The organism is Hydrogenophaga sp. GW101-3F08 (genome assembly GCF_059424585.1).
Genome location: NZ_JBWKZP010000005.1, coordinates 278,608 through 334,885, shown reverse-complemented (window position 1 = coordinate 334,885; position 56,278 = coordinate 278,608). Strand labels below are relative to the sequence as shown.

The 56,278-nt window shown below is 66.5% G+C and carries 51 protein-coding genes and 3 tRNA genes (2 of these 54 running past the window's edge); 31 read left to right on the top strand and 23 right to left on the bottom strand.

The genetic code is table 11. The features are described 5' to 3' along the window. Positions 1-3, top strand: the end of a protein-coding gene (locus tag AC07YZ_RS15575) for an NADH-quinone oxidoreductase subunit B family protein (protein WP_494795389.1). 747 nt of this gene lie to the left of the window's left edge; 3 of the gene's 750 nt are visible here — the last part of the coding sequence; its start codon lies beyond the left edge, outside the window; it ends in the stop codon at positions 1-3. A 255-nt stretch (positions 4-258) separates the two neighbouring features. Here AC07YZ_RS15575 and AC07YZ_RS15570 read toward each other — a convergent pair whose 3' ends face one another. Beyond that, a complete protein-coding gene (locus tag AC07YZ_RS15570) occupies positions 259-2,427 on the bottom strand; it encodes an SEC-C metal-binding domain-containing protein (RefSeq protein ID WP_494795388.1) in 2,169 nt (722 codons plus the stop codon). Between the two features lie 375 nt (positions 2,428-2,802). On the opposite strand from AC07YZ_RS15570, the gene AC07YZ_RS15565 reads away from it, so the two are divergent. From AC07YZ_RS15565 to AC07YZ_RS15555, 3 genes are all read left to right on the top strand, one after another. Beyond that, complete coding sequence (locus AC07YZ_RS15565) at positions 2,803-3,465, top strand: DUF1889 family protein (protein WP_494795387.1); 663 nt, start codon at positions 2,803-2,805, stop codon at positions 3,463-3,465. After that, positions 3,462-4,166, top strand: a complete 705-nt coding sequence (locus AC07YZ_RS15560; protein ID WP_494795386.1) for a PIN domain-containing protein — start codon at positions 3,462-3,464, stop codon at positions 4,164-4,166. The genes AC07YZ_RS15565 and AC07YZ_RS15560 overlap by 4 nt, the downstream gene beginning before the upstream one ends. A 139-nt stretch (positions 4,167-4,305) precedes the next feature. Continuing rightward, a complete protein-coding gene (locus AC07YZ_RS15555; protein WP_494795385.1) occupies positions 4,306-6,045 on the top strand; it encodes a hypothetical protein in 1,740 nt (579 codons plus the stop codon). A 244-nt stretch (positions 6,046-6,289) separates the two neighbouring features. On the opposite strand, the gene AC07YZ_RS15550 is transcribed toward AC07YZ_RS15555, so the two are convergent. The 6 genes from AC07YZ_RS15550 to hyfB form a co-directional block, all read right to left on the bottom strand. Beyond that, positions 6,290-6,808 carry an NADH-quinone oxidoreductase subunit B family protein gene (locus AC07YZ_RS15550; RefSeq protein ID WP_494795384.1) on the bottom strand — a complete coding sequence of 173 codons (519 nt, stop codon included), beginning with the start codon at positions 6,806-6,808 and terminating at the stop codon, positions 6,290-6,292. Further along, complete coding sequence (locus AC07YZ_RS15545; RefSeq protein WP_494795383.1) at positions 6,805-8,382, bottom strand: hydrogenase large subunit; 1,578 nt, start codon at positions 8,380-8,382, stop codon at positions 6,805-6,807. Before AC07YZ_RS15545 ends, AC07YZ_RS15550 begins: the two co-directional genes overlap by 4 nt. Positions 8,383-8,386: 4 nt before the next feature. Further along, complete coding sequence (locus AC07YZ_RS15540) at positions 8,387-9,841, bottom strand: hydrogenase 4 subunit F (RefSeq protein WP_494795382.1); 1,455 nt, start codon at positions 9,839-9,841, stop codon at positions 8,387-8,389. 68 nt (positions 9,842-9,909) lie between these two features. Further along, positions 9,910-10,569: a formate hydrogenlyase gene (locus AC07YZ_RS15535; RefSeq protein WP_226494150.1), complete on the bottom strand. Its 660-nt coding sequence runs from the start codon at positions 10,567-10,569 to the stop codon at positions 9,910-9,912. Further along, complete coding sequence (locus AC07YZ_RS15530; RefSeq protein WP_226494151.1) at positions 10,566-11,516, bottom strand: respiratory chain complex I subunit 1 family protein; 951 nt, start codon at positions 11,514-11,516, stop codon at positions 10,566-10,568. The genes AC07YZ_RS15535 and AC07YZ_RS15530 overlap by 4 nt, the downstream gene beginning before the upstream one ends. After that, a complete protein-coding gene (gene hyfB, locus AC07YZ_RS15525) occupies positions 11,513-13,537 on the bottom strand; it encodes a hydrogenase 4 subunit B (protein ID WP_494795381.1) in 2,025 nt (674 codons plus the stop codon). Before hyfB ends, AC07YZ_RS15530 begins: the two co-directional genes overlap by 4 nt. Before the next feature lie 197 nt (positions 13,538-13,734). On the opposite strand from hyfB, the gene AC07YZ_RS15520 reads away from it, so the two are divergent. From AC07YZ_RS15520 to AC07YZ_RS15505, 4 genes are all read left to right on the top strand, one after another. Next, positions 13,735-13,947: a DUF3460 family protein gene (locus tag AC07YZ_RS15520; protein WP_226494153.1), complete on the top strand. Its 213-nt coding sequence runs from the start codon at positions 13,735-13,737 to the stop codon at positions 13,945-13,947. Positions 13,948-13,972: 25 nt separating this feature from the next. Then, positions 13,973-14,824: a segregation and condensation protein A gene (locus AC07YZ_RS15515; protein WP_226494154.1), complete on the top strand. Its 852-nt coding sequence runs from the start codon at positions 13,973-13,975 to the stop codon at positions 14,822-14,824. A gap of 70 nt (positions 14,825-14,894) precedes the next feature. Continuing rightward, entirely contained in the window at positions 14,895-16,499 is a 1,605-nt protein-coding gene (gene nadB, locus AC07YZ_RS15510; protein ID WP_226494155.1) for an L-aspartate oxidase, read from the top strand. 83 nt (positions 16,500-16,582) lie between these two features. Beyond that, positions 16,583-18,832: a RelA/SpoT family protein gene (locus tag AC07YZ_RS15505; protein WP_226494156.1), complete on the top strand. Its 2,250-nt coding sequence runs from the start codon at positions 16,583-16,585 to the stop codon at positions 18,830-18,832. On the opposite strand, the gene greB is transcribed toward AC07YZ_RS15505, so the two are convergent. The 4 genes from greB to hrcA form a co-directional block, all read right to left on the bottom strand. After that, entirely contained in the window at positions 18,833-19,396 is a 564-nt protein-coding gene (greB, locus tag AC07YZ_RS15500; RefSeq protein ID WP_494795411.1) for a transcription elongation factor GreB, read from the bottom strand. Between the two features lie 59 nt (positions 19,397-19,455). Further along, positions 19,456-19,532: transfer RNA gene (locus AC07YZ_RS15495), tRNA-Arg, on the bottom strand. A gap of 29 nt (positions 19,533-19,561) precedes the next feature. Further along, positions 19,562-19,638 (bottom strand) — tRNA-Ile (locus tag AC07YZ_RS15490). Between the two features lie 49 nt (positions 19,639-19,687). Next, positions 19,688-20,707 (bottom strand): heat-inducible transcriptional repressor HrcA, encoded by a 1,020-nt coding sequence (gene hrcA / locus AC07YZ_RS15485; protein WP_226494157.1) that lies wholly within the window; start codon positions 20,705-20,707, stop codon positions 19,688-19,690. Between the two features lie 97 nt (positions 20,708-20,804). Between hrcA and AC07YZ_RS15480 the strand changes: the two genes are divergently transcribed. The 3 genes from AC07YZ_RS15480 to rapZ are packed head-to-tail and all read left to right on the top strand — an operon-like array spanning position 20,805 to position 24,363. Beyond that, the gene (locus tag AC07YZ_RS15480) at positions 20,805-21,722 is read left to right on the top strand and encodes an NAD kinase (protein WP_494795380.1); all 918 of its coding nucleotides are present in this window, start codon (positions 20,805-20,807) and stop codon (positions 21,720-21,722) included. A 58-nt stretch (positions 21,723-21,780) separates the two neighbouring features. Then, a complete protein-coding gene (gene recN / locus AC07YZ_RS15475; protein WP_494795379.1) occupies positions 21,781-23,424 on the top strand; it encodes a DNA repair protein RecN in 1,644 nt (547 codons plus the stop codon). A gap of 12 nt (positions 23,425-23,436) precedes the next feature. After that, positions 23,437-24,363, top strand: coding sequence for an RNase adapter RapZ (gene rapZ / locus AC07YZ_RS15470; RefSeq protein ID WP_494795378.1), 927 nt, complete (start codon positions 23,437-23,439; stop codon positions 24,361-24,363). Between the two features lie 44 nt (positions 24,364-24,407). On the opposite strand, the gene mutY is transcribed toward rapZ, so the two are convergent. The 3 genes from mutY to mutM all read right to left on the bottom strand — a co-directional run bounded on the left by mutY (position 24,408) and on the right by mutM (position 28,450). Next, positions 24,408-25,577 (bottom strand): A/G-specific adenine glycosylase, encoded by a 1,170-nt coding sequence (gene mutY / locus AC07YZ_RS15465; protein WP_494795377.1) that lies wholly within the window; start codon positions 25,575-25,577, stop codon positions 24,408-24,410. Positions 25,578-25,638: 61 nt separating this feature from the next. Next, the gene (locus tag AC07YZ_RS15460; protein ID WP_494795376.1) at positions 25,639-27,588 is read right to left on the bottom strand and encodes a dynamin family protein; all 1,950 of its coding nucleotides are present in this window, start codon (positions 27,586-27,588) and stop codon (positions 25,639-25,641) included. A 46-nt stretch (positions 27,589-27,634) separates the two neighbouring features. Next, complete coding sequence (gene mutM / locus AC07YZ_RS15455) at positions 27,635-28,450, bottom strand: bifunctional DNA-formamidopyrimidine glycosylase/DNA-(apurinic or apyrimidinic site) lyase (RefSeq protein WP_226494162.1); 816 nt, start codon at positions 28,448-28,450, stop codon at positions 27,635-27,637. Positions 28,451-28,583: 133 nt separating this feature from the next. On the opposite strand from mutM, the gene AC07YZ_RS15450 reads away from it, so the two are divergent. The 7 genes from AC07YZ_RS15450 to pth all read left to right on the top strand — a co-directional run bounded on the left by AC07YZ_RS15450 (position 28,584) and on the right by pth (position 34,521). Then, complete coding sequence (locus AC07YZ_RS15450; protein WP_494795375.1) at positions 28,584-30,383, top strand: tetratricopeptide repeat protein; 1,800 nt, start codon at positions 28,584-28,586, stop codon at positions 30,381-30,383. A 41-nt stretch (positions 30,384-30,424) separates the two neighbouring features. Continuing rightward, on the top strand, positions 30,425-30,883 hold the full coding sequence (locus AC07YZ_RS15445; RefSeq protein ID WP_226494164.1) for a lipoprotein insertase outer membrane protein LolB: 459 nt from the start codon (positions 30,425-30,427) through the stop codon (positions 30,881-30,883). Between the two features lie 23 nt (positions 30,884-30,906). Then, positions 30,907-31,788: a 4-(cytidine 5'-diphospho)-2-C-methyl-D-erythritol kinase gene (gene ispE / locus AC07YZ_RS15440; protein ID WP_494795410.1), complete on the top strand. Its 882-nt coding sequence runs from the start codon at positions 30,907-30,909 to the stop codon at positions 31,786-31,788. A gap of 91 nt (positions 31,789-31,879) precedes the next feature. Further along, positions 31,880-31,956: transfer RNA gene (locus tag AC07YZ_RS15435), tRNA-Gln, on the top strand. A gap of 103 nt (positions 31,957-32,059) precedes the next feature. Then, complete coding sequence (locus AC07YZ_RS15430; RefSeq protein WP_226494165.1) at positions 32,060-33,034, top strand: ribose-phosphate pyrophosphokinase; 975 nt, start codon at positions 32,060-32,062, stop codon at positions 33,032-33,034. Positions 33,035-33,136: 102 nt separating this feature from the next. After that, entirely contained in the window at positions 33,137-33,760 is a 624-nt protein-coding gene (locus AC07YZ_RS15425; RefSeq protein WP_226494166.1) for a 50S ribosomal protein L25/general stress protein Ctc, read from the top strand. Positions 33,761-33,855: 95 nt separating this feature from the next. Further along, on the top strand, positions 33,856-34,521 hold the full coding sequence (pth, locus tag AC07YZ_RS15420) for an aminoacyl-tRNA hydrolase (RefSeq protein ID WP_494795374.1): 666 nt from the start codon (positions 33,856-33,858) through the stop codon (positions 34,519-34,521). On the opposite strand, the gene AC07YZ_RS15415 is transcribed toward pth, so the two are convergent. Genes AC07YZ_RS15415 through AC07YZ_RS15395 form a run of 5 tightly spaced genes read right to left on the bottom strand, consistent with a single transcriptional unit; the run spans position 34,476 to position 38,863 of the window. Then, positions 34,476-34,769 carry a YfhL family 4Fe-4S dicluster ferredoxin gene (locus AC07YZ_RS15415; RefSeq protein WP_068173604.1) on the bottom strand — a complete coding sequence of 98 codons (294 nt, stop codon included), beginning with the start codon at positions 34,767-34,769 and terminating at the stop codon, positions 34,476-34,478. The genes pth and AC07YZ_RS15415 overlap by 46 nt on opposite strands. Positions 34,770-34,791: 22 nt before the next feature. Continuing rightward, the gene (gene coaD, locus AC07YZ_RS15410; protein WP_226494168.1) at positions 34,792-35,310 is read right to left on the bottom strand and encodes a pantetheine-phosphate adenylyltransferase; all 519 of its coding nucleotides are present in this window, start codon (positions 35,308-35,310) and stop codon (positions 34,792-34,794) included. Between the two features lie 33 nt (positions 35,311-35,343). Continuing rightward, positions 35,344-35,958, bottom strand: a complete 615-nt coding sequence (rsmD, locus tag AC07YZ_RS15405; RefSeq protein WP_226494169.1) for a 16S rRNA (guanine(966)-N(2))-methyltransferase RsmD — start codon at positions 35,956-35,958, stop codon at positions 35,344-35,346. 53 nt (positions 35,959-36,011) lie between these two features. After that, entirely contained in the window at positions 36,012-37,361 is a 1,350-nt protein-coding gene (locus AC07YZ_RS15400) for a M16 family metallopeptidase (RefSeq protein WP_494795373.1), read from the bottom strand. A gap of 20 nt (positions 37,362-37,381) precedes the next feature. After that, positions 37,382-38,863, bottom strand: coding sequence for a M16 family metallopeptidase (locus AC07YZ_RS15395; RefSeq protein ID WP_494795372.1), 1,482 nt, complete (start codon positions 38,861-38,863; stop codon positions 37,382-37,384). 29 nt (positions 38,864-38,892) lie between these two features. On the opposite strand from AC07YZ_RS15395, the gene ftsY reads away from it, so the two are divergent. From ftsY to AC07YZ_RS15345, 10 genes are all read left to right on the top strand, one after another. Further along, a complete protein-coding gene (gene ftsY / locus AC07YZ_RS15390; protein WP_226494171.1) occupies positions 38,893-39,936 on the top strand; it encodes a signal recognition particle-docking protein FtsY in 1,044 nt (347 codons plus the stop codon). Between the two features lie 86 nt (positions 39,937-40,022). Further along, positions 40,023-40,322, top strand: a complete 300-nt coding sequence (locus tag AC07YZ_RS15385) for a hypothetical protein (RefSeq protein WP_494795371.1) — start codon at positions 40,023-40,025, stop codon at positions 40,320-40,322. Positions 40,323-40,525: 203 nt separating this feature from the next. Continuing rightward, entirely contained in the window at positions 40,526-41,131 is a 606-nt protein-coding gene (locus tag AC07YZ_RS15380; RefSeq protein ID WP_494795370.1) for a CDP-alcohol phosphatidyltransferase family protein, read from the top strand. Positions 41,132-41,283: 152 nt separating this feature from the next. Further along, a complete protein-coding gene (locus AC07YZ_RS15375) occupies positions 41,284-41,964 on the top strand; it encodes a methyl-accepting chemotaxis protein (RefSeq protein WP_226494174.1) in 681 nt (226 codons plus the stop codon). Between the two features lie 4 nt (positions 41,965-41,968). Further along, positions 41,969-42,466 (top strand): hypothetical protein, encoded by a 498-nt coding sequence (locus AC07YZ_RS15370; protein ID WP_226494175.1) that lies wholly within the window; start codon positions 41,969-41,971, stop codon positions 42,464-42,466. 32 nt (positions 42,467-42,498) lie between these two features. Continuing rightward, a complete protein-coding gene (locus AC07YZ_RS15365) occupies positions 42,499-44,070 on the top strand; it encodes an extracellular solute-binding protein (RefSeq protein ID WP_494795369.1) in 1,572 nt (523 codons plus the stop codon). A 16-nt stretch (positions 44,071-44,086) separates the two neighbouring features. After that, entirely contained in the window at positions 44,087-44,953 is an 867-nt protein-coding gene (locus tag AC07YZ_RS15360) for a hypothetical protein (protein ID WP_494795368.1), read from the top strand. A 47-nt stretch (positions 44,954-45,000) separates the two neighbouring features. Next, positions 45,001-45,711: a PspA/IM30 family protein gene (locus AC07YZ_RS15355; RefSeq protein ID WP_226494178.1), complete on the top strand. Its 711-nt coding sequence runs from the start codon at positions 45,001-45,003 to the stop codon at positions 45,709-45,711. Positions 45,712-45,723: 12 nt separating this feature from the next. Further along, positions 45,724-47,568 carry an ATP-binding protein gene (locus tag AC07YZ_RS15350; protein WP_494795367.1) on the top strand — a complete coding sequence of 615 codons (1,845 nt, stop codon included), beginning with the start codon at positions 45,724-45,726 and terminating at the stop codon, positions 47,566-47,568. A 26-nt stretch (positions 47,569-47,594) separates the two neighbouring features. Next, positions 47,595-48,047: a TerB family tellurite resistance protein gene (locus tag AC07YZ_RS15345; protein WP_226494180.1), complete on the top strand. Its 453-nt coding sequence runs from the start codon at positions 47,595-47,597 to the stop codon at positions 48,045-48,047. 12 nt (positions 48,048-48,059) lie between these two features. Here the strand turns inward: AC07YZ_RS15345 and AC07YZ_RS15340 are convergent, their stop codons facing one another. Both AC07YZ_RS15340 and AC07YZ_RS15335 read right to left on the bottom strand, forming a co-directional pair. Beyond that, positions 48,060-50,756 (bottom strand): cation-translocating P-type ATPase, encoded by a 2,697-nt coding sequence (locus tag AC07YZ_RS15340; protein WP_494795366.1) that lies wholly within the window; start codon positions 50,754-50,756, stop codon positions 48,060-48,062. Between the two features lie 76 nt (positions 50,757-50,832). After that, positions 50,833-51,570: a YiiX/YebB-like N1pC/P60 family cysteine hydrolase gene (locus AC07YZ_RS15335; RefSeq protein WP_226494182.1), complete on the bottom strand. Its 738-nt coding sequence runs from the start codon at positions 51,568-51,570 to the stop codon at positions 50,833-50,835. A 72-nt stretch (positions 51,571-51,642) separates the two neighbouring features. Between AC07YZ_RS15335 and AC07YZ_RS15330 the strand changes: the two genes are divergently transcribed. The 3 genes from AC07YZ_RS15330 to AC07YZ_RS15320 are packed head-to-tail and all read left to right on the top strand — an operon-like array spanning position 51,643 to position 55,464. After that, entirely contained in the window at positions 51,643-53,805 is a 2,163-nt protein-coding gene (locus tag AC07YZ_RS15330; protein WP_494795365.1) for a dihydrolipoyl dehydrogenase family protein, read from the top strand. 43 nt (positions 53,806-53,848) lie between these two features. Continuing rightward, positions 53,849-54,661: a DUF547 domain-containing protein gene (locus AC07YZ_RS15325; RefSeq protein WP_494795364.1), complete on the top strand. Its 813-nt coding sequence runs from the start codon at positions 53,849-53,851 to the stop codon at positions 54,659-54,661. Between the two features lie 2 nt (positions 54,662-54,663). Next, a complete protein-coding gene (locus AC07YZ_RS15320) occupies positions 54,664-55,464 on the top strand; it encodes a DUF3047 domain-containing protein (RefSeq protein WP_494795363.1) in 801 nt (266 codons plus the stop codon). 53 nt (positions 55,465-55,517) lie between these two features. On the opposite strand, the gene AC07YZ_RS15315 is transcribed toward AC07YZ_RS15320, so the two are convergent. Both AC07YZ_RS15315 and AC07YZ_RS15310 read right to left on the bottom strand, forming a co-directional pair. Continuing rightward, positions 55,518-55,739: a hypothetical protein gene (locus AC07YZ_RS15315; protein ID WP_068173642.1), complete on the bottom strand. Its 222-nt coding sequence runs from the start codon at positions 55,737-55,739 to the stop codon at positions 55,518-55,520. Positions 55,740-55,940: 201 nt separating this feature from the next. Further along, positions 55,941-56,278: the final stretch of a hypothetical protein gene (locus AC07YZ_RS15310; protein WP_494795362.1), read on the bottom strand. The gene runs 385 nt beyond the window's last position; only the last 338 of its 723 coding nucleotides appear in the window; its start codon lies off the right edge, out of view — the gene reads right to left on this strand; the stop codon is at positions 55,941-55,943.

The following is a 56,278-nucleotide window of genomic DNA, read 5'->3' as shown; positions in this document are numbered from 1 at the left end:
TAGTGTTTATTCGGGTCGGGGGACTTCAGGCGACGGGGTCAAGTTCGGTTTAGACACATTGCAGTCGGCCACGCGGTGCATGCGCAAGTCAAGTGGGCAGCGAGTGCCGTCAATTAGTCTCGAACCTCAAACTCACGGTGTCAGTCATATCACGACCCTTGACATGCACTGGGTGAAGCCGGTCAACCGACCGGTTCTGCGGTGTTGCAGAGATACAGCGGGTGAGTCGTCGTCTGTTGTGAAGCTACGGCGCAAAACCTAGACAAATGCGCCGCACTCCCTTAAACAGCACTTCTTGTACTTGAGCCCGCTGCCACAGGGGCACGGGTCGTTCCGACCGAGTTTCATTCGGCTGACTTCGCGCGAATATTGGGGAAGAGCATCGCGCACTTTCGATGCCGGCTTCATGTCGGCTGTAAGCCGTTCCATTTCGTCAGAGGTTTCCCACGGAAAGCTCAACGTGACGCCGAACTGGACTTGCCCAGCCGGGCTCACAGAGACTCCAAACCACTGCGCGGCACGCTGCTGGTACTTGCGTTTGGCACAGTGGGTCTCTAAGACGGCAATCGCCTCTATAGATGGCGTTGGATTGCAATGGAAGCTGACCCCGCAAGGTGGTGTGCTCGAGGCAAGCGTAATGTCGTTTCGCTTGCCGTCGACTTGCGATTTCTTCGTCACGATTTCGAGTACGCGATGGACGTTTCTGCACGAATCTTCGTCCATTGAAAGCAAGTGGAAACCAAGTTCGAGAGTTGCCGGGTCTGCCCTGTCTTCGATCTCTTTGATGAGGCTCTCGTAGCGGGTGCCGCGCATCTTCGTGAGGATGCCCGCTGGCGTGTCGTCGCCAGGCTGGTTGTCCCTGCGAACCATCATCGCCGTGTCCAGGTCCCGTGCGATAGAGTCCTCAAGCATGACGAGATCGTGCTTCTCCTCTAGCCAGAGGTTCTGCTTAAGGTGGTAGCCGAGCACGGTCAACTCGTGCCCGCTCATCAGCTTGTCCGAGACGGTCACGCGCAATTTCACATAGCCAAGCAGTCGCAACGGTGTCGCCAGCATCTCCGTCAACGTGTCGAGAAGGAACACGTCCATCACGAACGGAGGTCGGATGACATCGGTGGTCTGGAACTTCAGCGACTGGCTTGCCTGAAAGGCCAGCGCCGGATAGTGTTCGGACACAAGACTGAACAGGAAAACCTCTTTGATGTTGAGTGGAAGCTCGACTTCTATCTTGTTGTCGTCCACCAGCCGACATCCGCCGGAAAGCAACTCGTTCGCGCATGTCCAGCCTTGGTCATACGAATCTTGGATGGCAGCAGCGAAGTCGGCTTTTAGCTGGTTATCGTTCCCCTTGCGCGCAGCGATGGTCAGCTTCTTAGCCTTCGCCTGCACAATGATTAGCCGGTCTCCGTAGATCACCAGAACATCCGCCTCTCCCACAATGTCTTTGCCACGATGCAGGTTCACATTCGTATAGACGTGCTCGCGGCCGAAGACTCCGGCCAACCGACGCGCAGCGAACTGTTCGGTAAAGGCGCCGCGATGCTTGGCGGCTGTCGGGCGGTAAGCCTTGTCATCCCACATCCAAAAGAACGGTGATTCGTATAGCGCCTCGCAAATGGCATAGTGCGAGAAGAGAAGCACAGTCCCACGGTCGGTGGGTAGCAGCGGCCGAGCGGCGACCTCGTTGAAGTCACCCACCTCCTTGAACCCCGAGTTGCTCCCTCCAAAGAGGAACGCGCGGAAGAAGGCTTCGACTACATCTTTCTCAACACCGCTATGACGCGTCACCTCATTCAGCGAGAACTCAAATGCGGGCAACCAAGTCTCGGGAGGAGTGTTGGCCGTTCGGGTATCAGCGAGGAGCCGCGTCCCCTTCTCGTCCATCAAGGTGCACATCGTCCTTGCGATGGTCCGCGCCTGGCCGGATGTGAAGCCTTTGTTCTGGAGCATCCATGCGTCATCGGCCCCGTACTTTTCGGGCACGAGGTCCCTGTACTGGAAGGCATAGGCTGATTCGGTGCCGTAGAAGATAGGTTCTCGCATTCCCGGGCCGAGCCATGGATTTGGCGGCATGGCGCCCACCTTCACGGCCTCAAACATGGACGCGAACAACGGGTAGGACATGGAGTTGTGCAGTTCCTGCAAAAGAGCATCGGTGCACTTGACGTAGCTCTCAACCACATCAGTCGGTTGCTGCGACAGGTCTAACGGTTTCTTCACCATCAGGCCAATCAGCGTCGTCAATTCCGTCCGAATAAGGCGCTCGCTACTGAACAATCGGTCCATGTCGGACGGCTTCAGCTTGCCCTTGATGTGAATGACGTTGTCGCGATGACAGATGTGTGCGATTGCATGAACGTATCCAGGCGATCCAGCTAGCGTGGCCAGCTCCTCAAAAATTTGGGATTCTTCTCGTGGTTTCTCCATGGCTCCTCCTCCGATAGACAAGTTCGTGGATCACCGGCGCGACCAACGATTAATTTTCAGCGGGTCGGCACAGCTCATTACACGACAGGTTCTGGCAAAGACCATCGTTGAGCCGTCGTAGGGCTGACAGCCATCAGACTGAAGCAATCTTCGAAGTTCCAAGCCCAGCCTTGCAGCGGTTGCTGCCAGCCACGACCACACTGTGATCTCACAGTTTCGGATGCACAGCAGTTTCGGGAGCCAGCCCCCTTGTCGGCCCGACAGGTAAGAATCAACATTAGCAGTATGCCGCTTGGCTGCGGCAGCTCCTATTCCTGATACCGGGCCCTTCAATGTATTCTTGGACTGCAACACCTTCCAATTGGACCCATGCACATGGCAGAGAAAAGCATCGAGATATTCCAGAACCTGCACCTGAAAAGCTCCTCGGCCCTCAACTCAATCCGGGACAGCATCCTGGATAGGATCCGGGCACCGTGGGGGCATGATCCCGAACGCGAAGATGACATCAGACAGGGCGCCAACGATGACGAGGACGTGATCGTTCTCGTGCGAACAGCGTTCGACGACATCGATGAATCCGCCCTGGTCCTCTGGCAGGAGGCCGACGGCTACCGCGTCTCCAACATCGTGCCGCGCCATGTCGGCGAGCTCGGCATCACCCGGTACAACGCGATCCTGCAGGACTTCGTGGAGCGGGTCGCGCGCCCTGCCGCCCAAACTGGGGGGTTCGAGATCGAACTGACTTCGGCTAGCCAGTCCCTGGACGACTGGCTGTCGGCCGATCAGGCGGCCGCCTTGAGGCGCTTCTCGCACTTGGCCAACAAATCTACCGGAGCGGCCCATCCGATGGACAGGGAGCGCTGGTACGCGTTCCTGATCGCCGCTTATAGGAGCGCCCAACGACTGGACGCCGACCAACTGGCGCGATGGCTTGTCGAAGTCGAGCAATGGTCGGCCGAAAAGGCGCAGGAACTCGCTATCGACTACGAGTTCGCGCTCGGGCTGCTGGAGCAGTACGACCAGTCGCGCCCATGAGCTTGAGCTCCAGCGATATCGCAAGTCTGGCAGCGCTGAGCGCCCCTGTGCTTTGCGTCGACACGTGCACGGTGCTTGATGTTATTCGCGACATCACCCGCGAGACTGTGACGCCCAGTGATGCACTCGCTGGGCTCGCCTTGCTCGCAGCGGCCGAAACGGGTGCCGGCCTTATCGTTCTCATGGCCGAGCAGGTCTCCCTCGAACTCGCCTCCCATGTCGCGGGCGTCGAGCTGGAGGCTCTGAACGGTCTCTCGAAGTTCCAAGCGCAAATCCAACGCATCCACGACGTGGCCGTGGCTTACGGTTCCCTTGGTTCGTTGCAGGTACAGCACATTTCAGGTCATGTGAGCCGGGCCAGGACAGTGCTCGATCGCTGGAAAAACGTCGCGCGGCCGGTGCCGCACAACGACGACGTTGCCAGCCGTGCCTTCAGGCGCGTCAACGCGCCGCGCACGCCGGCCCGCAAAGGCAAGGAGTCGATGAAGGACTGCGTGATCGTCGAGGCCTACATCGAGGCAACAAGCCAGCTGCGTGCTGCTGGCCTGACGGCCCCGATAGTCTTCGCATCGTCAAACACGAAGGAATACCACGCACCAAACACCACGCATCTTCAGCTCGACATCGCCGCAGACCTCCGCGCCGTGGGCATGGAGTACGCTCCAAATTTTGGTGCTGCGAAACACTTCCTCGGGCTGTAGCTGGGTCAGATCGCATAAGCTGGGTGAATCATGGGCATCGATAGACTCCCGCGATTGGTTACAGATTGAACTGTCATCTTCGATGCTTGTCAGCAGCAGTTCTGGCGAGCGATGGTTGGCGAGATGTTGGATACAGGAAATGAACCGGCAAACAACCAAGGATGATCTCCTCTACTACCTGGCCGATACCAAGGTGCGGGTGATCGCTTTCAAAGGACTGTGGGGTACCGGGAAGACCCACCTTTGGGAGGAGATCAAGGGTGTCCTCCCTCCTGTTGATGGCAATGACCACCTGTATGCGTCATGCTTTGGACTGGAGTCCCTGGATCAGATCAAGACTGCTTTGTTCCAGAACTCGCTGGGCAGAGCCGAAGGGACTGTGACGGCAGCAAAGAAGCTCTCTGGTTTTGCGATCGATGTTCTTGAAAAGATCACGGCCAAAGTGGCACCAGGAGCTGAGGGCGCGGCCACAGTCGTTGGCAGCCTCGGTGGCTTGGTCCAGTCCGCCTTGATCGACAAGGTGTTGCATTCGCGCTTGATCGTGCTCGATGACATAGAGCGACGCGCCAACTCTCTGCTGGTCGAAACGCTGTTGGGCTTCATCGACCTCCTGAAGCGAAATGACTGCAAGATCCTGCTCATCCTGAACGAGGAACCGTTGGAGAAGTCGCACGCGCCTGATTGGCGAACGCTCAAGGAAAAATGCATCGATAGGGAGATAACGCTGCTGACTACATCGGCAGATGCAGCCAGTATTGGCTTGAGCGAGGACATGCCCTATAGAGCTGTGGTGACGGACACGTTGGCTCGGTTGAATGTGTCGAACATCCGCGTCATCCAAAGGATCGACAGGATCGTGAAGATGATCTTTGGAGACGCAGTCAGCTTGCCCGATGGGTTGGAGAACTCGATGCTGCCAGCGACTGTGACGCTGGCAGCACTCAACTTCAATGCCGTGCCCGGCGGCCCAGGCGTTGCATCGCTTATGAATGAGTGGCCGGCATGGTGTGCACGGCCCGGCTACTTTGACGATGACCGGCAGAAGATGAGCGATGCCGTGGCATTCGGTGTGAATACGAAGCTGACCCGTGACGTGGAGTTCCTGGCGCTGCTGATGCAGCACATCCTGACCGGGCACCTACTTAAGGGGCAGTTCGACTTGCTCTTTCAGCAGCGGCGAGAGCAGGAGGCGTCCAACCAAGCCGAGAACGCTGCGATTCGATACATCGAAGACACGTACCTCGATCCCGGGATGACGGATCAAGACTTCATCGCCCGAGCGACTACTCACAAGTCCGCATGGGTCGGCATACCTGCGGACAAGGTGAGCGCGATTGCCAGCGATCTCGATCGGCGCAAATCGGGAGAGCTTGCTCAAGAAATCGCAAGGGAATGGGCGCGACGCTGGAGTGAATCGCCAAAACTCTGGAACAGCCACCTCTATTCACTGGATAGCTTCTACCCGGTCATCAAAGACGCCATCCTGGAGGGGAATCGCCATTTTTCTGCCAGGCCATCTCTGATCGACGCAGTGTTGAAGGTCTCCAGCGGGGGATGGAGCCCCAGCGAAACAACGGCGATAAACGATGCAACGGTAGATGAAGTCATTGAAACCATTTGCGCATTGGACAGGGAGCACTTTGGTACGTTCATCTACTTCTATCGCAAGGAGATCAAGGAACTGGCCCAGCAAGCTGGCGCTGGGCCGCTCTTCAAGGCAGGTACAGAGACGTTTCGGCAGGCAGCCCGACGGATTGTGGCGGAGAACAACCGTCCTCGGCTCACAGAGCTGTTGACGCTGCACCTGGGTGAACATGAGTTTTCTGCATCGGACGTCCTCGAACACGACACCGATGCAGGCCTCAAAGGTACTTCTTGAAGCTGCTCGTCGAGGGGAACGCAGTCGGTTGAGTTCACTGGGGTTGGATGACTGGTGTTCGTGTTTGCGGCCGTTCAGACCTCCGGGATCGATTGACTCAGTCCAGCCTGCAAGAGTCATCCGCAGCGTCAAATCCGATGACTTCCACCGCCCCAAATTCGTCGCTGGAACAACCCACTGAATATCTGTGTCGTTGTTCGAATCCAGATGGCGCATGCCAGCAGGGGATGGGTTGGCGCGACAACTACACCACCCGCCGCCGCACCGCCGTGAGGATGCCGCGCAGGATGTCCACCGGCGGTGGTGGACAACCGGGCACCACCACATCCACCGGGATCACGTTGGCCACCCGCCCGCAACTGGCGTAGCTTTCGCCGAAGATGCCGCCGTCGCAGGCGCAGTCCCCCACCGCCACCACCAGCTTGGGCTCGGGCGTGGCGTCGTAGGTGCGCCGCAGCGCGGTTTCCATGTTGCGCGACACCGGGCCGGTGACCAGCAGCAGGTCGGCATGGCGCGGGCTGGCCACGAAGCGGATACCCAGCCCCTCCAGGTTGTAGTACGGGTTGGTCAAGGCGTTGATCTCCAGCTCGCAGCCGTTGCACGAGCCGGCATCCACCTCCCGGATCGCCAGCGCCTGCCCCAGGATGCTCAACAGCTCGGCCTGGATCCGGGAAGCCTCGGCCTGCGCCGCCTCGCCAATGTCGGGCGCGGGCTCGCTGCGGATGCCCGTCTTGACGATCTGCCACGCGACTTTCCAGATCATAGGTCGTGCCCCGAATAGCTGAGGTTGAACGACTTGTTGATCAGGGGGAAGTCGGCCACGATGTCGCCCATGATGGCGTGCTCCAGCACCGGCCAGTTCTGCCACGACGGGTCGTGCAAATGGCAGCGCGCGATGCGCGCGCCCGGCCCGCCCCCCGAGAGCTCCAGCGCCACGAACACCTCGCCGCGCCAGCCCTCCACCCAGCCCGCACCCCGGCAGGGCAGATCGGGCAGCGCCAGCTCGCAACGCACCGGCCCCGGCGGGAGTCCGCGCAACAGGTCGCGCACCAGGCGGATGGACTCGAACACCTCGTCAAAGCGCAGCGCCACGCGCGCGGCCACATCGCCCCCCCGGTGGGTCGCCATCGCCACCTCCAGCTGGTCGTAGGGCGCCCATGGGTGGTCCCAGCGCAGGTCCCGGGCCTGGCCGCTGGCGCGGCCGGCCAGCCCGGTCAAGCCCAACTGGGCGGCCAGCGCTGGCGGCACCGAACCGCAGTTCATCAGCCGGTCCTGCAGCCCCGCATGTGACTCAAAAATCGCGAACAAGCGGCGCACGTCGTTCTCCAACCGCTCGCAGGTCTGCAGCATCCGGTCGACCTGGTCGTCTGCCACGTCGCCCTGGACGCCACCGGGCTGGATGCAGTCCATCATCAGCCGGTGGCCAAACGCCGCGTGGGAATCGCGCAGCCAGTCTTCGCGCAGGCGCGAGAACTGGGCCAGTGCGAACGCGAACGCGGCATCGTTGCCCAGCGCGCCTAGGTCGCCCAGGTGGTTGGCGATGCGTTCGCGCTCCAGCAGCAGCGCGCGCAGCCAAGCGGCACGCGGGGGCACCACGGTCCGGGTGGCCGACTCCAGCGCCATGCAGTACGCCCACGCAAAGGCCACGGTGCTGTCGCCCGACACCCGGCCCGCCAACCGGTGCGCCTGCAGCGGGGCGAGCTGGGTCATGCGCTGCTCCACGCCCTTGTGGGTGTAGCCCAGGCGCTGCTCCAGCCGCAGCACTTTTTCGCCCACCACGGAAAACCGGAAATGGCCGGGTTCGATGATGCCGGCGTGCACCGGGCCCACCGCGATCTCGTGCACGCCGTCGCCGGCCACTGGCACGAACGGGTAGTCGGTCAAGGGCCCCGGCGCGGGTTCGGGCAAGGCCAGCGGGTTTTGCAACAGGGGCGGGTGTTCCCTGGCCCAGGCGCCATGGTTCAGCCACGAGCGCTGGTCCTGCGCGCCTTCGGCGTGCACGCCCGAGAGATCGGCGGCCGCGCGCTGCATCCGGCCCGCGGCCGGGAACAGCGCGGCGAGGTCCGGGTACGGCGTGAAGCCGTTCCCCGCCACCAATGGCAGGGTGAGCCAGAAAAGGCCTTCGGATGTGGCGTAGGCGGCGCACACCGCTTCGGCGCGCAGCGGCCCTTCTGCCACCGGCACCGCCTGGCCCGCCCAGAGCGCCAGCAACCGCCCCCCGGCCTCGCGCACCGCTGCGGCGGCGGCCAGCCATTGCATTTCGGTGACCTGCCCGTGCGCCATCGGCACCGGGGCCGGCAGCGGCGTGAACGCCAGATCGAGGCCGGGTATCTTCATCGGTTCAGCCTCCCAGCAAACGCGCCGCCTGCACGTACCAGTCGTTCAGGTAGGGCGGGATGTACAGGCCCAGCACCAGGCCCAACGTCAGGTGCAGAAACACGGGGATCAGGGCCGGCGGGTGCGCCAGGGCCTTGAGCGTCGTGTCGCCAAACACCATGGGCAGGACGCGGACCAACATGGAAGCGAACGCGACCCCGAGCGCCAGGAACAGGAACGGCGTGGCCCATGGCTGGTCGCGCATGGCGGTGGTCAGGATCAGGAACTCGCTGGCGAACACGCCAAAAGGCGGCATACCCAGAATCGCCATCACGCCCAGGATCAGGCCCCAGCCCACCGTGGGGTTCACCTTGATGAGGCCGCGGATCTCGCTCATGACCTGGGTGCCCGCCTTCTGCGTGGCGTGGCCCACAGTGAAGAAGATGGCGGACTTGACCAGCGAATGCACCGTCATGTGCAGCAGGCCGGCAAAGTTGGCCACCGGCCCGCCCATGCCGAAGGCGAAGGTGATCAGGCCCATGTGTTCGATGGACGAGTAGGAAAACATGCGCTTCACGTCTTTCTGGCGCGACAGGAAGAACGCGGCCACCACCACCGAGACCAGGCCGAAGCCCATCATGAGTTGCCCGGCCATGTTGGAGTCCAGTGCGCCGTCGGTCAGCACCTTGAAGCGCAGCACGGCGTACATCGCCACGTTGAGCAGCAGCCCCGAGAGCACCGCGGACACCGGTGTGGGGCCTTCGGCGTGGGCGTCGGGCAGCCAGCTGTGCAGCGGCACCAGACCGATCTTGGTGCCGTACCCCACCAGCAGGAAGACGAAGGCCAGCGTCATGATGGCCGGGTCGAGCTGGTGCTTGATGCCGTTGAGATCGCTCCACAGCAGCGAGGCGTGGTCCAGGCCCATGGCCTTGTCGGCCGCCATGTAGACCAGGATGGTGCCGAACAGGGCCTGCGCGATCCCCACGCCACACAGGATGAAGTACTTCCAGGCCGCTTCCAGACTGGCCGAGGTGCGGTACACGCTGACCAGCAGCACGGTGGTGAGCGTGGCGGCTTCCATGGCCACCCAGATGATGCCCAGGTTGTTGGTGGTGAAACCCAGCAGCATGGTGAAGCTGAACAGCTGGTACATGCTGTGGTAGAGCTGCATGCGCCGCGGCGTCATCTTGCCGTGGTCCTGCTCGATGCGCATGTAGGGCCTGGAAAAGATGGCCGTGGTCATCCCCACGAACGCCGTGAGCGTGACCAGGAAAACGTTCAGCGGGTCGATGAAGAACTGCCGGTCCCAGACATACTGCGGCCCGTCGTTGATGACCTGTGCCGTCAGAAAACACGCCGCCACGAAGGTCGCCAGGCTGAAGACCACGTTCACGTCGCGCGCACGCGACCAGTGCCCGATGAAGGCCAGCGCCAAGCCCCCCATCAGCGGCAAACCCAACACAAAGTACAGGGCGCTCATTTGGCAACCTCCGTGCGGCGCACTGCGGTGCGAGCTGGCTTGGAGCGGTCCGGCGCTGCGCTCATGGCTCAGTCTTCCTTGAGTGACTCAAGATTGTGGATGTCCAGGCTGTCGAATTTTTCCCGGATCTGGAACATGAACACGCCCAGGATCAACACCCCCACCAGCACGTCCAGCGCAATGCCGAACTCCACGATCATCGGCATGCCGTTGGTCACGGTCGTGGCCGCGAAGATCAGTCCGTTCTCCATCGACAGGAAGCCGATCACCTGGGGAATGGCCTTGGAGCGGATGATCATCATCATGAACGACAGCAGCACGCAGGCCAGCGCGATGCCCAGCGCATCGCTCGCGATGGAGTTCGACAGGCGCGACACCGGCAGCGCCAGGCTGAAGGAGAAGATCACCAGCGCGATGCCCACGAGCATGGTCGTCGGGATGTTCAGCAGCGTCTCCACGTCCCAGCGCACATTGAGGCGCCGGATCAGCCGGTGCAGCATCCAGGGAATGAACAGCACCTTCAGCACGAAGGTGATCGCGCCAGACACGTACAGGTCCGGCTGCCGCGTGACATAGCCCAGCAGGAACGACGCCGCCACCAGCGCGGCGCCCTGGATCATGAACAGATGGATCAGCGACCCGACACGCCGCTGGGAGATCATGGCGAACGAGAGCAGCAGGATCAGGGTGGCGAACAGATTGATCAGTTGCGGCGCGAATTGGATCATCCCACCCCCAGCAGCACGTTCACCAACAGGCCGATCACCGCAAGCAAAAAGGCGGTGCCCAGGAATTCCGGCACGCGGAAGATCCGCATCTTGGCGCTCGCCGTCTCGACCACCGCCAGTGCGATGCCGCCCAGCGCCAGCTTGAACACCAGCATGGGCAGGGCCAGCAACAAGGCCATGGGTGCATGGGCCTGCGCCACGCCCCAGGGGAAAAACAGCGCCAGACCGGCACAGGAGTAAGCAAACAGCTTCAGGCTGGCGGCCCACTCCATCAGCGCGAGGTGGCGGGCGGAGTATTCGAGCACCAGCGCCTCGTGGATCATGGTGAGCTCCAGGTGGGTGTCGGGGTTGTCCACCGGCACGCGCGCGTTCTCCGCGAGCGACACCATGGTGAAGGCCACGCCCGCGAGCAACAGGCTGGGATAGATCGTCAGTTCGCGGTGGGCCAGCGTCTCCACGATGGCGGTCAACGAGGTCGATCCGGTGATCATCGAGGCGCAGAACAGCACCATCAGCAAGGCGGGCTCGGCCAGAAAACCCACCAGCATTTCGCGCCGGGCACCGAGCGTTCCGAAGGCCGTTCCCACGTCCATCGCCGCCAGCGAAATGAACACGCGGGCCAGGGCGAACAGCCCCACCAGCGCAATCGCGTCGGCCGCGGGCGAAAGCGGCAGGTCGGTCGACAGGGTGGGAATGATGGCGCTGGCCAGCAGCATGCAGCCGAACACCACGTAGGGCGCGATCCGGTACAGGCGCGAGGCGTGTTCGGCCATGACGGACTCTTTGTGAAACAGCTTGTGCAGCATGCGGTAGGGCTGCAGCAAACCCGGCGCCGATTTGTTCTGCAACCAGTGACGCCACTGATTGACCCAGCCCGTGAGCAGGGGCGCCAGCAGCAAGGCCGTCACCAGCGCCAGCAATTGTGAAAAGACGCCCAGGGCACTCATCGCTTCACCAGCAGCAGCAACACGATCAGCGTCGCGAAGCTGTACATCAGGTACACCGCGATCCGACCCTTCTGGAGCATCCCGACAACCCTGGACGCTTTGTCGACCAGCCGCGCCACCGGCAGGTACAGCCAGTGCCACAGCGGGTCTTCCACCTTGACCGCGTAGACCGGCCGTTCGTCAAACGCCGTGGGCAGTTGCCGTTGCAGGCGGAAAAAAGGCTCAAAGATCTGACGGATCGGTTGCCCGAAGCCTTCGGCCGTGTCCTGCATGCGGGCGGTCTGCCAGGGGTGGCCGCAATCCCACGGGGGCGCCCGGCGCAGGCGGCCGTGGTAGAGCTTGCGCACCATCACGAACGCCAGGCCCATGCTGACCAGCACGCCCAACAGGAAGATCACGGGGGCATAGCTGGCCCGTTCCACGCCCACCGGAACCAGCAGCCAGCCGCTGGCCGCGGCGCTCTGGGACAGCCCCGCCTGCACCAGCCGCTGCGTGACGGGGCTGATCAGCGCAATCACCTGGTTCGGCAGCAGCCCCAGCCCCACGCAACCGCCCACCAACCACAACATCCCCCCCCGCTCCCAGGGCCCGGCATCGTGGGCGCCGCTCAGCTTTTCCTCGCGCGGCTGGCCCAGAAAGATCACCCCGAAGTACTTGACCATGGTGTAGGCCGAGAGCGCGGCAATCAGCGCGACCAGTGCCGCCATGACCGGCAACAACATGTCGAGCGACGGACTGGGCAGCCCCGTGGTGAACAAAAAGCTCTGGAGCAACAACCACTCGGCCACGAAGCCCCCGAAGGGCGGCAGACCGGCACAGGCCAGCACCCCGACCAGCGTGGGCCAGGCCACCCAGGGCATGGTGCGCATCAGGCCGCCGAGCTTGCCCAGGTTGCGCTCACCGGTGGCGTGCATCACCGCGCCGGTGCTGCAGAACAGCAGGCTCTTGAAAAACGCGTGCCCGATCATGTGGTACATCGCCGCCGTCAGGGCCAGGGCCGACAAGGCCTGCATGCCGTAGGCGGAGAACAGCAGCGACAGGCCAAAACCCGTGCAGATCAGCCCGATGTTCTCGATCGACGAATAGGCCAGCAAACGCTTCATCTCCACCTGCACGGTGGAAAACACCACCCCGAACAGCGCACTGGCAAGTCCCACGGCCATCAGCAGCACACCCCACCACCAGATGCGGGTCTGGAGCAGATCGAAGGACACCCGCAGGATGCCGTACAGCGCGATCTTCAGCATCACCCCGCTCATCAGCGCTGAAAACGGGGACGGGGCGGCGGGGTGTGCCTCGGGCAGCCAGGCGTGCAAGGGAAGCACGCCAGCCTTGGCGCCAAATCCGAACAGCGCCAGCACGAAGGCGGCCGACCCCCAGAACGGCGACAGGTGCTGGGCGCGCATGTTGGCAAAGGTGTAGTCCCCGGTACCGGCCTGCAGCACCCCGAAACACAGCAGGATGCCCAGCGCACCGATGTGCGCCACCAGCACATAGAGGTAAGCGGCCTGGCGAATCTCCGGCATGCGGTGGTTGGCCAGCACGAGAAAGAACGACGAGAACGCCATGGTTTCCCACATCACCATGAACACATAGGCGTCGTCGGCCATCACCAGCATGGCGATGCTGGCCAGAAAGACGTGGTATTCGAGACAGATGAGCCCCGGAGGCGTGCCTTCGCCACGGCGGAAGTAGCCCGCCGCAAACATGGACACACCCGCCGATACGCCACCGATCAGGATCAGGAAGAAAGCGGACAGGCTGTCGAGCCGCAAATGGAACGGCAACTGAGGCAGGCCCAGTGGCAGCACCGCCACCTCCGGCGTGGCGAACGCGGCGCTGATGCCCACCGCCATCAGGACCACCGAAAAAAGGGCGCCCACCGGGAACAGCACCACCGCCACGAACCGGAACCGGCGCAGCGCCGCAACGCCTGCAACGCCAACCAGCAACCACGCCACGACGACCACCAGAACCCAGTCCAGATGGAGCCATGAGGCAGGTTGAGGAAAACTGTTCATGGACCTTTCGCGCGTGTTGCGGACGCCCAAATGGTACGCCCGAAGCGGACGGGCTCCCGTCGGCAAGCCGCTGGCTGGCCCTGGCCTGATGCCGAAAGGACACAGACCGGCGCCGCCGCGCAGCCCCGGATCGGGCCGGCAGGCCCGCCCGGTAAAATCGGCGTTTTCCCCATCTTGCGCCGCCCGCGCCACCGACCATGTCTTTCTTCGCCCGCCCGCACTACACGTCTGACGCGACGCAGTTCATCGACAAGCTCAAGGCCGACAAGCCCACGCTGGAGCAGGAACAGCGCCAGGGACGCGCCCTGCTGTGGGACAAGCAGATCGACCGCGACTTCCAGGCCAAGGCCGCAGCGACCACCGTGCCCCAGCAGCCCTACGTGTACCAGACCCAGGCCGACCCGCACTGATTCCGCCCCCGCCCGGGCGCATGCCATGAGCCACGAATCGCCGGCACTCGACGAAGCCCCGCAGGGGCTGGACGATGTGCTGCCCACCGTGGTCGACCACGTCGCCCTGGCGCGGCTGTATGGCGAGCCGCTGTTCACCATGCCGCGGGACCTGTACATCCCGCCCGATGCGCTGCAGATCTTCCTGGAGGCCTTTGAAGGGCCGCTGGACCTGCTGCTCTACCTGATCCGCAAGCAGAACTTCAACATCCTCGACATCCCGATGGCGGCGGTGACGCGCCAGTACCTGAGCTACGTGGACGAGATCCGCGCCAGCAACCTGGAACTGGCGGCCGAGTACTTGCTGATGGCGGCGATGCTGATCGAGATCAAGTCGCGCATGCTGCTGCCGCCCAAAAAGGTGGCCGAAGGCGAAGAAGCCGAAGACCCGCGCGCCGAGCTGGTGCGCCGCCTGCTCGAATACGAGCAGATGAAGCTGGCTGGCCAGCGTCTGGCCGAGATGCCGCAGTACGGTCGCGATTTCCTGCGCGCGCAGGTCTACGTGGAACAGGCCCTGGTGCCGCGCTTTCCCGACGTGCACGTGCTCGACCTGCAGGGCGCCTGGCGCGACATCCTCAAGCGCGCCAAGCTGGTCCAGCACCACAAGATCAGCCGCGAGGAACTCTCGGTGCGCGAACACATGAGCATCGTGCTGCGCAAGCTGCAGGGCCAGCGCTTCGTGGAATTCGGCGACCTGTTCGACCCCACCCGGGGTTCGCAGGTGCTGGTGGTGACCTTCATCGCCATGCTGGAGCTGGCCAAGGAAACGCTGATCGAACTCACGCAGGCCGAGGCCTTTGCCCCCATCTACGTGCGGCTGGCCTACTCACCCAACTGAACCGAACTGGCCACCGCGCCCCGCTGTACGGGCGCGCACCCAGCACCACACCCCTTCACATCAGAGAGCCATGAGCGCCCACCATTCCTTTGACGTTCTCATCATCGGCAGCGGCCTGGCCGGTCTCACGGCCGCGTTGAAACTCGCGCCCACCCACCGTGTGGCGGTGGTGACCAAACGCGGCATCTCCGACGGCTCCAGCAACTGGGCCCAGGGCGGCATTGCCGCCGTGCTGGCCGAGGGCGACAGCTACGCCTCGCACGTGGACGACACGCTGGTCGCCGGCGCCGGGCTGTGCGATCTGGAGGCCACGCAGTTCACGGTGGAGAACGCGCCCGCGGCCATCGCCTGGTTGCAGGAACTGGGCGTTCCCTTCTCCACCGAAAACGGCGAACTGCACCTCACGCGCGAAGGCGGCCATTCCCACCGGCGCATCGTGCACGCCACCGACGCCACCGGGGCGGCCGTGCAGGCGACCCTGAGCCAGTTGGCCCGTGTCACGCCCGGCATCACCTTCTTCGAGAACCACATGCTGGTCGATCTGGTCACCGAGCGCCAGTTGCCCGACCACAAGCCCGGCGTGGGGTCCACCCGTTGTTATGGCGCCTATGTGCTGGATGTGGACCGCGACGAGGTCGAGACCTTCAGCGCGCAGCACACCATCCTGGCCACCGGCGGGGCCGGCAAGGTCTACCTCTACACAACCAACCCCGACACCGCCACCGGCGACGGCATCGCCGCCGGCTGGCGCGCGGGTTGCCGCGTCGGCAACATGGAATTCATCCAGTTCCACCCGACCTGCCTGTACCACCCCAACGTCAAGAACTTCCTCATCACCGAGGCCGTGCGGGGCGAAGGCGGGCAATTGAAGTTGCCACCGCACCTGGGCAGCCACCGCTTCATGCCCGACCACGATCCACGCGCCGAACTCGCACCGCGCGACATCGTGGCCCGCGCCATCGACTACGAAATGAAGCGCCACGGACTGGATTGCGTGCACCTGGACATCTCGCACCAGAGCCCCGAGTTCCTGAACGAGCATTTCCCCAACATCCTCGCGCGCTGCGCCGAACTGGGCATCGACATCACCAAAGAGCCCATCCCCGTGGTGCCCGCCGCGCACTACACCTGCGGGGGCCTGGTGACCGACCTGGAAGGCCACACCGACATCGACGGTCTGTACGCCGTGGGCGAAACCACCTGCACCGGCCTGCACGGCGCCAACCGCCTGGCCAGCAACTCGCTGGTCGAATGCATGGTGTTCGCCCAGGCCGCGGTGAAGGCCATCGGCACCGCGGCATTGACCCCGCGCCCGGACATCCCGCTGTGGGACGACAGCCGCGTGACCGACGCCGACGAGCAGGTGGTGATCTCGCACAACTGGGACGAACTGCGCCGCTTCATGTGGGACTACGTGGGCATCGTGCGCACCAACAAGCGCCTGGAGCGCGCCGCCCACCGCATCACCCTGCTGCAGCGCGAAATCCAGGAGTTCTATTCGCAGTTCCACGTCACACGCGATCTGCTGGAACTGCGCAACCTGGTGCAGGTGGCCGACTTGATCGTGATGTCGGCCATGATGCGGCATGAGAGCCGGGGTCTGCACTACAGCCGCGACTACCCCGACCTGCTGCCCGAGGCCAAGCCGACGATTCTGGTGCCGCCCTTGCGCTGACCAGACCAGCGCCAAGCGCGCTCCGGGGCCCGCCGCCGGGGGCTGCCCCTGCATGCCCATCCGTCTCAGGCTAAAGTACAGGGATGACCACCGTGGCTGAAACCGGCAAAAAGAGATCCTCCGCTGCCCAGGCGCACCCGGCGGCGAGTGCCGCTGCGGCCAGCTTTGCGGCACTGGTGGGCAAGCTGGACTATCTGAGCCCGGCCGAGATCGAAAGCGTGCGCCAGGCCTACCGCTTTGCCGACGAAGCCCACCTGGGTCAGTTGCGCAAGAACGGCGACCCCTACATCACCCACCCCATCGCGGTGGCGGCCCAATGCGCCGAATGGAAACTCGACGCCCAGGCCCTGATGGCGGCGCTCATGCACGACGCCATCGAAGACTGCGGCGTCACCAAGGAAGAGCTGGTCCAGCGCTTTGGCGCGCCGGTGGCCGACCTCGTGGACGGGCTCACCAAGCTGGAACGGCTGGAGTTCGACACCCGGGAACAGAACCAGGCCGAGTCGTTCCGCAAGATGCTGCTGGCCATGGCCAAGGATGTGCGGGTCATCCTGATCAAGCTGGCCGACCGTACCCACAACATGCGCACCATGGGCGACATGCCGCGCAGCAAGTGGCAGCGCATCAGCAGCGAGACCCTGGAGATCTACGCCCCCATCGCGCACCGCCTGGGGCTGAACTTCACCTACCGCGAACTGCAGGATCTCGCCTTCCGCTTTCTCCACCCCTGGCGTTACGAGGTGCTGTCCAAGGCCTTGAACAAGTCGCGCACCCGGCGCCACGACCTCATTGCCCGGGTCCAGCGGGAGGTCGAGGCCGCGTTTGCGCGCCAGGGCATGGGGGTGCGCATCCTGGGCCGCGAAAAGACGCTGAATTCGGTCTACCGCAAGATGGACAGCAAGCACCTGTCGTTCTCCCAGGTGACCGACATCTACGGTTTTCGCATCGTCGTGCCCGAACTGACCGACTGCTACACCGCCATGGGCATCCTGCACCAGCTCTACAAGCCGGTGCCGGGCAAGTTCCGCGACTACGTGGCCATCCCCAAGGTCAATGGCTACCAGTCGCTGCACACCACCCTGATCGGCCCGTTTGGCACCAACATCGAGTTCCAGCTGCGCACCCACGCCATGGACGTGGTGGCCGAGTCGGGCGTGGCCGCGCACTGGCTCTACAAGGCCAGCGAACCGGGCAGCGACACCTCGCAGCGCCTGGGCACGCAGTGGCTGCAGTCCCTGCTGGACATTCAGCAGGAAACCCACGACGCCGGCGAGTTCTGGGACCACGTCAAGATCGACCTGTTCCCCGATGCGGTCTATGTGTTCACGCCCAAGAGCAAGATCCTCGCGCTGCCACGCGGCGCCACCGTGATGGATTTCGCCTACGCCATCCACAGCGGCGTGGGCAACCGGGCGGTGGCCGCCAGGATCAATGGCGAGCAAAGGCCGCTGCGCACCGAGCTGGCCAATGGCGACGTGGTGGAAATCGTCACCGGCGACACCGCCGAACCCAATCCGGCCTGGCTGTCGTTCGTGAAGACCGGGCGTGCCCGCTCCAAGATCCGCCACCACCTCAAGACCCTGGCGCAGGAAAAAGCCAACGAACTGGGCGAGCGCATGCTCACCCAGGCCCTGCGCTCCGAGGGCATCGCGACCCTGCCAGACGAGGAAGGCGACCACAAGAGCACCTGGGAAAAGCTGCTGCGCTTCACCGGCAACAAGTCTCGACACGAACTGATGACCGACATCGGGATGGGCAAGCGCATCGCCAGCATGGTGGGCAAAAAACTCGCTGTGCTGCTGTCGGAAACCGGTCTCAAGCCCGACGCGCTGCTCATCAGCACCGAGCGCTACGCCAGCGGCCAGGACGAGACAGTTTCGCAAGGCGTGGTCAGCCTGGACGGCAGTGAGGGCCTGTCGGTGCAGTACGCCCCGTGCTGCCAACCGATCCCGGGCGACCGCATCGTGGGCTATCTGGGTCGCGGGGAGGGCCTGGTGGTGCACGCCGAAGACTGCCCCACGGGCAAACGCCTGTTGCTGCGCGACAGCGAGCGCTTCCTGCAGGTGGAGTGGGCCGACGAGCCCGTGCGTCCGTTCGACACCACGGTGGTGGTCACGGTGGCCAACGGCAAGGGGGTGCTGGCCCGCGTGGCCTCGGCCATCGCCTCGGCCGAGGCCGACATCACCCACGTGGACATGGGCGACGAACCGGCACAGACGGCCACCGACATCCGCTTCTCGGTTTCGGTGCGCGACCGCCAGCATCTGGCCGACGTCTTGCGCAGCCTCAAGCGCACGACCTCGGTCATCAAGGCCCAGCGCTTCAAGCCCTGATCAGGTCTTCGCGGCGGGTGCCGGATACGTCACCGACACAATGTCCAGTTCCTGCACACCACCGGGCACCACCAGCCGCACCACCTCGCCCACACGGGCCTTGAGCAGCGCGCGCGCCACGGGTGACACCCAGCTGATCTGCCCCTGCGCGCTGTCGGCCTCGTCCACGCCGAGGATGGTCACCGTGGTTTCCAGCCCCGACTCGTCGGCGTAGGCCACGGTGGCGCCGAAAAACACCTGGTCGCCTCCGTGGTGCATGGAAGCATCCACCACTTCGGCGATCTCCAGCCGCTGGGTCAGGAAGCGGATGCGGCGGTCGATCTCGCGCAACCGCTTTTTGCCGTACAGGTAGTCCCCGTTCTCCGAGCGGTCACCGTTGCTGGCCGCCCAGTGGACGATTTCCACCATCTTCGGACGCTCCTCGTCCATCAGCGTGAACAACTCGGCGCGCAGCCGGTCGTAGCCAGCGCGCGTGATGTAGTTCTTGCCGCTGGGCACGGGCGCGGCGACGGGCAGTTCGTCGTCGGCATCCTGATCGGACTCGCGGGTGAAGGCCTTGCTCATGGGTACGGTGTACAGCAGAAATGAAAAAGCCTGCAGCTTTTGGCTGCAGGCTTTCATTTTGGTGCGGCTGGCAGGAATCGAACCCACGACCCCTTGGTTCGTAGCCAAGTACTCTATCCAGCTGAGCTACAGCCGCGTAAGCCACGCATTGTAGCACGACTTTTTTGGTAGGCCGTGTTGGACTTGAACCAACGACCAAAGGATTATGAGTCCTCTGCTCTAACCAACTGAGCTAACGGCCCGCGAAGGGGTGGATTGTAGAGGCCGACGACGAGCGCCAGCCGGGGCCGGCTATTTGCTGTGGCTCAGCGCGTTGCTCACCAGCTTGGCCGTGACGTCAACGATCTGGATCATGCGTTCGTAGGACATGCGCTGGGGCCCGATGACGCCCAGCGTGCCCACCACCTGCCCGTCGACTTCGTACGGGGCCGTCACGACCGACAGGTCTTCGAAGGGCACCACCTGGCTTTCGCCACCGATGTAGATGCGCACGCCATCGGCCTGGGCCGACACGTCGAGCAGGCGAATCAGCTGCGTCTTCTGCTCGAACAAATCGAACAGGCGACGCAGGTTGCCCATGTCGCTGGAGAACTCGCTGACCGAGAGCAGGTTGCGCTCGCCAGAGACCACCACCGCCTCCTGCCCCGCGTTGTCGTCGGCGCCGATCTCCACCGCGGCCTGCATCAGGGTCGCGATCTCGCCACGCAGCACATCGACCTCGGTCTTCAGGCGCGAGCGCACCTCTTCCATGGTCAGCCCCGAGTAATGGGCGTTGAGGAAATTGGCCGCCTCCAGCAACTGCGACTGGGTGAAATGCACCTGGGTGTGGATGATGCGGTTCTGCACATCGCCATCGGGCGACACCAGGATCACCAGCACCCGCCGCTCGGACAGGCTGAGAAATTCAATGTGGCGAAACACCGAAGCACGGCGCGGCGCCATCACCACACCCACGAAGTGCGAGAGGCTGGAGAGCATTTGCGCGGCGTGGCTGATGACGCGCTGGGGCTGGCCCGCCTCGATGCCCGGTGCGCCCATCTCGCCCACCCCCGGCAGTCCGTCGCGCCGCACCGTGAGCATGGTGTCGACGAACAGGCGGTAGCCACGCGCGGTGGGAATCCGACCGGCCGAGGTGTGGGGGCTCGCGATCAGACCCAGCTCTTCAAGGTCGCTCATCACGTTGCGGATGGTCGCGGGCGAGAGATCCAGACCGGCGGCTTTGGCCAGCGTGCGGGAACCCACGGGCTGCCCGTCGGCGATATATCGCTCGACGAGGGCCTTGAGCAGCAACTTGGCGCGGTCATCCAACATGGTTTCATTTTACGGAGGTATGCGCCCCGCGGGAGCCCGCGGGCGACAAGGGTTTTCCGGGTCGGGCGGGCCGCGCGGGCTATGTTGTAATTTGTGCATGAGCCTGCCTCCCGAACCCTCGCCGACAGCCCGAAAAATGGGCAAGCCGTTGCGCTTTGCGCACGTCGCCATCATCGGCAAATACCAGGCGCCGGGCTCGCGCGACGCGGTGGAGGAAGTGGCCCATTTCCTGCACGATGTGGGCTGTGAGGTGTCGCTGGAGCAGGACACCGCGCTCAACACCGGCCTGCTGCAGTACCCCGCACTGGACGTGCCCGCCATGGGCCGGGCCTGCGACCTGGCGCTGGTGGTGGGGGGTGACGGCACCATGCTGGGCATCGGTCGCCAGCTCGCGCGCTACGGTGTGCCACTGGCCGGCATCAACCAGGGCCGGCTGGGCTTCATCACCGACATTCCCTTCGACAGCTACCGTGAAAAGCTGCGACCCATGCTGTACGGCGAGTTCGAGGAAGACCCGCGTGCACTCATGGCCGCCAGTGTGTGGCGCGACGGCCGATGTGTGTTCGAAGCCACCGCGCTCAACGATGTGGTGGTCAACCGGGGTGGCGTGGCCAGCATGATCGAGCTGCGTGTGGAGGTGGACGGCCATTTCGTGGCCAACCAGCGCGCCGACGGTCTGATCATCGCCTCGTCCACCGGCTCCACCGCGTATTCGCTCTCGGCCGGCGGCCCGCTGCTGCACCCGGCCATTGATGGCTGGGTGATGGTGCCGATCGCGCCCCACACCCTGTCCAACCGCCCCATCGTATTGCCCGCTCACTGCGAGATCGCGGTTGAGATCGTCTCGGGCCGCGACGCCAGCGCCAACTTCGACATGCAGTCCCTCACCAGCCTGCTGCACGGCGACCGGATTGTGGTGCGGCGCTCCGAGCACACGCTGCGTCTGCTGCACCCGGTCGGCTGGAGCTATTTCGACACCCTGCGCAAAAAGCTGCACTGGAACGAAGGCGGTTGAAAACCCGGTCAAAATACGACCGGTCTGCCCTTCACACGTTCCACTTCACCCCACGTTCATGAGCCTCCGACGCATTGTTTTGCGCGACTTCGTCATCGTGCAGTCGCTGGACCTGGAGCTGGACCAGGGCTTTTGCGTGCTCACCGGCGAAACCGGCGCGGGCAAGTCCATCCTGATCGACGCGCTGCAACTCGCCCTGGGCGCACGCTCCGACAGCGGCGTGGTGCGCGAGGGTGCGTCGCGCTGCGAAATCGCCGCCGAATTCGATGCCCCGCCCCACCTGGCCAACTGGCTGGAAGAGCAGGGTTTCCCGCTGGATGACAGCCTGCTGCTGCGCCGCACGGTCGACACCGAAGGCCGCAGCCGGGCCTGGATCAACGGCAGCGCGGCCACCGTGGCCCAACTCAAGGTGCTGGCCAACGAGCTGGTGGACATTCACGGCCAACACGCCTGGCAAAGCCTCACCCGTGCCGACGCCGTGCGCGCCCTGCTGGACGGTTATGCCGGCATCGACACCTCCGCCGCGGCGCAGGGCTGGGCGCAGTGGCGCCAGTGCCGCAAGGCGCTGGAGACAGCGACCGAGCGCCAGAACAGCCTGCAACAGGAAAGCGAACGGCTGGCCTGGCAGATCGGCGAGCTGGACAAGCTCGCGCCGCAACCCGGCGAGTGGGACGAGCTCAACGGCCAGCACGGCCGCCTGGCCAACGCCCAGGGGCTGCAGGACGCGGCCCAGGCCGCCGTGGCGGCGCTGGACGCCACCGAACCGAGCGCGGGCGACCTGATCCACCGCGCGCTGGCGGCCCTGCAGGCCCAGGCCCACATCGAGCCCGCCTTCGCCGACCCCGTGGAAGCGCTGGAAGCGGCACTGGCCCAGGTGCAGGACAGCGTGCACAGCCTGCACCAGTACGCCCGCCACGCCGAACAGGACCCGTCCCGCCTTGAGGCGCTCGACCAGCGGCTTTCGCTGTGGCTGTCGCTCGCGCGGCGCTACCGCCGCCCGCCCGAAGAGCTGGCCGAACTGCATGCGCAGTGGAAGGCCGAACTGGCCCAGGTGGACCAGGCGCTGGATCTGGCCGCCCTGCAGCAGGCCGAGCGCCAGGCCTGGAAAACCTTTGACAGCGCCTTGCTGGCCTTGACGAAAAAGCGCCAGCAGGCCGCCCCCCGTCTGTCCCAGGCGGTCACCGAAACCATGCAGACCCTGGGACTGCAGGGGGGGCGATTCGAAGTGGCGCTGCAGCGCCTCGAAGAGCCCCAGGCCCATGGCCGCGAGCAGGTCGAGTTCCTGGTCGCCGGCCACGCCGGCGTCACACCGCGCCCGGTCGGCAAGGTCGCCTCCGGCGGTGAACTCTCGCGCATCGCGCTGGCGATCTCGGTCGTCACCAGCCGGCTCGGCCAGGCCCCCACGCTGATTTTTGACGAGGTGGATTCGGGCATCGGCGGTGCCGTGGCCCACACGGTGGGGCGCCTGCTGCGCCAGCTGGGTCAGGACCGGCAAGTGCTGTCGGTGACCCACCTGGCGCAGGTGGCCGCCTGTGCCGACCACCACCTGCTGGTGAGCAAACAGCAGTCCGGCCAGCAGACCGTGAGCACGGTCGAAGCGATCGCACACGAGCAGCGCATCCGCGAACTCGCCCGCATGCTGGGCGGCAACGAACAGTCCGAGGTGTCGCTGGCCCACGCCCGCGAGTTGCTCGCCGCCTGACACGCAGCCCCCATGTCAGACACCCTGCCCCGCCCCATCGAACTGGTGCTGATCACCGGCATGTCCGGCTCGGGCAAGTCGGTGGCGCTGACCGCGCTGGAAGACCTCGGTTTCTACTGCGTGGACAACCTGCCACCCGAACTGCTTGAGTCCTTCATCGCACTCGAACAAAGCCACCAGGCCCATCGGGTCGCCATCGCCATGGATGTGCGCAGCGCCGCTTCGTTGCCGGGTCTGCCCCGCCGGCTGGAACGGCTGCAGGCCCAGGCCGACCGGCCGGTGCACCTCACCACCGTGTTCCTGGACGCCACCACCGACACCCTGGTGCGCCGGTTTTCCGAAACGCGCCGGCTGCACCCGCTCTCGCTCAAACAGGCCAACGATCAGCACAGGGCGCTGACCGACGCCATCGAACACGAACGCGAATTGCTGGCCGAATTGCGCGAGCAGGCGCTGGTGCTCGACACCAGCCTGATCCGCCCGGCGCAATTGCGCAGCCACATCAAAGAGCTGCTGGGCACGGTCCAGGCACCGCTGACGCTGGTGTTTGAGTCGTTTGCCTTCAAGCGCGGCATCCCGATGGACGCGGATTTCGTGTTCGACGTGCGCATGCTGCCCAACCCGCACTACGAACCCGAACTCAAGCCCCTGACCGGACGCGATGCGCCGGTGGCGGCCTACCTCGCCGCCCAGCCCGAGGTGGACCAGATGCGGCAGCAGATCGATGATTTCCTGCGGCACTGGCTGCCGCAGATGCTGCGCGACCATCGCAGCTACGTGACCGTGGCCATTGGCTGCACCGGGGGGCAGCACCGCTCGGTGTACCTGGCCGAACAGCTGGCGCAGGCCTTCGCCACCGAGTGGGCGACCCAGGTGCGGCACCGCGAGGTCGATGGTTGGCCCGCCTCCGCGGCCCGTCCAGCCGCCTCGGGTTCCTGACGACGTGCTCCTGACGACGTGCCTGCGGTCTCCCTGAGGTTGAATCAGGGCGGGTCGTTGGAGAGCAGCAGGCGCACCGGGGCCGGCAGCCCGTACTGCACCAGCGCCGCTTCCTCCACCCATTGGCCGCTCAGACCGGTCGCGAATTCCACGGGCTGCGAGGTTTCGAGCAGCCATGGGTGCAGACGCAGCTCGCGGTGCGTCAGACTGTGGGACACCGGCTCCAGCGCACGCGCGGCACCGCGCAAGCCCGGTGGCAAAGCCGCCAACAGGGAGGCCTCGCTGTCGAACACCGGCAGGCAATACAAGTCGGCCCAGATGCCCCGGGCCGGCCGGCGCTCGAGCCACACCCGGCCCGGTGCACCCGTGTCCTGGCCGCGCAGCCACAGCAGCCACCAGGACTCGTGCCGCCGCTTGAGCGACCGGGTCTTGACCGGGTAATTCTGCGGAACCCCCTTGGCATGGGCCACGCAGAGGTCCTGCACCGGGCAGCGCCCACACAGCGGCCGGCTTCGCAGGCACACCGTGGCACCCAGATCCATCAGGCCCTGCGTATAGGCCGTCATGTCCCCGTTCGAAGGGGTTTCTGGCAGCAGCGCCTGCGCCCGCTGCCAGAGTTCGCGCTGGGCCGGTAGCTGGGCCATGTCCGCGTCAAAGGCCAGCAGGCGCGTGAGCACGCGCCGGACATTGCCGTCCAGAATCGAAATGCGTTCGCCGTGGCAAAACGCGGCGATCGCCGCAGCGGTGGAAGCACCAATGCCAGGCAGTGCCTCCAGGCCCAGCGCCGAATCCGGAAACACCCCCCCATGCTGCGCCACCACCACCTGGGCGCAACGGTGGAGGTTGCGCGCCCGGCTGTAGTAGCCCAGGCCACTCCACATCGCCATCACGTCGTCGGCCGGCGCCTCGGCCAGGGCGAACACGTCGGGAAACTGGGCCAGAAAGCGCGGGTAATAGCCCAGCACGGTGCTCACCTGGGTCTGCTGCAGCATGACCTCGGACAACCAGACCCGGTACGGGTCGCGGGTGCCCTGCCAGGGCAGGCCGCTGCGCCCCGACTGGCGCTGCCAGTCGATGAGGCGCCGGGCAAAAGTGAGTGGCAGGTCCGGCGCCCGGGCCGCCTCGGTCGCAGCCGTGCGGGGGCCTATGGGAGTACCTTCCCCCTGCGGGCTGCGGTGCGAGTTGGCTTGGGAACGGCCCAGCGCTGCGCTCATGGAACATCCCTCCGTGCTGCGCACTGCGGGGTTGAGCGCCTTCGGAACGGCCGGGCGGCGCTCATGCCGCGACAGCTTCGGCGGCGTCTTCTTCGGGAACGGACAGCAGGTGGTCGGTCAGCTCCGCCAGCTTGGCGTCCAGCAGATTGAGCTCGGCCTGCTGCGATTGCAGCTCGCGAATGCGTCCGTCCAGGCCACCCGCGGCCTGCTGGATGCGCGAGACCGCTTCAATGCGGCGGATGAAATTGCGCCGACGTTCGCGCAGTTGGGTGTCGAGCTGGGCCGAAGCCGATTTGTTCCACAGCTCCACTTCGTTCACGGCCGTGTCGTACACCACGCGCAGGCGACTCATGAGTGCCCGTGTCAGCCGTTCGGCAAACTCCGGCTGGGCCAACCGCAGTGCATTGCCCAGGCTCAGGTACTGCAGGTGGCTCTTTTCAATCGCCGACAGGTCCCGGGCGTAGTGGCCCAACTGGGGCGGGGAAGGCGGCTGGAGCGAAAAACCGTATTCGGCATTCAGCCCCTTGAAACTGCCTTCCAGCATCGACTGGATTTCGGCGGCCAAGGTATCGGCGCGCGCCAGATCGGCGCGCAGACGGTCAAAGGTATGGCCATAGGCGCGCCGCACGCCGAGCTTGATCCCGGGCTGTTTCAGCGCGCGCGACAGCTCAGACACCTCGGCCTTCAGGTGGGTACGCCCGAGCAGCGCGAAGAGGTTCTTGAGCAGGCGCAGGTGCACCGACCGCACGGCGTGGATCTTGGCGCCACTGGCGTCAAAATCGGCCTGCTCCTGTTCGATGCGCAGGCGCATCTGCTTGATGACCCCGGCGTTCTTGCCGCGCAGCCCATCGAGCTCCTGGACCTGCTCCACCAGATCACGTGCCCGGATGTGGACAAGGCGCCCGGTTTCCTGCCGCAGCGCCTGAATACCCGCCGCCACGGCCCCGCTCAGAATCTTGCGGCGCTGACCGAGCAGGTCCACACCGAGCGCCGACTCCAGCTCCATCAGGTTGCTCGCTTCGAGCAGCTTGTCGTCGCCACTGACTTTGGCCAGCAAGCCCTTCTGGGCCGACACCGCCAGCACCTGCTTGGACGACAGCCCCAGGATATCGGCCGAATCGGTGCGTTGCGCCGCGATCTGCAGCTGCACCTGTTCGGGCGAACTGAGGGCATCCCACATGGTGTCGATCTTGTTGAGCACCACCAGACGGGACTCCCGGCCCTGGCCTTCGCCCTGCACCGCCAGGTGCTGGCGCCAGATCGTCAGGTCGGATTTGGTCACACCGGTGTCGGCCGCCAGAATGAACACCACCGCATGGGCCTGCGGCAGCAAACTGACCGTGAGCTCGGGCTCGGCGCCGATGGCGTTGAGCCCTGGGGTGTCCAGGATCACGAGCCCCTGCTTGAGCAGCGGGTGCGCCATGTTGATCAGCGCATGGCGCCATTTCGGCACCTCGATCAAGCCGTCCGGCCCGACCAGCGGGTTGTCGTCCGGCAACTCTTCATTCCAGAAACCCAGCGCAGCCGCTTCGGACTTGCTGACGCGGCGCACCTCGGCCACTTTCTGGATCGCACGCGCGAGCTGCTGGGGATCGTTGACGTCCAGGTCAACGCGCTCCCACTTGTTCGGGGCATTGCGCCAGTCCAGCAAGGACTTGGGCTGCAGCCGCGTCTCGATGGGCAGCAGCCGCAGGCAGGGGGGCACTTCCGCGTCGTACCCCAGCTCGGTCGGGCACATCGTGGTGCGCCCGGCGCTCGCGGGCATGATGCGCCGGCCATAACCGGCAAAAAACACCGCATTGATCAGCTCGGACTTGCCGCGCGAGAACTCGGCCACGAAGGCCACCATGATCTTGTCGTTCTTGACCTGGGCATGCAACTGGTCGAGCCGTTCGCTCACGCCGGCTTCCATCAAATCGTGGTCGGTCAGCCATTCAGACAACAACTTGAGCCGCAAAGCAAACTGCCTGCGCCATGCGCCGTGGTCGTCAAATTCCTGATTGAAGCTCATGTGCCGTGTTCTCTGGAGTGAGGGCAATATAGCATCGGAGCGGTCTTCAGGGCTTCTGGCAGAACGGGCAGTAATACGTGGACCGCTGCCCCTGCCGGATCGCCCGGATGGGGGTGGCGCAGACCCGGCACGGCAGCCCCTCGCGGCCGTACACCATGGCATCGAGCTGAAAGTAACCGTTCTGGCCTTGCGCACTGGAGAAGTCGCGCAAGGTGCTCCCACCCAGGGCCACGGCGCGTTGCAGCACCGCCACAATGGCCCCGTGCAGGCGCGCCGCCCGGGGTTTGCTCAGTCGATCGGCCCGCAGCGTGGGGCGGATGCCCGCCATGAACAGCGCCTCGGACGCATAGATGTTCCCCACACCCACCACGATATCCCCCGCCAGCAGCACCTGTTTGATGCTGGAGCGGCGCTGGCCCAAGGCCTGGTGAAAAGCCAGAGGCTCAAAACCCACCTCCAGCGGCTCCTGCCCCAGTCCCGCCAGCAACTTGTGCGCACGCGGATCGTCCAGCGACGCCACGTACACCACAGCACCAAACCGGCGGGGGTCGTGCAGGCGCAAACACCCCCGGCTGGTGTCCAGTTCGAAATGGTCGTGCACCCCGGGCGGCGGCAGGCGGGGTGCAAACAGCAGGCTGCCCGACATGCCCAGATGCAACAGCAGCACACCACGGTCCAGGTGCACCAACAGGTATTTGCCGCGCCGCGCCACATGCAGCACCGTGCGCCCCTGCAACTCGGACGGCTCGCAACCCAACGGCCAGCGCAGGGGTTTGCCCAGATGCAGGCCGCGCACCTGCGCCCCCGCGATGCGGTCGGCAAAACTGCGGCGTGTCACTTCAACTTCGGGAAGTTCGGGCATGGGCAGGCGCTTTTTCAGTGGGGACCGGAACACCGGCGGGTTACAGGAATCACACGCAATGCGCCCTGAACCCTTCCATTATCATGACCCAATGAATACCCTGCACCACAGCGCCAACAAGGCTCCCGGGCACATGGAACCAGCACACCCGCTGCGCCCCCAGGCCAGACCCATGCGGTTGTTGTTGGCGGCCGCCCTCCTCGGTTCAAGCCTGGGCACATGGGCACAGACCCCCCCGCCACCTCTCGCGCCAGTGACCGGCGCTGGCGAGCCGGCCGAGCCGGTGGTCAATTCCACGTTGAACGCGCCGCAGTTCTACCAATTGCTGCTGGGAGAACTCAATATTCTCTCGGGGGAGCCCGGCGCGGGCTATTCCTTGATACTGGATGCGGCGCGCCAGCAGCGCAACGCCCAGCTCTACCGCCGTGCGGTGGAAGTGGCCCTGCAGGCCCGCTCCGGCGAGGCCGCCTTGACGGCTGCCCGCGCTTGGGCCAAAGACCTGCCAAAGGACGTCGAAGCCAACCGGTTTGTATGGCAGATCCTGCTCGCGCTCAATCAGGTCAATGAAACCGGACCGGTGTTGCGCGACATCCTGGAACAGAGCAGCCCGACCGAGCGCAACGACGCCATCAACGCGATTCCCCAGGCCTATGCGAGGGTCGCCGACAAGTCCCAGGCGCTGGCCGTGGTGCGTGAAGCGCTGGGCCCGTCGCTCAAACAGCGGGCACACGCCGCCGCCGCGTGGACCACATTGGGGCGCATGGAGCTTGCGCTGGACCAGCAATCCCAGGCCCTTGCGTCGGCCCGGAAAGGACACGCGGCCGACCCGGCATCACCCTTTCCCGCCCTGCTGGCGCTGGAATTGCTTGAACAGGGACAACCGGAGGCCGAGGCCCTGATACAGGACCATCTGCGGGTGGCGGCACCGGCCGACCCCAATGGACCCGTGGTTTCGCTGACCTACGCGCGCCTCCTGCTGGACCTCCAGCGCAACGCCGAGGCGCGTGACCAGCTGAACCTGCTCACCAGTCGCCAGCCCGAACTGCCAGAACCGTGGCTGCTGCTGGCCACCCTGCAAATACAGGACGACGCGCTGCCCCAGGCCACCGCCTCGCTGGAAAAGTACATGGGACTGGCACGCCAGGTGAACGATGAGCGTTCGGCCCGCGGCCTCACCCAGGCCTATCTGCTGATGGCCCAGATCGCCGAAAAACAGAACGACATCGCCGCCGCCAACGCCTGGCTGGACCGCATCGAAAACGCGGACGACATCATGGCCGCCCAGATGCGCCGGGCCTCGCTGCTGGCCCGCCAGGGACAACTCGCCCAGGCCCGGGCGCTGCTGCGCAATCAGCCCGAGCGACGACCGGAAGACGCCCGCCTCAAGCTGGTGGCCGAAGGCCAACTGCTGCGCGACTTCAAGGCCTGGGAGCAGGCCTACGAGGTGTACGGAGAAGCGGTGAAGCGTTTTCCCCAGGACGTGGAACTGCTGTACGACCAGGCCATGGTGGCCGAAAAGGCGGGCAAACCCGAGACCATGGAGCAATTGCTGCGTGAGTTGATTGCGGCCAAACCGGACTACCACCACGCCTACAACGCCCTGGGGTATTCGCTGGCCGACCGCAAGCTGCGCCTGCCCGAAGCCAAGCAACTGATCGAAAAAGCGGTCGAGCTCGCCCCCACCGACGCCTATATCCAGGACAGCCTGGGCTGGGTCGAATTCCGACTGGGCAATTTCCAACGCTCGCTGCAGATCCTGCAGGCCGCGTACGGCAAACGCCCCGACGCGGAAATCGCGGCCCATCTGGGCGAGGTGCTCTGGGCCCAGGGCCAGCGCGAACAGGCGCTGAAAATCTGGCGCGAGGGCCTGCTGCTGGCCAGAGACAACGAAACCCTGCGGGAAACCCTCAAACGGCTGCGCGTCAACCCATGAGGCGCGCAGCGCATCCGGCGATGGCGCTCGCAGGGCGGTGGATGGTCCTGCTGTGCGCCGCATGGCTGACCGCCTGCGCCACACCCCGACCAGTGGCGCCCGGCGAGGCGGCCTGGAATGGCCGGCTGGCCCTGCGGGTTGACAACGATCCGCCACAGTCCTTCTCGGCAGGGTTCGACTTGCGGGGTTCGGCGCAAACCGGTGAACTCCAGCTCACGTCGCCCCTGGGCACCACACTGGCCACGGTGATCTGGTCCCCCCAGGGGGCCGAGCTGCGCCAGGGTGGACAGATCACCCAGCGCAGCAGCCTGGACGAACTCACCACCGAACTCGGCGGCACCGCACTGCCGGTGGGCGCCCTGTTCGAGTGGCTGCAAGGCCAGGCCGGCAGCGCCAGTGGCTGGCAGGTCGATCTGGCTCGTCATGCCGAAGGCCGCGTCACCGCGTGGCGCACCAGCCCGCCGCCCACCGCCGAACTGCGCATCGTTTTCGAACCATGAGCGCCTCCTTGTCCCGAACGCCGCTGCTGCAGCTGTACGACGTTCCCGCCCCCGCCAAACTCAACCTGTTCCTGCACGTCACCGGACGGCGGCCCGACGGCTACCACCTGCTGCAGTCGGTCTTCATGCTGATCGACTGGTGCGATCGCCTGCACTTCGAGTGGCGGCACGACGCAGGCATCAGCCGCGAAGACCTGACGCCTGGCCCATCATTGCCCGCCGAAGACCTCTGCGTGCGCGCCGCTCGCGCTCTGCAGCAGGCCACCGGCTGCACGCAGGGTGTGCACATTGCACTGGAGAAACACCTGCCGGCCGAGGCCGGCCTGGGTGGCGGCTCCTCCGATGCCGCCACCTGCCTGCTGGCCCTCAACAGGCTTTGGGGGCTGGGCCTGAACCGCGCCCAGCTCGCCGCCATTGGCGTGCAGCTTGGTGCCGACGTGCCCTTTTTCCTGGGCGGACGCAACGCCTGGGTCGAAGGCGTGGGTGAACAGTTGACCCCGCTGGCTTTGCCCGCCGCCCGGTTTGTGGTGGTCAAACCACCGGGAGGCGCATCCACGCAGCGCATTTTCAGTTCGCCAGATTTGAAACGGGACACAAAGACTGCTACAATCCAAGGCTTTGCTGCAAACGATTCGTGTGAGCGGTTGACGTGTGAAATCCAGAGCCTTCTGGATTTTGGTCACAACGACCTGCAACCCGTGGCGCAGGCGTTGTGTTCCGATGTGGGGCACGGCATTCAATGGCTTCAAAGCCATGGACTGCAAGGACGCATGACCGGCTCGGGCACCGCTGTCTTTGCGCAAATGCTGCAGTCGCAAGATCTGTCGGACGCCCCCAGCGGCTGGACGGTTAGAGAATGCAGCAACATGGATGCACATCCATTGCTCGACTGGTGCACCGATTAGAATCGGCCGGCACACAGCCCAGGCAGTTGATGCGCAGCCTGCGACATATCGGTCGCCTGTCCGGCCCCAGGGTCAAGCAGGTGTCCTGCGTAGGGGAGTCGCCAAGTTGGTTAAGGCACTGGATTTTGATTCCAGCATGCGAAGGTTCGAATCCTTCCTCCCCTGCCACCGTTTTTCTGCAACACACCACACAGCGGCTTGATGCCGCATGGCCAAGCACCCGGCCATGTGCCGCCCGACCCCGATGACCGCCGATCCAGCTGGGAACACCATGCAAGTTCAACCCCCGGATTTCATGATTTTCACCGGCAACGCCAATCCGGTATTGGCGTCCGAGATCGCCCAGCATCTGGGCACGCAGCTCGGCGCGGCCAACGTGGGCCGCTTCTCGGACGGTGAAGTCACGGTGGAAATCACCCAGAACGTGCGCGCCCGCCACGTGTTCGTGATCCAGTCCACCTGTGCCCCGACCAACGAAAACCTGATGGAACTCATCATCATGGTTGACGCGCTCAAGCGCGCGTCGGCCGTGAGCATTTCGGCCGTCATTCCCTACTTCGGCTATGCCCGCCAGGACCGCCGTCCGCGTTCGAGCCGCGTGCCCATCAGTGCCAAGGTGGTGGCCAACATGCTGCAGGCCGTGGGCGTGAACCGCGTGCTGACCATGGACCTGCACGCCGACCAGATCCAGGGCTTTTTCGATATCCCGGTGGACAACATCTACGCCTCGCCGGTGCTGCTGGGCGATCTGCGTCAGAAGAATTATTCCGACCTGCTGGTGGTTTCGCCCGACGTGGGCGGCGTGGTGCGTGCACGCGCCCTGGCCAAGCAGCTCAACTGCGACATGGCCATCATCGACAAGCGCCGGCCCAAGGCCAACGTGTCGGAAGTCATGCACGTGATCGGTGACATCGACGGGCGCAACTGCGTGATCATGGACGACATGATCGATACCGCCGGCACGCTGGTCAAAGCCGCCGAAGTGCTCAAGGAGCGCGGCGCCAAGCACGTCTATTCGTACTGCACCCACCCGATCTTCTCGGGCCCGGCCATCGAGCGCATCGCCAAGGGTACCGCCCTGGACGAGGTGGTGGTGACCAACACCATTCCGCTGTCGCAGGCCGCCCAGGCCTGCTCCAAGATCCGCCAGCTCTCCGTGGCGCCGCTGATGGCCGAAACCATCGCGCGCATCGCCTCGGGTGAGTCGGTCATGAGTTTGTTTGCCGATCAGGACAACCTCTTCTAAGAGGCACTGAAGGCAACAAAAAGTGGGCGACCTCCATGGTGGGGGTGGCTCTTTTTGAAACAGAGGCGTTCTGGTCGCGGAACCCCTCCATTGGAGAACGTTATGCAATTTGTCGCTTTTGAGCGCGCCAAGCAGGGTACGGGTGCGAGCCGCCGTCTGCGCAACACCGGTCGCGCGCCCGGTATCGTTTTTGGCGGTGAAGCCCCCGCCGCCACGATCGAACTCGATCACAACGCCCTGTGGCATGCCTTGAAGAAGGAAGCGTTCCACGCCTCCATTCTCGACATGGAACTCGGTGGCCAGGTGCAAAAAGTGCTGCTGCGCGATGTGCAGTACCACCCCTACAAGCCCCAGGTGCTGCACGTGGACTTCCAGCGCGTGGACGACAAGACCCGCCTGCGCAAGAAGGTGCCGCTGCACTTCATCAACGAAGAGAACAGCCCCGCGGTCAAGACCGACAAGTGCGTGGTCAACCACGTGCTGACCGAGATCGAAATCGAATGCCTGGCCACGCAACTGCCGGAGCACATCACCGTTGATCTGGGCGAATGCACCAAGGGCGCTACCGTGCACACCGGCGACATCAAGCTGGGCAAGGGCGTGAAGCTCGTGATGCACGGCCGCAAAGACCTGACCTTGGCCACCATGGTTGAACCCGTCGAAGAAGTGGTGGCCGCTCCCGTGGTCGCCGCCGCCGACGACAAGAAGGGTAAGAAGAAGAAATAAGTCCCCACAGGACCTTTCTTTTCTGCCTGAAACGGCCCGCTCTGGCGGGCCGTTTCGCTTTCCGTGCTTTCACCAAACTGCCGATAATCCTGCGCATGATCCGACTCATTGCCGGGCTGGGCAATCCCGGCCCCGAATACGAACACACGCGCCACAACGCCGGTTTCTGGTGGGTGGACGAAGCGGCGCGGCTGCTCAAGGTCCCGCTGCAGATGGAGCGTGGGCATTTTGGCCTGGTGGCGCGCGCCAGCGTGGCGGGTCAGAGCGTCTGGCTGGTGGAACCCCAGACCTTCATGAACCTCTCGGGCAAGTCCGTGAGTTCACTGGCGCGCTTTTTCAAGATCGCGCCTGAAGAAGTGCTGGTGGTGCACGACGAACTCGACCTGCCGCCGGGCGAGGTCAAGCTCAAAAAAGGGGGTGGTCACGCGGGCCACAACGGGCTGCGCGACATCCATGCCCAGCTCGGGAGCGCCGACTACTGGCGCCTGCGCGTGGGCATCGGCCACCCGGGCAACAAGAACGAGGTGGCGAACTGGGTGTTGAAGAAGCCGTCGCCGGACGACCGCATCGCGATTGTCCAGGCGCTGGACCGCAGCCTCAAGGCCCTGCCCCAATTGATCGCCGGCGACATGGACAAGGCCACGGCGCTGATCCACACCAGCAAACCGCCACGCCCCAAGCCGCCGCGTCCGCCGGCGGCCGACGCACCCAAGGCTCAGGTGCCCGAAGCGGGCGGGTTGCCGGCCGCCGACAAGGGCTGACCCGCCTTCTGCAGGCGCTGGTATTTCTGCCACAGCGTCTCGCGGCTTTCCACGTGCTGCGGATTCACCGGGATACAGCTCACCGGACAGACCTGCACACACTGCGGCTCGTCGAAATGGCCCACGCACTCGGTGCACCGGGACGGATCGATCTCGTAGATCTCCGGGCCAAGATAAATGGCCTCGTTCGGGCACTCCGGCTCGCAGACATCGCAGTTGATGCACTCGTCGGTGATCATCAAAGCCATGGCTGGTCTCCGGTATGGAGGTTCATGCCTGCAATGGCTGCGGCTTCAGACGCTGCGCCACCGGCCCACTCACCATCTGCGACACGTCGCCACCCAGATAGGAAATCTCGCGCACCAGGGTGCTGGAAATGCACTGCAGCTCGGCCTGGGGCAGCAGGAACACGGTTTCCACGGCGGGGTTGAGCTTGCGGTTCATGGCCGCCATCTGCGCTTCGTAGTCGAAGTCCGTCAGGTTGCGGACGCCACGCACCACGGCGCAGGCTCCCTGTTGGCGGCAGAAGTCCATCATCAACCCGTCGAACGGCAGCACCCGCACCCGCCCGGGCATGCGCGACGCCGCCTCGCTGGCCATGTCCAGCCGCTCGCGCAGGCTGAAACGGGTTTTTTTGTGGTGCGCCATGGCAACCGCAACGATCACTTCGTCAAACAGCTGCGCAGCACGGCGCGTCACGTCTTCGTGGCCCAGCGTCAGCGGATCGAAAGTGCCGCTGTAGACCGCGATGCGGGGTGCGCTCGCGGGCGTGGAAAGGGAAACGTTCATGGCCGGGATTATGCGCGAGCGCCCCGGGCGGCATCACTGCGCCGGCAATAGCCGCAACAGGTGAAAGGCGACCGCGCCGGCCTTGCCCTGGCGATGCAGCTGCAGCCCCAGCCTGGCCAGTTCGTCGTCGCTCCAGGCGCGGGGGGCTTCGAGGTAGATCAGGCCATCGTCGCGCAGCGTCTGGCGCGCCGCCTGCAAGGCAGCGAGGTACAGCGGCTCGTTGCCGTCGTCCCCGAAGGGGGGGTCCAGAAACACCACATCCAGCCCCTGGCCGCTGCGCTGGCGCAGCGCGGCCACACCGTCACCACGCTCCACCCGCACCGCATCGGCCTTCAGGCGGGTCCTGGTGGCGTTGAGCTGGTGGACCAGGCCCGGGTCCTGCTCGACCAGCACCACCTCGAGCGCGCCGCGCGATGCCGCTTCCAGTCCCAGCGCGCCGGTGCCGGCGAAGGCGTCCAGACAACGCAGCCCGGAGAGGTCCTGCCCCAGCCAGTTGAACAGGGTTTCACGCACCCGGGCGGGGGTGGGACGCAGGCCGGGCCGGTCGCTCACGGGCAGTTTGCTGCGCTTCCACTGACCGCCGATGATGCGGACTTCCTGGGGTGCGTTCACCGTCGGACGACGGGTGGATCCGGGTTGCTTTTTCATGCCACTAGCTTAAAGGCTGCCGGGCTGCCCCGCCCTGCATCGGACCCAGGCACTCAAGGTTTGGCGCCCACCGTCACCGTCACCATGCGGTCGGGCTGCAGCACGCGGGCGAAGGCGCGGCGGATGTCGGCCACGCCGACCCGCTGCACCTGTTCGGTCCAGGTGTCCAGGTAGTCCAGCGGCAGGCCGTGCCAGGCGATGTTGGACACGTTGTCGAGCAGCTTGCGGTTGTTGTCGATGCGCAGGGCGAAGCCGTTGACGAGGTAATCCTTGGCGGCCTGCAGTTCGGCCTCGGTCGGGCCTTGCTCCACGAAGGCGCGCACCACCTCGCGCGCCACGCCGATGGCCTGATCGGCCTGGTCCGGGCGGGTGGTCAGGCCCAGCTGGAACGCCCCGGCGTGCAGGCCGGGCGCGAAATAGCTGTAGACGCTGTAGCTCAGGCCGCGCTTTTCGCGCACTTCGGTGGTCAGGCGCGAGACGAAGCCGCCGCCCCCCAGGATGTAATTGCCCACGAACAGCGGGAAGAAGTCGGGGTCGTTGCGCGCCACGCCGGGCTGGCCGATCAAGACCTGCGCCTGCGCGGCGTCGAACGGCAGGCGCTGCTCGACCGCGGCGGTCAGCGGCGCCACCTCGGCCACCGTCGGCAGCGCCTCGCAGCCGTGCGGCGCCACCGCGGCCATGAACTGGCCCACGATGCGGTCGGCGCGCGCGCGGTCGATGGCCCCCACCAGACTCACCTGGGCGCGGCAGGCCACCACATGGCGGCGGTAGAAACGGCGCATGTCGGCCACCTCGATGGCGTTCAGGGTCTCGGCCTTTGCCTCCTGTCCGTAGGGGTGACTCCCATACACCGCGCGCGAAAACGCACGACCCGCATGGGTGCCGGGCCGGGTCTCGGCCTCGCGCAGGGCGGCAAGCGAGCGCTCGCGGTCGCGCCGCCACACGCTGGGGGTCCAGGCCGGCGCGGCGAGCTGGCGCGCGGCCAGGGCCACGGCGCGCTCCAGCAGATCGGGCTCGGTCAGGCTGCGCAGCGACACGCTGAAGCGGTCACCGCCGGCCTGGGCACCGAACTGCGCCCCGAGATCGACCCAGGCTTCGCTGAGCTGGTTCTCGTCGAGCGCGGGCTGGCCGGCGTGGGCCAGCACTCCTGCGGACAACATCCCGGCCGTGGCACTGGCCAGACCGGCCAGCCCGACGGGGTCGCGGCGGCTGCCACCGTCGAAATTGAGCTGCACGTCCAGCATGGGAATGGACGGGCTGGGCACCAGATAGACCCGCGCGCCGCTGGCGTGCGTCCAGTGTTCGATGGGGATGGCCGCGTGCGCTGGCAGCAGCGCGTTGAGCACCAGCAGGCCGGTGGCGATCAGGCCCGGGCGGATGAGGGGGGAGCGCAAATGGGGCATCGGTGGTTTCCGGTGGCGGCTCAATGGCGCGTCAGCGCCGGGCGCGGACCGGCCGGCCTGGGCGCCGCGGGCTCGCGACGGCCCGGGTCGGGCACCAGCACGGCGGTGGTGAGTTGTTCGTCGTGAAAATAGCGCTGGGCGACCGAGCGCACCTGCTGCGCCGTGACGCCGCGCAACTGGTTCATGAGGCGTGCGCTGGCGTTCACGTCCATGCCGTTGATCCAGTAGCTGCCCAGCTCCTGTGCCTGGTTGAACACCGAGTCGAGCTTGTAGATTTCGCCCGCGGTCCATTGCGTCTTGACGCGCTGCAGCTCGGCCTGGGTGACGCCCTCGCGCGCGATGCGCGTCACCTCGTCCCGGAGCGCGGCGGCGGCCCGTTCGGCGGACACGCCCTTGGCGGGCACGGCGCTGAGTGTGAACAGCTGCGGCCCGCGGCCCATCAGACCGTAGGAGGCGCCGGCGCTGTCGGCGATGCGCCGGCCGCCGGTGCCCAGGCCCTGCACCAGGGCGCGTTCCAGCCGGGCGCCGCTGTAGCCGTCGAGCACGGCGGCCAGCACGGTCAGCGCCAGCGCGTCCTGGTTGGCCGCGTCGTCGCCCCCGGTCCAGCGTGGCGCCTTCCAGGCCTGCACCACCATGGCCTGCTCGGTGGCGGCGCGGTATTCGAGCCGGCGCGGCCCGACCTGGGGCGGCTCCTCGCGTGGTTTGCGCGGTGGCACGGCGCTCGTGGGCAGGCTGCCGTAGAGGGTTTCGGCCAGTGCCCGCACCTGGGCCACGTCCACGTCGCCCGCGATCACCACCGCCGCGTTGGCCGGGCTGTACCAGCGCTGGTAGAAGTCGCGCGCGTCCTGCGGCGTCATGGCCTCGATGTCGCTCATCCAGCCGATGATGGGCCGCCGGTAGGGGCTGGCCTGAAAAACCATGGCGCTGAGGGCTTCGAACATGCGCGCACGCGGCGCTTCCTCAATGCGCTGGCGACGCTCTTCCTTGATGACTTCGATCTCGCGCTGGAACTCCTCGTCGCTCCAGCGTGCGTGCGCGAAGCGGTCGGCCTCCAGCCGCATCACGGCCTCCAGCTGGCTCGCGGGCACTTGCTGGTGGTAGGCCGTCGCATCGCGGCTGGTGAACGCGTTTTCGCGCCCGCCCAAGGCGGCCACGCGGCGCGAGAACTCCCCGGCCTGCAGGTCGGGCGTGCCCTTGAACATCAGGTGTTCGAGCGCATGCGCCACGCCCGAGGTGCCATCCACCTCGTCCATGGCGCCCACGCGCACCCACAGCATGTGGGCCACGGTGGGGGCGCGGCGGTCGGGTCGCACGATCAGGGTCATGCCATTGGACAGCGTGAAGGTCTGCGCCTGGGTGGGCGCGGCCGGTGTGGCGGTGGCCGGCGATGGCGGCTCTTCGGCGGGCGTCTGGGCCAGTGACGGCCCGGCCATCAGCGCGCCGATCAGGGCCGGGAAAAGCGCACCGCGGACGGTGTCAAACAAGGGCGGGGTGCGTTTCATAGAATGCAATGGATTCTAGAGATTGAAAAATGTTCTCGTTCTTCCGCAAAAAAGCCCCCACCCCACCCTCGCCACCGGCAGCGCCGGACCGTGCGGCCGCGCCAGCGATGCCCCCCGCCGCCGCGCCCGCGGCTCAGATCGCCACACCCGTCCCGGCGGCGCGCGAAGCAGCGCCACGCCAAGGCTGGCTCGACAAGCTCAAGGCCGGGCTGCGCAAGACCGGCTCCAGCATCGCCACGGTGTTCACCGGCACGCAGATCGACGACGCGCTCTACGAAGAGCTGGAAACCGCGCTGCTGATGGCCGACACCGGCGTCAAGGCCACCGAGCACCTGTTGGCCGATCTGAAAAAACGCGTCAAGGACAGCAAGACCACCGACCCGGCCGCCGTCAAGGGCCTGCTGGCCGACGCCATCGCCGATCTGCTGGCGCCGCTGCAGAAGCCGCTGGTGATTGGTGAGCACAAACCCACGGTGATCATGGTCGCGGGTGTCAACGGCGCGGGCAAGACCACCTCCATCGGCAAGCTCACACGGCACCTGGCCAACGAAGGCGCCACCGTGCTGCTGGCCGCGGCCGACACCTTCCGCGCCGCCGCGCGCGAGCAGCTCGCCATCTGGGCCGACCGCAACACCGTGGAGATCATTACCCAGCAGGGCGGCGACCCCGCCGCCGTGAGCTTCGATGCCGTCACCGCCGGCAAAGCGCGCGGTCGCGACGTGGTGTTGGTGGACACCGCCGGGCGCCTGCCCACGCAGCTGCACCTGATGGAAGAGCTGCGCAAGATCAAGCGCGTGGTGCAGAAGGCCGATGCCACGGCGCCGCACGAGGTGCTGCTCGTCATCGACGGCAACACCGGCCAGAACGCGCTCACGCAGGTGAAGGCGTTTGACGACGCGCTGCAGCTCACCGGCCTGATCATCACCAAGCTCGACGGCACGGCCAAGGGGGGCGTGATCTGCGCCATCGCGCGGGAAAAGCCGGTGCCGATCTATTTCATCGGCGTGGGCGAAAAGCTCGAAGACCTGGAAACCTTCGACGCCCGCGAATTCGCGCAAGCGCTGCTGGCCTGAACGGCTGGGAGCGCCGTCACCCCTGGCCGGCCTCGCCTTCGTGGGGCCCGCTGGCCTCGTCGGCCGCGTAATGGCGCCACGGCTGCATGGCGTTGCGCGTGGTGAGCAGTTGCCTTTCGAAGCGCGGACAGACCGGCTGCGCGGTCTGCCGCGACAAGGTGCACGAGCTGCGTGCCAACCTCAGCGGCTGGCAGACCCAGCGGCGCCTGCTGGACGGCGGCGATCTGCCGCAGGCACCCGACGCGGCCTGTGCCTGCGCCGCCACTGGCGAAGCCTTCGATGTCTCCACCGGGTTGACCACCGCCGTGACGGACGGCCTGGTCACCGGCGTGCACCGCCTCACGGCCGCCGACCCCAACGTCCCCACCCAGGCGGCGCGTGCATGAATTAAGCTCCCCGCCCACACGCCCGCCACCGGAGCCGCCCTTGCCCACCGCCCCTCTTCGCCCGCATCGCCGCAACCACCCGTTGAGGTGCGCCGCCGGCCCGGCCGCCGCGCGGTGGGCCTTACTGGGCGTGACGCCGGAGCAGATGAAGACCCGCGACGCGGCCGACCGGGCCTATCCGTCGCGGTGGGTGGAGCCGGCCCATGCTGGATAAAGCCGTCCAGCGCGCCCTGCGCCCGGCCATGACGCGGGCCGCGCGTGCCCTGGTGCGGCTGGGCGTGGGCGCCGACGCCCTCACCCTCGCCGGCTTCGCCATCGGCATGGCGGCGGCCGCCGCCATTGCTTTCGAGGAGTTCCTGCCGGGCCTGGCGCTGCTGCTGCTCTCGCGCCTGATGGACGGTCTGGACGGCGCGGTCGCCCGCGCCACCCACCCGACCGACCGCGGCGGCTTTCTGGACATCACGCTCGACTTCCTGTTCTACGCCGCCATTCCGCTGGCCTTCGCCCTCGCCGACCCGGTGGCCAATGCCCTGCCCGCCGCCGTGCTGCTCGCCGCGTTCATCGGCACCGGCAGCAGCTTCCTGGCTTTTGCCGCCGTGGCCGAAAAGCGCCGGCTGCAGTCGCTGGCGTTTCCGGAGAAGAGCTTCTACTTTCTGGGTGGCCTGACCGAAGCCACCGAAACCATCACCGCTTTTGCCGCCATGTGCCTGTGGCCGCAGTGGTTCGCGCCCATCGCCTACGGCTTCGCCGCGCTGTGCGGCATCACGATCGCGCTGCGCATCGGCTGGGGGTGGCAGCGGTTCCGTTGAAGGGGTGTGTTGGCGCTGGCCCGCGCCACGCTTGGCATTAAACTCCCGCGAGGGTGCTTCCCCGTTCCGTTCGCCCTGGACAGCGATCGGTCCGGCCACAGGTCATCCGGTGCGGGAGTACCGTGTATCAACACCATGCTGGAGAACAAGACATGAAGGGAATGCTGGGCTTCCTGGAAAAGGCCGGGCTGGTCAAGATGGACACGCCCGTGGAGCCGCCGCCCATGGAACCGCTGGCCGAGGCGGTCCCCAGCCAGGCCAACGCGGCGCCCGCGCAGGAAGCCGCCGAACCGGCGGCCCCGCCCAGCGCCGCAGCGGCCCCGCTCGACCTCGATGCCGTCTACGCCCAGGCGGGCGTGGCACCGGCTCTCTACCCCGCGGAGCGGCTGCTCCGGCTGCTGGACGGGCTCAGCGCCATGGACGAGGCCACGCGGCGCATGGCCATCAAGGCGATGGACGCCGCCGACGAATCCTGGACGATCGAAGACCCGCTCGCCGACGCCGCCGCCAAGGTCCAGGCCCTGGCGATGCACGCCGAACTGCTGCAGCTGAATCTGCAGGCGCTGGAACGCGACACGCGGGCCCGCATGGAAGCGGTGGCGGCGCGCCGCGAAAAAGTGGTGGGCGACATCCGCCAGCAGATGTCCGAGCTCGACGCGCTGGCGACCCGCGAAACCACCCGGGCCGCCCAGGAGCTGGCCACCCAGGAAGCCCAGCTCAAAGCGGCGCAGGACCGCACCGCCGCCGAGCTGGCCAGCCTGTCCCAGCTCAGTCGGCAGTTCCAGGGCCTGTCCACCCAATTCGGCGCCCCCGCCGCCCCCACCCAAGAATGACACCATGGCCAGCTTGACCCCCCTCTCCAAAGGACTGATCGGCCTGGCCGTGGTCGGCGCCATGGCGTCGGCCGTGTGGCATCTGGCGCTGAAGGAACGCTTCGGCTCCGCCCCACAGACCACCCCGGAAGCGACAACGCCCGCCACCGTGGCCACCCCACCCGCGCAAGACCCCTATTCGCCGCCCGCCGTCGCCGCCGAGCCCCCCGTCCCGGCCCCGCCGCCGAACGAGGCCAGCAGCGCGGCCGCCACCGCCGACGGCGCCCTGTCGCCGGCCGAACACGCCGAGCGCGGACGCCAGTTGATGGAGCGCGGCGAGTTTGCCCAGGCGCGCGGCCATCTGGAGCAGGCGGTGCAGGGTGGCAACGGCGGGGCGGCCTGCCACCTGGGCGAGATGACCCTGAAAGGCCAGGGCGGCATTCCCGCGAACCAGGACGCCGCCGCGCGCCTGTTCCAGTTGGCCCAGTCGCGCAATACCATCTGTTTCGCCGCGGGCCAGTGAAGGCCCGGTGTCTCCTGTTGAAAAGGTTTCCCATGAAATTTCACACCCTTGCCCTGACCGCGACCCTGGTGGGCAGCGTCTGGATCGCCGGTGCCGCGCAGGCCCAGGGCTTCGTGTTCGGCACGGCCGAGCCCAAGGCCGCGCCCAACGCCGCGGCCGGCGCGCGCAATCCGAAGGTGGAGTCCGCGCAGCGCCTGCTGGCCCGCATGGGCCTGCTGCGCGAGGCCCCCACCGGCACGCTCACGCCCGCCACGCAGGAAGCCATCCGCAGCTTTGCCGCCCGCGCCGGCCTGGCGCCCACCAGCGAAGTCAACGACGCGCTGCTCAACGCCATCCGCCGCCACATCTGGCAAAGCCAGAACTGGTCCGCCGGCAACTACAAGGGCAAGGAAAAGCTCGTGGACGCCCAGGGCCTGCGTGAAGCGCAGATCCTGCTCGGCAAACTCGGCTTCAACGCCGGCCCGCTGGACGGCACCTTCGGCCCGCAGACCCAGGTCGCCACCGAAGCCTTCCAGGAGTCCCAGGCCGTGAGCGTGGACGGCCTGATCACCTCCACCGTGCTGATGAACCTGCGCCGCGCCGTCAACGGCGCGGGCGCCAGCGCCAAGGAAACGGTGCGGGTGCTCAACTGGCCCGACTACATCGAACCCAGCGTGCTGCAGGACTTCGAGAAGGAATACAACATCCGCGTGGTCTACGACATCTTTGCCGGCAACGACGACCTGCAGGCCAAGCTGAGCGCGGGCGGTCTGCCCTACGACGTGGTGTTCCCCACCGCCAACGCGGTGCCTGGCATGGCCAGCCAAGGCCTGCTGGGCAAGCTCGACAAGGCCAGCCTGAAGAACCTGAACAACATCGACCCACGGGTGGACGCGACCCTGCGCGCCTGGGACAAGGACGGCGCCTACAGCCTGCCCTACATGTGGTACACGGTGGGCATCGCCTGGAACCCCAAGCTCACGTCCAAGGCCTACCCCGGCTACGCCATGGACGCGCTGGGCTCGGTGTTCGACCCCGCCATCGCGCGCCGCTTCCAGTCCTGCGGCGTCGGCGTGGTCGACTCGGCCTCCGACGTGGTGCCCCTGGCCGCCATGGCCGGCGGGCAGGGCAAGTGGGACAGCAAGAACTCCATCGCCGCGGCCGACAAAGTGCTGCAGCGCCTGGCGGGCACCGTCAAGGTGATCCCCACCGACCAGTTCATCGACGCCCTGGCCACCGGCAAGATCTGCGTGGCCATCGGCTTCTCGGGCGACGCCGTGCAGGCGCAGGGCAAGTCGCGCAACGCGGTGGAATACCGCGTGCCGGCCGACGGCGGCCTGCTCGCCATCGACGCCATGGCCGTGCCCGCGAACGCCAAGAACAAACGCGCCGCCCACCTGTTCATCGACTACCTGATGCGGCCGCAGGTGATCGCGAAGATCTCCAACACCGTGGGCTACGCCAACGCCAACCTCAAGGCCGGCGAGTTCATGAGCGACAGCGTCAAGTCCAACCCGGCCGTGGTGCCCAGCACCACCGCGCTCAGCCGCTCCTCGCCCATCCCCATCCTCACCGAGCGGGACCAGCAGGAGATCGCGCGCGTCTGGGCCCGATTCGCCAAGTGACACGGACCCCTCGCCATTGAGCCCACAACCTTCCTACCTGGGCGCTTTCCTGAAGCACCCGCACAACCGGGTCGCCCTGCTGGCGGCCGGTGTGGTGGCCATTTTTGCGTCCATTCCCATGGGCTGGGCCGGTCTGGCCCTGGTGGGCACGGTGGCGCTGGGGACCGAGATCCTCGCCGCCCTGACCATCCCGAGCCTGCCCGTGTTCCGCGCCTGGGTAGACCGGGAGCAGCAGCACCAGGCGCTGACCCAGCGGCGCCAGCAGCTGATCGCCGAGCTGCGCGACCGCGGTGAAACCAGCGCCCTGTCCACCTACCAGCACATGTGGGAACGCGTGCAGGCGCTCTACCAGACCGCCAGCGACCGGCGCACCTCGCTCACCCGGCAGGACGTGGAAAAGCTCGACGCCCTCACGGTGGACTACCTCGGCCTGTGCACGGTCAACGCCTCGCTGCGCCAGCGCAAGGACCGCGCCAGCGAAGACCAGGTGGTCAAACGCATCGCCGGCGTCGAGGCGCAGCTGAAAAACCCCGCCCTGTCGGACGAAGAGGCGCGGCAGTTGCGCGCCACCCTGGGCGAATACAACGAGGTCATGAACCGCTCGCGCCGCCTCGCGGTGCGCCGCAGCGCGCTGGAGGCCGCTCTGATCGCCATGCCCGACAAGATGGAAGAGGTGTACCAGTTGGTGATCACCTCGCCCTACGCCACCGACATGGGCGGCAAGCTCGAAGAATCGCTCTCGCGCCTGCGCATCGCCGAAGAGGTGGCGGCCGAATTCGGCCCGGCCGACCTGTTCGATGTGGACAAACCCCAGGCCGCCCGCGCGGCATCCACCGCGGCGAACCCCGCGGCGCGGCAGGCGGCGCAACGCCTCAAAACCTAAGGCCCCACAGGCCCCAAAACCCCCAACGCATTCAACCAGGAGAACCCATGGCCAACAACGCAATCTTCGCCCGCCTCGCCAACCTCTGGAGCGGCTTCATCTCCCTATGGGTCTCGGACATCGAGAAAGAGCACCCCGAGATCGCCTACCAGAACGCGATCGCCTCGATGATCCAGAAATACACCCAGCTCAAGGCCGCCACCGGCGCCATCATCGCGCGGCGGCTGGAAATCACCTCGCGGCTGGAGACGCATGAGCGCGAACTCGCCAGCGTCAGCACCGATCTGGAAGCGGCGCTCGCCACCAACCAGGACGATCTGGCCGTGGTGCTGATCCAGAAGAAGAACTCGCTCGATGCCGCCATTGCCGAGCTGCGCGCCGACGCCACCCAGGCCACCGCCGACGCCGACAACGCCAAGGATTCGCTGATCCAGGTGAAGACCGAGATCGACAAACTCAAGGCCGAGAAGGAACGCATGCTGGCGCAGATGCACAGCGCCCAGGCGCGGCTCAAGATCCAGGGCCAGCTTGACGGCCTGTCGGTGGACGCCGAGGTGCAGGCGCTGGGCGCGGTGCGCGACCACATCAAGAGCCAGGTGGCGCAGGCCAGCCTGGGCGCCGAACTGCAGAACTCCGATCTGGACGTGCGGCTGAACAAACTGCGCCAGAGCAGCGGCAGCGTGACCGCCAAGGCCCAGCTCGAAGCCATGAAGCAGGCCCGCGCCGCCGCGCAGGCCGCCCCGACCAAGACCCTCTGAACGGCCCCACGCATGAACGCACCCGCCCCCCCCCGCCACGAGCTGCCCCGCTGGGCGGAGGTCCTGCGGCAGAAGTACCTGGCGGGCGAAGCGTCCACCTTCGTGCTGTACCGCAACGTGTTCGACAACTACCTGGTCGGCGACACGCTGCACAACCTGGACTCGTTCCTGGTGCAGGCGCTGTTCAAGGACACCAAGAAGCACGTCTGCGAGATCAGCCTGGAGCGCGGTATCCGGGTGCTGTCCGGGGCCACCACCGAAGACAAGCGCAAGGCGCTGGAACAGGAGCTCGAAGCGGGGAGCGAGCCCGACCTGCTGGCCTCGCTGCACGCCCTGGAAAAGCGCATGCGCGCCCAGCAGTCCACCGCCGTGATCGTGCCGTATGCCGACGCCCTGCTGCCCGCGGGCGACCCGAGTTTCATGGCGCAGCCCGACCGCCAGACCTACCTGGTGTTCCACCGCTGGTCCCTGGACCAGAGCCTGACCAACGGCGACAACATCATCGTCCTGATCACCGAGTCGCTCAACGCGATCAACCCGGGCCTGTTGTCCAACCCCAAGGTCGCGGCCATCGAGATCCCCATGCCCGATCTGCCGCTGCGCAAGCGGGTGATCGGCTTTTTCGCGCCCAAGCTCAGCGAACACCAGCAGACCCTGTTTTCCGAACGCACCAGCGGGCTGCGCACCGTGCAGCTGGCCAACATCCTGGCCAGCTCCCAGGGCCACGGCCTGAGCGAACCCGAGCGACGCCAGCTGATCCAGACCCTGCTGCAGGGCACGCCCGATGCCCAGGCGCGGGCCAACACGCTGGCCACCATCACCGCCGGCATGACCCCGGCCGAGATCACGCGCCTCATCGAACCCGGCAAGACCCTGCCCACCGGCGACGCCGACCAGGAAGTGCTCCAGGTCATCCACGCGCGCAAGCGCGAGATGATCGAAAAAGAATGCGCGGGCCTGATCGAGTTCATCGAGCCCAAACACGGCCTCTCGTCGGTCGGCGGGCACGAACACATCAAGCACGAGCTGATGGCGATCGCGCAGAACCTCAAGGCCGGCGAAACCACGCTGACCCCGATGGGCCTGCTCGCGGTGGGCCCCATGGGCTCGGGCAAGACCTTCGTCATCAAGGCCTTCCTGAAAGAGGCGGGCCTGTCGGCTGTGGCGCTGAAGAACTTCCGCTCCAAGTGGGTGGGTTCCACCGAGGCCAACCTGGAGCGCGTGCTGGCCACGGTCAAGGCCATGGGGCCGATCGCCGTGATCATCGACGAGGGCGACCGCAGCTTTGGCAACGGCGGCGGCGAGGACAGCGACGGCGGCACCAGTTCGCGCGTGATCGCGCGGCTGAAAGAGTTCATGGCCGAGCCGGAAAACCGGGGCCAGGTGCTGTTCGTGATGATGACCAACCGCCCCGACAAGCTCGACACCGACATCAAGCGCCCCGGCCGGCTGGACCGCAAGATCCCGTTCTTCTACTGCGACACGGCCGCCGAGCGTGTCCAGGTGCTGCAGGCCGTGCTCTCGCGCTACGAGGAGCCCTGCGTGGCGAGCATGGAAGAGCTGATGACCCTGTGCGACACGCTGACCGGCTACTCCAACGCCGACCTCGAAGCGCTGGCCCTGCTGTCGGTCGAGCTGGCCCGCAACCGGGCCACGCCGCTGAACGCCGAGGCGCTCGCCGCCGCCGCGGCCGACTTCATGCCCCCGCAGGAGCGCGACATGATCGAGTTCATGGAGCTGCTCGCGGTATCCGAAACCTCGCGCCGCTCCATGCTGCCCCAGCGTTTCCGCGACATGGCCATCGCCGACATCCAGAGCAACCTGGTCGCCGCCAAACGGCGCGCCCTGACCCGCTGACCCACCACCCGATGAGGAGCCTTTCCATGAACCCCATGCAAGACCAGAACCTGAGCACCACCCAGGTCATCCAGCTGACGCAAGCCATGCTCGCGGTGGCCCAGGTGGACGGCATCCACCCCGCCGAAGCGGCCCTGATCGGCCAGTTCTATGAAAGCTCGCGCACGCCGGAGATGCCCACCACCGCCTCGGTGCTGTCGGGCAGCCACGCCTTTGACGCCCAGGCCATGGCCGGCTGCCCGGCCGACGTGGCCGACACCGTGGTGCTGATGTGCCTCATGACCGGCCATGCCGACGGCCACCTGAGCGCCGAAGAGCGCGCCATGGTCAAGTCGTTCGCGACCGCCCTGGGCGTGGACGCCGCCCGCTTTGAAACCCTGCTGGGCCAGGTGCGCGACGAGCTCATCGGTGCCATCTCGCACCTGCCCGACGCCGGATCGGTCGCGAACGTGGTGCACGAACTCACGACCGGCGGCTGAGGCGACCCCGCCTCACATGCGCCGCACGCCCAGCCGGCGCAGCACCGCCTTCTCGATTTCCACCACCACGAACTTCGCGCTCGCCAGTGCGGTGATCAGCAGCCACGACCAGGCGTCCAGCGGGGCGGTGCCGAACAGCGCCTGCATCGGCGGCGCGTAGGTGAACAGCCCCTGCAGCCCCAGCGTGATGGCGCAGGCCCAGAGCGCGATGCGATTGCCCGCCAGGGTCTCCCAGCGGAAGGCGCTGGCGGTGAAGTGGCGCACGTTGAAGAGGTAGAAGATCTCGCTCATCACCAGCATGTTGACCACCGCGGTGCGCGCCACTTCGATGGAGCTGCCGCGCGAGAGCTCCCAGCCGTAGACCACGAAGGTGGCCGCCACCATCAGCACCGTGATGTAGGCGATGCGCAGGAACAGCAGCCGCGTGATCAGCGGTTCGCTGGCCGGGCGCGGCGGGCGGCGCATCACGCCGTCTTCGGCGGGCTCGAAGGCCAGCGCCATGTCCAGCGTGATGCTGGTGACCATGTTGACCCACAGGATCTGCCCGGCCGTTACCGGCAGCGCCAACCCGGCGAACACCGCGATCAGGATCAGACCGGCCTCGCCGCCGTTGGTGGGCAGGATGAACAGCAGCGACTTCTTGATGTTGTCGAACACGCGGCGGCCTTCGCGCACCGCGTGGGCGATGGTGGCGAAGTTGTCGTCGGTGAGCACCAGGTCGGCCGCCTCGCGCGCCGCGTCCGTCCCGCGCTGGCCCATGGCCACGCCGATGTCGGCGGCCTTGAGCGCGGGCGCGTCGTTCACGCCGTCGCCCGTCATCGCCACCAGCTGGCCCTGGCTCTGCAGCGCGGCCACCAGGCGCAGCTTGTGTTCGGGGCTGGCGCGCGCGACCACGTCGGTCTGGCCCAGGCGGGTGCTCAGGGCCGCGTCGTCCAGGGTGTCGATTTCGCTGCCGGTGATCGGGTCGCCGTCGCGCAGGCCCAGGCTGGCGCCGATGGCGGCGGCCGTGGTGGCGTGGTCGCCGGTGATCATGAGCACGCGCACGCCGGCGCGCAGGCACTCGGCCACCGACTCCACCGCCTCGGGGCGCGGCGGGTCCATCAGCCCCACCAGGCCGAGCAGGGTGAAGCGCGGCGTGATGTGCCCCAGCGTCAGCCCGGTCGTGCCAACGGGCAGCTCGCATTCGGCCAGCGCCAGCACGCGTTGGCCCTGGCGCGCGGCCCCGTCCATGCGCGCCTGCCAGGCCGCTGTGTCCAGCGGCTGGCCCGCCGCGTCGCGCACGCACAGGCCCAACACGCGCTCGGGCGCGCCCTTGAGCAGGGCCAGCACGCGGCCGCGGTGGTCGTGGTGCAGCGTGGCCATGTAGCGGTTTTCCGACTCGAAGGGCAGGCTGTCGATGCGCGGCATGCGCGCGGCCTCCTCAGCCAGGTCCAGCCCGGTCTTGAGCGCCAGCGTGAGCAGCGCGCCTTCGGTCGGGTCGCCGGCCAGCGTCCAGCCGCCTTGTGCGTCACGGTGCAAGCGAGCGTCGTTGCACAGCAGGGCGCAGCGCGCCAGGCGCATCACGCCGTCGTGGCGCTCGGGCGCGATGGTCTGGCCATCCACATGAAAACCGCCCTCGGGCGCGTAGCCGGCACCGCTCACGTCCACGCCGTCGGCCACCACCAGCACGCGCACCGCGGTCATTTCGTTCTTGGTCAGCGTGCCGGTCTTGTCGGTGCAGATCACGCCCACCGAGCCCAGCGTCTCCACCGCCGGCAGGCGCCGCACGATGGCGCGCTGCCCGGCCATGGCGGCGGTGCCGATGGCCAGCGTGATGGTGACGATGGCGGGCAGGCCCTCGGGGATCGCGGCCACGGCCAGGCCCACCACGGCCAGGAAGATGTCCAGCGGCGGCAGGCCACCCACCCGGCTGCCCCACAGGAAGGTGGCCACGCTCACCAGCAGGATGAAGAAGGTGATCTGGCGCGCGAACTGGTCGAGCCGGCGCGTGAGCGGTGTGGCCAGGGTCTGAACCTCCGAGACCATGCGGCCGATGCGGCCGATCTCGGTCTGCGCCGCGGTGGCGACCACCAGGCCGGTGCCCTGCCCCACCGCCACCACGGTGCCGGCGTAGGCCATGCCCGAACGCTCGGCCAGCGGCGCCAGCGCGGCCACCGGCGCGCTGTCCTTGTCCACCGGCAGCGACTCGCCAGTGAGCGCGGCCTCGTCGATGCGCAGGTTCCTGGCGGTCAGCAGGCGCAGGTCGGCCGGCACACGCGTGCCCGACTCGACCAGCACCACGTCGCCCGGCACCAGTTGCGCGGCGTCGATCTCGTGGCGCTCACCGTCGCGCAGCACCATGGCGTGGCTGGCCAGCATGGCGTGCACGGCTTCGAGCGCGCGTTCGGCCTTGCCTTCCTGGACAAAGCCGATCACGGCGTTGATGAGCACCACGCCGAAGATCACGGCGGCGTCGATGAGGTCGTCCAACCAGAGCGTGGTCAAGCCCGCGGCCAGCAACACATAGATCAGCAGGTTGTGGAACTGCGCCGCGAAGCGCCGCAACCAGCCCGGGCGCTCGGCGGCGGCGAGCCGGTTGGGGCCGTGCCGCGCCAGGCGCTCACGCGCTTCGCGGCTGGACAGGCCGGTCTCGCTGGCGGCCAGGTGCTGCAGCACCTCGGCGGCCGCCAGCGCATGCCAGGTTTCGGGGGGGATGGCGTCGCGGTTCATGGAAGGACCATAACCGAGACCCGAGACGCGAGCCACCGACCGGATCAAGCGGCGCGCGCAGCGCGGCGGGGGGCCCTCATGCCCAGACCAGCCGGTGGTGGTCGAAGCCCGCCTCCAGCGTCGGTTTGACCACCTGGAAATACGGCGAAACGTCGAAATCGCGCGGCGTGTACAGGCTGTGGTGGCGCACGTGCAGGATCTGGCGCACACAGTCCTGGCAGTGCGGATCGTTCAGTTGGGCCACCTCGATGATGGGCAGGATGGGGTAGTTGACCGACGCGAAGGCCTGCGCGATCAACGTCGAACAGATGGCACGCGTGGGGTCGCCACTGCCCAGCGCGAGCAGGTGGCGGCGCCAGCGTGTGGGCACGGGTGGCGTGGGAAACAGGTAGCGCGCCAGATCGACGATGTTCTTCAGGTCGTAGTGGTGGCCCAGGCGCTGCAGGGTGAACCGGCACACGGCCTGCGCTTCGTCGGCGCGCAGGCTGGCCGGCCGGCAGATGCGGCAGTGCCGCCCGGCGAACGCCGTGAGTGGCACCGCACGCACACCGGCGTTGATGTCGGCCTCGACCACGTTGAGCGCATCGCTCCCGCCACCGGCGATCGGCCCCACGTAGAGCGCCGCGTGCGACCAGGTGGACTGGGTCAGGTACTTGATGGCCGTGCTCACGCGCGAGTTGCCCTCCACCAGGATCACGTCGCCCGGACGCACACAGGCGGCCAGCAGCACCATGTCGGTGGGAAAACCGATGCTCGCGGTGTGCCCCGGCGCGCCCAGGTAGCGCGCCAGCGCACTGCCTATCCATTGCCTCATGCCTTGTCCCTTCCGGTGTAAGAATGGCGAACCCTGCGCGACTCACCAGGAAACCCACCCGAGAACCGTGTCGTGAACTTCCGCAAACTCCTGCTGCTGGTGGCCGTGCTGATGGCCATCGTCGCTTTTTTCACCTTCGATCTCAACCGGTATTTCAGCCTCGACTTCCTGCAGCAGAGCCAGGCCCGTTTCGCCGAGCTGCGGGCGCAGCAGCCCCTGGCGCTCGCGCTGGGGTATTTCGCGGTCTACGTCGCCGTCACCGCGCTCTCGCTGCCCGGCGCCACCATCGTCACGCTCGCGGGTGGCGCCATCTTCGGCCTGGGCTGGGGCCTGCTGATCGTGTCGTTCGCCTCCAGCATCGGCGCCACGCTGGCGTTTCTGACCTCGCGTTTCCTGTTGCGCGACAGCGTGCAGACGCGCTTTGGCCAGCGCCTGGCCGAGGTGGACAAAGGCATCCAGAAGGAAGGTGCGTTCTACCTGTTCACGCTGCGGCTGATTCCGGTGGTGCCGTTTTTCCTGATCAACCTGCTGATGGGCCTGACGAAGATGAAGGCCTGGACGTTTTACTGGGTCAGCCAGCTCGGCATGCTGGCCGGCACGGCGGTGTACGTGAACGCGGGCACGCAACTGGGCCAGCTGACGTCGCTGCAAGGCATCCTGAGCCCGGCGCTGCTGGGCTCCTTTGTGCTACTCGGCCTGTTCCCACTGATCGCGCGGCGCGTCGTGGAGGTGGTGCAAAAGCGCAAGGTGTACGCACGCTGGGCCAGCGTTCGGCCGGCGAAGTTCGACCGCAACCTGATCGTGATCGGCGCGGGCGCGGGCGGCCTGGTGTCGGTCTACATCGCCGCCGCCGTGAAGGCCAAGGTGACGCTGATCGAGGCCCACAAGATGGGCGGCGACTGCCTGAACTACGGCTGCGTGCCGAGCAAGGCGCTGATCAAAAGCGCCACACTGGCGCACCAGATGCGCCACGCATCGAACTACGGCCTGAGCGATGCAAGCCCGGTTTTCAGCTTCAGGGCCGTGATGCAGCGCATCCACGACGTGATCAAAGCCATCGAGCCGCACGACAGCGTGGAGCGCTACACCGGTCTGGGCGTGGAGGTGCTGCAGGGTTACGCCAGGTTGCTGAACCCGTGGACGGTGGAGATCGCGCAGAGCGGCGGTGGCACGCAGACCCTCACCGCGCGCAGCATCGTGATCGCGGCCGGTGCCCGCCCCTTTGTGCCGCCGCTGCCCGGTCTGGACGAGATGGGCTATGTCACCAGCGACACGCTGTGGGACGCGTTCGCGAAGCTCGACGAGGTTCCGCAACGCCTGGTGGTGCTGGGTGGTGGCCCCATCGGCTGCGAACTCGCCCAGGCCTTCGGCCGGCTGGGATCGCAGGTGACGCAGGTGGAGATGGCGCCGCGCATCATGATCCGCGAAGACGAGGAGGTGAGCGCGCTCGCGAAAGCCGCGCTGGAAACGGACGGCGTGGCGGTACTCACCGGACACAAGGCGCTGCGCTGCGAGGCCGTGGGCGGCGAGAAGATGCTGATCGTCGAGCACGAAGGCACGGAAAAACGCATTCCCTTCGACCAGCTCATCTGTGCCGTGGGCCGCGTGGCGCGGCTGCAGGGCTACGGGCTCGAAGAACTGGGCATCCCGACGAACAAGACCATCGAGACCAACGAGTACCTGCAGACCCTCTACCCCAACATCTACGCCGCGGGCGACGTGGCCGGTCCCTACCAGTTCACCCACGTGGCCGCGCACCAGGCCTGGTACGCGGCGGTCAACGCCCTCTTCGGCGACTTCAAGAAGTTCAAGGCCGATTATTCGGTGATCCCCTGGGCCACCTTCATCGCCCCCGAGGTGGCGCGCGTGGGCCTGAACGAACAGGAAGCGAAGGAAAAGAACATCCCCTACGAGGTCACGAAGTACGGCATTGACGACCTGGACCGCGCGATCGCCGACAGCGAGGCCCACGGCTTCGTGAAGGTGCTCACCGTGCCGGGCAAGGACACCATCCTCGGCGTCACCCTCGTCGGCACGTACGCCGGCGATCTGCTGGCCGAATACGTGCTGGCCATGAAACACGGCCTGGGTCTGAACAAGATCCTGGGCACCATCCACACCTACCCCACACTGGCCGAGGCCAACAAGTACGCCGCGGGCGAATGGAAGCGCGCGCACGCGCCGCAGCGGCTGCTGGCCTGGGTGGCGAAGTACCACGCCTGGAAGCGCGGATGACGATGCCGGTGGAACCCACCGGCCGTGAAAGAATCGACACACCATGATCCACCGCCGCCAGACCCTGGCCCTGCTCGCCGCCAGCGCGTTTTTTCCGCTCGCCGCGCGGGCCCAGCCCACGTTCGACCACGGCTACGCCGCCTGGGACGCGCTGCTGAAAAAACACGTGCGCTGGCTGGCCGACGGCAAGCAGTCGCGCGTCGGCTACGCCGGGTTTCTGGCCGACCGCGCCGCGCTGGCAACCGTGCTCGAGGCCTTGAGCGCCGTGCCCCAGGCCACGTTCGACGGCTGGAGCCGGCCGCAGCAGATGGCCTTTCTGATCAACGCCTACAACGCCTTCACGGTGGAACTCATCCTCACGAAATACCCGGATCTGAAGTCCATCAAGGACCTGGGCTCGTTCATCCAGGCGCCCTGGAAAAAGAAGTTCTTCCGGCTGCTCGGCCAGGAGCGCCACCTCGACTGGATCGAACACGAGCAGCTGCGTCCGCGCTACCAGGAGCCGCGCGTGCACGCCGCGTTGAACTGCGCCAGCATCGGCTGCCCGGCGCTGCGCGACGAGGCCTTCACCGCCGCGAGGCTCGTGGCCCAGCTCGAAGACGGCATGCGCCGCTTCCTGGGCGACCGCACGCGCAACCGCGTGGTCGGGGGCCGGCTGGAAGTCAGCAGCATCTTCAAGTGGTTCCGCGAAGACTTCGAGGCCGGCCACCAGGGGTTCACGCGGGTGGAAGACGTGTTTGCCCGCTACGCCGAACAGCTGAGCGATCAACCCGCCGAGCAGGCCCGCCTGCGCGCGCGCAGCCTGCCCGTGAGCCACCTGGACTACGACTGGTCGCTCAACGACGCCGGCCGCTGACCATGCGCGCCACCCACTGCCGCCGCACCACCCTGGCCGGCACCCTGCTCGCGCTGGCGCTGGTGGGCAGCGCCCCGGCTCAGACCCAGACCGGCGCCGCCTTGCCCCCGCTGCTGCAGGACGACGGCGCGCTGCACCCGGCTTGGCGCTTTGTCGGCTTTCCCCAGCAACACACCGAACTGCCGCCGACCCGCTTCGAGGCCGGCACGGTGGACGGCGAACGCGCGCTCAAGGTGTCCACCGCGTCGTCCTACGGTACGCTGGTGCACGGCTGGAGCGGCCCTGTACCTGCCGCGCGGCTGCAATGGCGCTGGCGGCTGGACCAGCCGCTCGTGGGCGCCCGGGTGCCGGTCGACATCCTCAGCAAGGCCGGCGACGACGCCGCGCTCAAGGTCTGCGTGATGTTCGACCACCCGATGGAACGCGTGCCATTCTGGGAACGCACCGTGCTGCGCCTGGCGCGCGGCGTGAGCGGCGAGGCGCTGCCTGCGGCCACGCTATGCTATCTGTGGGACAGCTCGCACCCGGCGCTCACCGAAGGCGCCAACCCCTACAGCCGCCGCGTGCGCTTCATCAGCCTGCAAGGCCGCGGTGCGCCGTTGGCGCGTTGGGTAAGTGAGTCGCGCGACGTGGCGCAAGACTTCGCCCGGCTCTTCGCCGACGAGCTGCCGCAGGGCGCCCAGACACCGCGCGAAGCCCTGCCCCGCATCTCCACCGTGCTGATCGGCGCCGACAGCGACAACACCGCGAGCCACAGCACCGGCTGGGTGGCCGGGCTGCGCTGGGCAGACCAAGCACCCTGAAGCACCCCGCTGGCCGCGCACAAAGGCGGGCCACCGGGCGCCGTGCGGACCGGTCAGCCCTTCTTGCCGCCCACAGCCAGCAGCACCGCGCCCACGACGATGGCGCCAATGCCCGCCCACACGGGCACATTGACCGTTTCCTTCTCCTCCACCTTGAGCTCGATCGGCCCGAGCTTGAGCGCGGTGGTGTCCTTGGTGTAGCTGAAGCTGCCGTAAACCAGGCCCAGCGCGCCCCCGACGATGAAAAGAATGGCCACGATTCGGGTGATGTTCAAGGGTGTATCTCCAGTATGCGACACCCGCCCCCGGTGCTGACGGCACCGAGACGGGTGACAAGAAAACATTGAAACACACTTCGGTCGGCGCGCCCGACCTTCCTCGGGCACCGGCCGCGCGCAACGGGAAACCGCTCCCGCTGATGGCCGCGGGATGCACGCCCCAGCGGTCACTGCCGGGGCGGGCCGATGGCCCTGGCCTTATTTGCTGGCCGCCACCGGAGCGGCCGGCGTCGCCGCAGCCGGCTGCATCCCGCCCTCCCACCAACGCTGCACCGCGGCACGGTCGAACGGCGCGAGCGGCGCGCTTTCGATGGTGACCGATGTGAGCACGGGGAAGTGGGAGCGGAACAGCGCAAGGTCCTTCTCCGACAGGTTTTCCGTGGTCACATCCCAGGTACCGCCGGACAAGCCCGTCACCGACTGGTCAATCAAGGGGATCACGGGCCCGGCGCGGAACTCTTCCCCCTGCCGCGGCCGCAACTTGGCCGTGAGTCGACCGACGTAGGTGATCGAGTTCGGTTTCACCTCCAGGTCCA

Bases quoted from the DNA above. Each gene is read 5' to 3' on its own strand.
- AC07YZ_RS15570 (WP_494795388.1), bottom strand. From the start codon at position 2,427: ATGGAGAAACCACGAGAAGAATCCCAAATTTTTGAGGAGCTGGCCACG.
- AC07YZ_RS15565 (WP_494795387.1), top strand. From the start codon at position 2,803: ATGGCAGAGAAAAGCATCGAGATATTCCAGAACCTGCACCTGAAAAGC.
- AC07YZ_RS15560 (WP_494795386.1), top strand. From the start codon at position 3,462: ATGAGCTTGAGCTCCAGCGATATCGCAAGTCTGGCAGCGCTGAGCGCC.
- AC07YZ_RS15555 (WP_494795385.1), top strand. From the start codon at position 4,306: ATGAACCGGCAAACAACCAAGGATGATCTCCTCTACTACCTGGCCGAT.
- AC07YZ_RS15550 (WP_494795384.1), bottom strand. From the start codon at position 6,808: ATGATCTGGAAAGTCGCGTGGCAGATCGTCAAGACGGGCATCCGCAGC.
- AC07YZ_RS15545 (WP_494795383.1), bottom strand. From the start codon at position 8,382: ATGAAGATACCCGGCCTCGATCTGGCGTTCACGCCGCTGCCGGCCCCG.
- AC07YZ_RS15540 (WP_494795382.1), bottom strand. From the start codon at position 9,841: ATGAGCGCCCTGTACTTTGTGTTGGGTTTGCCGCTGATGGGGGGCTTG.
- AC07YZ_RS15535 (WP_226494150.1), bottom strand. From the start codon at position 10,569: ATGATCCAATTCGCGCCGCAACTGATCAATCTGTTCGCCACCCTGATC.
- AC07YZ_RS15530 (WP_226494151.1), bottom strand. From the start codon at position 11,516: ATGAGTGCCCTGGGCGTCTTTTCACAATTGCTGGCGCTGGTGACGGCC.
- hyfB (WP_494795381.1), bottom strand. From the start codon at position 13,537: ATGAACAGTTTTCCTCAACCTGCCTCATGGCTCCATCTGGACTGGGTT.
- AC07YZ_RS15520 (WP_226494153.1), top strand. From the start codon at position 13,735: ATGTCTTTCTTCGCCCGCCCGCACTACACGTCTGACGCGACGCAGTTC.
- AC07YZ_RS15515 (WP_226494154.1), top strand. From the start codon at position 13,973: ATGAGCCACGAATCGCCGGCACTCGACGAAGCCCCGCAGGGGCTGGAC.
- nadB (WP_226494155.1), top strand. From the start codon at position 14,895: ATGAGCGCCCACCATTCCTTTGACGTTCTCATCATCGGCAGCGGCCTG.
- AC07YZ_RS15505 (WP_226494156.1), top strand. From the start codon at position 16,583: ATGACCACCGTGGCTGAAACCGGCAAAAAGAGATCCTCCGCTGCCCAG.
- greB (WP_494795411.1), bottom strand. From the start codon at position 19,396: ATGAGCAAGGCCTTCACCCGCGAGTCCGATCAGGATGCCGACGACGAA.
- hrcA (WP_226494157.1), bottom strand. From the start codon at position 20,707: ATGTTGGATGACCGCGCCAAGTTGCTGCTCAAGGCCCTCGTCGAGCGA.
- AC07YZ_RS15480 (WP_494795380.1), top strand. From the start codon at position 20,805: ATGAGCCTGCCTCCCGAACCCTCGCCGACAGCCCGAAAAATGGGCAAG.
- recN (WP_494795379.1), top strand. From the start codon at position 21,781: ATGAGCCTCCGACGCATTGTTTTGCGCGACTTCGTCATCGTGCAGTCG.
- rapZ (WP_494795378.1), top strand. From the start codon at position 23,437: ATGTCAGACACCCTGCCCCGCCCCATCGAACTGGTGCTGATCACCGGC.
- mutY (WP_494795377.1), bottom strand. From the start codon at position 25,577: ATGAGCGCAGCGCTGGGCCGTTCCCAAGCCAACTCGCACCGCAGCCCG.
- AC07YZ_RS15460 (WP_494795376.1), bottom strand. From the start codon at position 27,588: ATGAGCTTCAATCAGGAATTTGACGACCACGGCGCATGGCGCAGGCAG.
- mutM (WP_226494162.1), bottom strand. From the start codon at position 28,450: ATGCCCGAACTTCCCGAAGTTGAAGTGACACGCCGCAGTTTTGCCGAC.
- AC07YZ_RS15450 (WP_494795375.1), top strand. From the start codon at position 28,584: ATGGAACCAGCACACCCGCTGCGCCCCCAGGCCAGACCCATGCGGTTG.
- AC07YZ_RS15445 (WP_226494164.1), top strand. From the start codon at position 30,425: ATGGTCCTGCTGTGCGCCGCATGGCTGACCGCCTGCGCCACACCCCGA.
- AC07YZ_RS15430 (WP_226494165.1), top strand. From the start codon at position 32,060: ATGCAAGTTCAACCCCCGGATTTCATGATTTTCACCGGCAACGCCAAT.
- AC07YZ_RS15425 (WP_226494166.1), top strand. From the start codon at position 33,137: ATGCAATTTGTCGCTTTTGAGCGCGCCAAGCAGGGTACGGGTGCGAGC.
- pth (WP_494795374.1), top strand. From the start codon at position 33,856: ATGATCCGACTCATTGCCGGGCTGGGCAATCCCGGCCCCGAATACGAA.
- AC07YZ_RS15415 (WP_068173604.1), bottom strand. From the start codon at position 34,769: ATGGCTTTGATGATCACCGACGAGTGCATCAACTGCGATGTCTGCGAG.
- coaD (WP_226494168.1), bottom strand. From the start codon at position 35,310: ATGAACGTTTCCCTTTCCACGCCCGCGAGCGCACCCCGCATCGCGGTC.
- rsmD (WP_226494169.1), bottom strand. From the start codon at position 35,958: ATGAAAAAGCAACCCGGATCCACCCGTCGTCCGACGGTGAACGCACCC.
- AC07YZ_RS15400 (WP_494795373.1), bottom strand. From the start codon at position 37,361: ATGCCCCATTTGCGCTCCCCCCTCATCCGCCCGGGCCTGATCGCCACC.
- AC07YZ_RS15395 (WP_494795372.1), bottom strand. From the start codon at position 38,863: ATGAAACGCACCCCGCCCTTGTTTGACACCGTCCGCGGTGCGCTTTTC.
- ftsY (WP_226494171.1), top strand. From the start codon at position 38,893: ATGTTCTCGTTCTTCCGCAAAAAAGCCCCCACCCCACCCTCGCCACCG.
- AC07YZ_RS15385 (WP_494795371.1), top strand. From the start codon at position 40,023: ATGGCGTTGCGCGTGGTGAGCAGTTGCCTTTCGAAGCGCGGACAGACC.
- AC07YZ_RS15380 (WP_494795370.1), top strand. From the start codon at position 40,526: ATGCTGGATAAAGCCGTCCAGCGCGCCCTGCGCCCGGCCATGACGCGG.
- AC07YZ_RS15375 (WP_226494174.1), top strand. From the start codon at position 41,284: ATGAAGGGAATGCTGGGCTTCCTGGAAAAGGCCGGGCTGGTCAAGATG.
- AC07YZ_RS15370 (WP_226494175.1), top strand. From the start codon at position 41,969: ATGGCCAGCTTGACCCCCCTCTCCAAAGGACTGATCGGCCTGGCCGTG.
- AC07YZ_RS15365 (WP_494795369.1), top strand. From the start codon at position 42,499: ATGAAATTTCACACCCTTGCCCTGACCGCGACCCTGGTGGGCAGCGTC.
- AC07YZ_RS15355 (WP_226494178.1), top strand. From the start codon at position 45,001: ATGGCCAACAACGCAATCTTCGCCCGCCTCGCCAACCTCTGGAGCGGC.
- AC07YZ_RS15350 (WP_494795367.1), top strand. From the start codon at position 45,724: ATGAACGCACCCGCCCCCCCCCGCCACGAGCTGCCCCGCTGGGCGGAG.
- AC07YZ_RS15345 (WP_226494180.1), top strand. From the start codon at position 47,595: ATGAACCCCATGCAAGACCAGAACCTGAGCACCACCCAGGTCATCCAG.
- AC07YZ_RS15340 (WP_494795366.1), bottom strand. From the start codon at position 50,756: ATGAACCGCGACGCCATCCCCCCCGAAACCTGGCATGCGCTGGCGGCC.
- AC07YZ_RS15335 (WP_226494182.1), bottom strand. From the start codon at position 51,570: ATGAGGCAATGGATAGGCAGTGCGCTGGCGCGCTACCTGGGCGCGCCG.
- AC07YZ_RS15325 (WP_494795364.1), top strand. From the start codon at position 53,849: ATGATCCACCGCCGCCAGACCCTGGCCCTGCTCGCCGCCAGCGCGTTT.
- AC07YZ_RS15320 (WP_494795363.1), top strand. From the start codon at position 54,664: ATGCGCGCCACCCACTGCCGCCGCACCACCCTGGCCGGCACCCTGCTC.